Annotated in this window: 50 protein-coding genes and 1 other RNA gene (2 of these 51 running past the window's edge); 28 read left to right on the forward strand and 23 right to left on the reverse strand. The window is 73.7% G+C overall.

The genetic code is table 11. The features are described from left to right. The 3 genes in view from IEW90_RS06795 to IEW90_RS06805 are tightly spaced (at most 47 nt apart) and all read left to right on the forward strand, a layout consistent with a single transcriptional unit that may run on beyond the window. On the forward strand, positions 1-448 hold the 3' portion of the coding sequence (locus IEW90_RS06795; protein ID WP_188717341.1) for an SDR family NAD(P)-dependent oxidoreductase. The gene continues 323 nt to the left of window position 1, outside the view; 448 of the gene's 771 nt are visible here — the last part of the coding sequence; the start codon falls outside the window, past its left edge; the stop codon is at positions 446-448. Positions 449-495: 47 nt separating this feature from the next. Continuing rightward, the gene (locus IEW90_RS06800; protein ID WP_188717347.1) at positions 496-1,353 is read left to right on the forward strand and encodes a Nif3-like dinuclear metal center hexameric protein; all 858 of its coding nucleotides are present in this window, start codon (positions 496-498) and stop codon (positions 1,351-1,353) included. Then, positions 1,344-2,084 (forward strand): zinc ribbon domain-containing protein, encoded by a 741-nt coding sequence (locus IEW90_RS06805; protein ID WP_188717350.1) that lies wholly within the window; start codon positions 1,344-1,346, stop codon positions 2,082-2,084. Before IEW90_RS06800 ends, IEW90_RS06805 begins: the two co-directional genes overlap by 10 nt. On the opposite strand, the gene IEW90_RS06810 is transcribed toward IEW90_RS06805, so the two are convergent. After that, positions 2,081-3,427, reverse strand: a complete 1,347-nt coding sequence (locus IEW90_RS06810; protein WP_188717352.1) for an MFS transporter — start codon at positions 3,425-3,427, stop codon at positions 2,081-2,083. The genes IEW90_RS06805 and IEW90_RS06810 overlap by 4 nt on opposite strands. Positions 3,428-3,498: 71 nt before the next feature. Here IEW90_RS06810 and rnpB point away from each other — a divergent pair. Beyond that, positions 3,499-3,874, forward strand: an RNA gene (gene rnpB, locus IEW90_RS06815) — RNase P RNA component class A. 60 nt (positions 3,875-3,934) lie between these two features. On the opposite strand, the gene IEW90_RS06820 is transcribed toward rnpB, so the two are convergent. The 6 genes from IEW90_RS06820 to IEW90_RS06845 form a co-directional block, all read right to left on the reverse strand. Beyond that, complete coding sequence (locus IEW90_RS06820) at positions 3,935-5,917, reverse strand: PTS fructose transporter subunit IIABC (RefSeq protein WP_188717354.1); 1,983 nt, start codon at positions 5,915-5,917, stop codon at positions 3,935-3,937. Continuing rightward, a complete protein-coding gene (locus tag IEW90_RS06825) occupies positions 5,917-6,939 on the reverse strand; it encodes a 1-phosphofructokinase family hexose kinase (RefSeq protein ID WP_188717356.1) in 1,023 nt (340 codons plus the stop codon). The genes IEW90_RS06820 and IEW90_RS06825 overlap by 1 nt, the downstream gene beginning before the upstream one ends. Then, positions 6,936-7,721: a DeoR/GlpR family DNA-binding transcription regulator gene (locus tag IEW90_RS06830; RefSeq protein ID WP_188717358.1), complete on the reverse strand. Its 786-nt coding sequence runs from the start codon at positions 7,719-7,721 to the stop codon at positions 6,936-6,938. Before IEW90_RS06830 ends, IEW90_RS06825 begins: the two co-directional genes overlap by 4 nt. A gap of 139 nt (positions 7,722-7,860) precedes the next feature. After that, a complete protein-coding gene (ppgK, locus tag IEW90_RS06835) occupies positions 7,861-8,616 on the reverse strand; it encodes a polyphosphate--glucose phosphotransferase (protein WP_229679529.1) in 756 nt (251 codons plus the stop codon). Positions 8,617-8,676: 60 nt separating this feature from the next. Beyond that, entirely contained in the window at positions 8,677-9,549 is an 873-nt protein-coding gene (gene map / locus IEW90_RS06840) for a type I methionyl aminopeptidase (RefSeq protein ID WP_188717363.1), read from the reverse strand. Positions 9,550-9,559: 10 nt separating this feature from the next. Beyond that, positions 9,560-10,054, reverse strand: coding sequence for a hypothetical protein (locus tag IEW90_RS06845; RefSeq protein WP_188717365.1), 495 nt, complete (start codon positions 10,052-10,054; stop codon positions 9,560-9,562). Between the two features lie 191 nt (positions 10,055-10,245). Between IEW90_RS06845 and IEW90_RS06850 the strand changes: the two genes are divergently transcribed. Beyond that, positions 10,246-11,139, forward strand: coding sequence for an SDR family oxidoreductase (locus IEW90_RS06850; RefSeq protein ID WP_188717367.1), 894 nt, complete (start codon positions 10,246-10,248; stop codon positions 11,137-11,139). 123 nt (positions 11,140-11,262) lie between these two features. Further along, on the forward strand, positions 11,263-11,499 hold the full coding sequence (locus IEW90_RS06855; RefSeq protein WP_188717370.1) for an SPOR domain-containing protein: 237 nt from the start codon (positions 11,263-11,265) through the stop codon (positions 11,497-11,499). Positions 11,500-11,507: 8 nt separating this feature from the next. Here the strand turns inward: IEW90_RS06855 and IEW90_RS06860 are convergent, their stop codons facing one another. Together IEW90_RS06860 and panB are read right to left on the reverse strand one after the other, a co-directional pair. Next, positions 11,508-12,038 (reverse strand): DUF1697 domain-containing protein, encoded by a 531-nt coding sequence (locus tag IEW90_RS06860; protein WP_188717372.1) that lies wholly within the window; start codon positions 12,036-12,038, stop codon positions 11,508-11,510. 4 nt (positions 12,039-12,042) lie between these two features. Beyond that, positions 12,043-12,918 (reverse strand): 3-methyl-2-oxobutanoate hydroxymethyltransferase, encoded by an 876-nt coding sequence (panB, locus tag IEW90_RS06865; protein ID WP_188717374.1) that lies wholly within the window; start codon positions 12,916-12,918, stop codon positions 12,043-12,045. 126 nt (positions 12,919-13,044) lie between these two features. Here panB and IEW90_RS06870 point away from each other — a divergent pair, with 126 nt between their 5' ends. The 3 genes from IEW90_RS06870 to IEW90_RS06880 all read left to right on the forward strand — a co-directional run bounded on the left by IEW90_RS06870 (position 13,045) and on the right by IEW90_RS06880 (position 17,713). Beyond that, positions 13,045-14,376, forward strand: a complete 1,332-nt coding sequence (locus IEW90_RS06870) for a glutamine synthetase family protein (RefSeq protein ID WP_188717376.1) — start codon at positions 13,045-13,047, stop codon at positions 14,374-14,376. Positions 14,377-14,380: 4 nt separating this feature from the next. Next, positions 14,381-17,290 (forward strand): bifunctional [glutamine synthetase] adenylyltransferase/[glutamine synthetase]-adenylyl-L-tyrosine phosphorylase, encoded by a 2,910-nt coding sequence (locus IEW90_RS06875; protein WP_188717378.1) that lies wholly within the window; start codon positions 14,381-14,383, stop codon positions 17,288-17,290. 219 nt (positions 17,291-17,509) lie between these two features. Further along, positions 17,510-17,713 carry a zinc-ribbon domain-containing protein gene (locus IEW90_RS06880; protein ID WP_188717380.1) on the forward strand — a complete coding sequence of 68 codons (204 nt, stop codon included), beginning with the start codon at positions 17,510-17,512 and terminating at the stop codon, positions 17,711-17,713. Positions 17,714-17,721: 8 nt separating this feature from the next. On the opposite strand, the gene IEW90_RS06885 is transcribed toward IEW90_RS06880, so the two are convergent. The 3 genes from IEW90_RS06885 to IEW90_RS06895 all read right to left on the reverse strand — a co-directional run bounded on the left by IEW90_RS06885 (position 17,722) and on the right by IEW90_RS06895 (position 20,706). Continuing rightward, entirely contained in the window at positions 17,722-18,336 is a 615-nt protein-coding gene (locus IEW90_RS06885; RefSeq protein ID WP_188717382.1) for an immunity protein CdiI family protein, read from the reverse strand. 157 nt (positions 18,337-18,493) lie between these two features. After that, positions 18,494-19,918 carry a type I glutamate--ammonia ligase gene (gene glnA, locus IEW90_RS06890; RefSeq protein WP_188717384.1) on the reverse strand — a complete coding sequence of 475 codons (1,425 nt, stop codon included), beginning with the start codon at positions 19,916-19,918 and terminating at the stop codon, positions 18,494-18,496. Positions 19,919-20,016: 98 nt separating this feature from the next. After that, positions 20,017-20,706 (reverse strand): DUF4191 domain-containing protein, encoded by a 690-nt coding sequence (locus IEW90_RS06895; RefSeq protein ID WP_188717386.1) that lies wholly within the window; start codon positions 20,704-20,706, stop codon positions 20,017-20,019. Between the two features lie 92 nt (positions 20,707-20,798). Between IEW90_RS06895 and IEW90_RS06900 the strand changes: the two genes are divergently transcribed. Continuing rightward, positions 20,799-22,160: a hypothetical protein gene (locus tag IEW90_RS06900; protein ID WP_188717388.1), complete on the forward strand. Its 1,362-nt coding sequence runs from the start codon at positions 20,799-20,801 to the stop codon at positions 22,158-22,160. On the opposite strand, the gene sucB is transcribed toward IEW90_RS06900, so the two are convergent. From sucB to IEW90_RS06915, 3 genes are all read right to left on the reverse strand, one after another. Beyond that, positions 22,157-24,025 carry a 2-oxoglutarate dehydrogenase, E2 component, dihydrolipoamide succinyltransferase gene (gene sucB, locus IEW90_RS06905; protein WP_188717390.1) on the reverse strand — a complete coding sequence of 623 codons (1,869 nt, stop codon included), beginning with the start codon at positions 24,023-24,025 and terminating at the stop codon, positions 22,157-22,159. The genes IEW90_RS06900 and sucB overlap by 4 nt on opposite strands. A 22-nt stretch (positions 24,026-24,047) precedes the next feature. Further along, positions 24,048-25,421, reverse strand: coding sequence for a dihydrolipoyl dehydrogenase (gene lpdA, locus IEW90_RS06910; protein ID WP_188717392.1), 1,374 nt, complete (start codon positions 25,419-25,421; stop codon positions 24,048-24,050). Positions 25,422-25,557: 136 nt separating this feature from the next. After that, on the reverse strand, positions 25,558-27,006 hold the full coding sequence (locus IEW90_RS06915) for a leucyl aminopeptidase (protein WP_188717394.1): 1,449 nt from the start codon (positions 27,004-27,006) through the stop codon (positions 25,558-25,560). An 82-nt stretch (positions 27,007-27,088) separates the two neighbouring features. On the opposite strand from IEW90_RS06915, the gene IEW90_RS06920 reads away from it, so the two are divergent. The 6 genes from IEW90_RS06920 to IEW90_RS06945 all read left to right on the forward strand — a co-directional run bounded on the left by IEW90_RS06920 (position 27,089) and on the right by IEW90_RS06945 (position 33,400). Beyond that, complete coding sequence (locus IEW90_RS06920) at positions 27,089-28,009, forward strand: PAC2 family protein (RefSeq protein WP_229679530.1); 921 nt, start codon at positions 27,089-27,091, stop codon at positions 28,007-28,009. A 10-nt stretch (positions 28,010-28,019) separates the two neighbouring features. After that, complete coding sequence (locus IEW90_RS06925) at positions 28,020-29,354, forward strand: MFS transporter (protein WP_188717396.1); 1,335 nt, start codon at positions 28,020-28,022, stop codon at positions 29,352-29,354. Positions 29,355-29,575: 221 nt separating this feature from the next. Continuing rightward, entirely contained in the window at positions 29,576-30,940 is a 1,365-nt protein-coding gene (locus IEW90_RS06930) for an RNA polymerase sigma factor (protein WP_188717398.1), read from the forward strand. Between the two features lie 105 nt (positions 30,941-31,045). After that, complete coding sequence (locus tag IEW90_RS06935; RefSeq protein WP_188717401.1) at positions 31,046-31,882, forward strand: amino acid ABC transporter substrate-binding protein; 837 nt, start codon at positions 31,046-31,048, stop codon at positions 31,880-31,882. An 83-nt stretch (positions 31,883-31,965) separates the two neighbouring features. Next, positions 31,966-32,622 (forward strand): amino acid ABC transporter permease, encoded by a 657-nt coding sequence (locus IEW90_RS06940; protein WP_188717403.1) that lies wholly within the window; start codon positions 31,966-31,968, stop codon positions 32,620-32,622. Continuing rightward, on the forward strand, positions 32,612-33,400 hold the full coding sequence (locus IEW90_RS06945) for an amino acid ABC transporter ATP-binding protein (protein ID WP_308421867.1): 789 nt from the start codon (positions 32,612-32,614) through the stop codon (positions 33,398-33,400). The genes IEW90_RS06940 and IEW90_RS06945 overlap by 11 nt, the downstream gene beginning before the upstream one ends. An 83-nt stretch (positions 33,401-33,483) precedes the next feature. Here the strand turns inward: IEW90_RS06945 and IEW90_RS06950 are convergent, their stop codons facing one another. Next, entirely contained in the window at positions 33,484-33,705 is a 222-nt protein-coding gene (locus tag IEW90_RS06950; RefSeq protein WP_373284731.1) for a DUF7455 domain-containing protein, read from the reverse strand. A gap of 253 nt (positions 33,706-33,958) precedes the next feature. Between IEW90_RS06950 and IEW90_RS06955 the strand changes: the two genes are divergently transcribed. Next, complete coding sequence (locus IEW90_RS06955; protein ID WP_188717406.1) at positions 33,959-36,037, forward strand: DNA gyrase/topoisomerase IV subunit B; 2,079 nt, start codon at positions 33,959-33,961, stop codon at positions 36,035-36,037. A 164-nt stretch (positions 36,038-36,201) separates the two neighbouring features. Here the strand turns inward: IEW90_RS06955 and IEW90_RS06960 are convergent, their stop codons facing one another. After that, complete coding sequence (locus IEW90_RS06960; RefSeq protein WP_188717408.1) at positions 36,202-38,634, reverse strand: DNA gyrase/topoisomerase IV subunit A; 2,433 nt, start codon at positions 38,632-38,634, stop codon at positions 36,202-36,204. Positions 38,635-38,716: 82 nt separating this feature from the next. Between IEW90_RS06960 and IEW90_RS06965 the strand changes: the two genes are divergently transcribed. Next, entirely contained in the window at positions 38,717-39,799 is a 1,083-nt protein-coding gene (locus IEW90_RS06965; protein WP_188717411.1) for an alkaline phosphatase family protein, read from the forward strand. Between the two features lie 50 nt (positions 39,800-39,849). Beyond that, a complete protein-coding gene (locus IEW90_RS06970) occupies positions 39,850-40,284 on the forward strand; it encodes a hypothetical protein (protein WP_188717413.1) in 435 nt (144 codons plus the stop codon). 309 nt (positions 40,285-40,593) lie between these two features. Here IEW90_RS06970 and IEW90_RS06975 read toward each other — a convergent pair whose 3' ends face one another. The 4 genes from IEW90_RS06975 to sepH form a co-directional block, all read right to left on the reverse strand. Then, a complete protein-coding gene (locus tag IEW90_RS06975) occupies positions 40,594-41,697 on the reverse strand; it encodes an alcohol dehydrogenase catalytic domain-containing protein (protein WP_188717415.1) in 1,104 nt (367 codons plus the stop codon). Then, positions 41,697-42,611, reverse strand: a complete 915-nt coding sequence (locus IEW90_RS06980; protein WP_188717417.1) for an NAD(P)-dependent oxidoreductase — start codon at positions 42,609-42,611, stop codon at positions 41,697-41,699. Before IEW90_RS06980 ends, IEW90_RS06975 begins: the two co-directional genes overlap by 1 nt. 114 nt (positions 42,612-42,725) lie before the next feature. Continuing rightward, positions 42,726-44,093 (reverse strand): MFS transporter, encoded by a 1,368-nt coding sequence (locus IEW90_RS06985; protein WP_188717419.1) that lies wholly within the window; start codon positions 44,091-44,093, stop codon positions 42,726-42,728. A 152-nt stretch (positions 44,094-44,245) separates the two neighbouring features. Then, complete coding sequence (gene sepH / locus IEW90_RS06990) at positions 44,246-45,484, reverse strand: septation protein SepH (protein WP_188717421.1); 1,239 nt, start codon at positions 45,482-45,484, stop codon at positions 44,246-44,248. Between the two features lie 250 nt (positions 45,485-45,734). Between sepH and IEW90_RS06995 the strand changes: the two genes are divergently transcribed. Continuing rightward, positions 45,735-46,022, forward strand: coding sequence for a DUF4193 domain-containing protein (locus IEW90_RS06995; protein WP_188717424.1), 288 nt, complete (start codon positions 45,735-45,737; stop codon positions 46,020-46,022). 88 nt (positions 46,023-46,110) lie between these two features. On the opposite strand, the gene IEW90_RS07000 is transcribed toward IEW90_RS06995, so the two are convergent. Continuing rightward, positions 46,111-46,560 carry a DUF3093 domain-containing protein gene (locus IEW90_RS07000; RefSeq protein ID WP_188717426.1) on the reverse strand — a complete coding sequence of 150 codons (450 nt, stop codon included), beginning with the start codon at positions 46,558-46,560 and terminating at the stop codon, positions 46,111-46,113. 71 nt (positions 46,561-46,631) lie between these two features. Between IEW90_RS07000 and dut the strand changes: the two genes are divergently transcribed. The 7 genes from dut (at position 46,632) to IEW90_RS07035 (ending at position 55,142) form a co-directional block, all read left to right on the forward strand. Further along, entirely contained in the window at positions 46,632-47,084 is a 453-nt protein-coding gene (dut, locus tag IEW90_RS07005) for a dUTP diphosphatase (RefSeq protein ID WP_188717428.1), read from the forward strand. Continuing rightward, the gene (locus IEW90_RS07010) at positions 47,081-47,677 is read left to right on the forward strand and encodes a DUF3710 domain-containing protein (RefSeq protein ID WP_188717430.1); all 597 of its coding nucleotides are present in this window, start codon (positions 47,081-47,083) and stop codon (positions 47,675-47,677) included. The genes dut and IEW90_RS07010 overlap by 4 nt, the downstream gene beginning before the upstream one ends. Further along, the gene (locus tag IEW90_RS07015) at positions 47,677-48,465 is read left to right on the forward strand and encodes a DUF3159 domain-containing protein (RefSeq protein ID WP_188717433.1); all 789 of its coding nucleotides are present in this window, start codon (positions 47,677-47,679) and stop codon (positions 48,463-48,465) included. Before IEW90_RS07010 ends, IEW90_RS07015 begins: the two co-directional genes overlap by 1 nt. Positions 48,466-48,584: 119 nt before the next feature. Further along, the gene (acnA, locus tag IEW90_RS07020) at positions 48,585-51,389 is read left to right on the forward strand and encodes an aconitate hydratase AcnA (RefSeq protein ID WP_188717435.1); all 2,805 of its coding nucleotides are present in this window, start codon (positions 48,585-48,587) and stop codon (positions 51,387-51,389) included. A gap of 135 nt (positions 51,390-51,524) precedes the next feature. After that, positions 51,525-52,589, forward strand: a complete 1,065-nt coding sequence (locus IEW90_RS07025; protein WP_188717436.1) for a class I SAM-dependent methyltransferase — start codon at positions 51,525-51,527, stop codon at positions 52,587-52,589. 80 nt (positions 52,590-52,669) lie between these two features. After that, positions 52,670-54,643 (forward strand): 1-deoxy-D-xylulose-5-phosphate synthase, encoded by a 1,974-nt coding sequence (gene dxs / locus IEW90_RS07030; RefSeq protein WP_188717438.1) that lies wholly within the window; start codon positions 52,670-52,672, stop codon positions 54,641-54,643. 64 nt (positions 54,644-54,707) lie between these two features. Then, the gene (locus IEW90_RS07035; RefSeq protein WP_188717440.1) at positions 54,708-55,142 is read left to right on the forward strand and encodes a hypothetical protein; all 435 of its coding nucleotides are present in this window, start codon (positions 54,708-54,710) and stop codon (positions 55,140-55,142) included. 22 nt (positions 55,143-55,164) lie between these two features. On the opposite strand, the gene IEW90_RS07040 is transcribed toward IEW90_RS07035, so the two are convergent. Continuing rightward, the gene (locus IEW90_RS07040) at positions 55,165-56,019 is read right to left on the reverse strand and encodes a phosphotransferase family protein (protein ID WP_188717442.1); all 855 of its coding nucleotides are present in this window, start codon (positions 56,017-56,019) and stop codon (positions 55,165-55,167) included. A gap of 64 nt (positions 56,020-56,083) precedes the next feature. Between IEW90_RS07040 and IEW90_RS07045 the strand changes: the two genes are divergently transcribed. Then, on the forward strand, positions 56,084-56,365 hold the 5' end (the start) of the coding sequence (locus tag IEW90_RS07045) for an ADP-dependent NAD(P)H-hydrate dehydratase (protein ID WP_188717443.1). Its footprint extends 537 nt past the window's final position; the window shows 282 of its 819 coding nt (coding positions 1-282); the start codon lies at positions 56,084-56,086; its stop codon lies beyond the right edge, outside the window.

Below are 56,365 nucleotides of genomic sequence, written 5' to 3' on the forward strand. Positions count from 1 at the left end.
GCGCACGATCGCCGTGAACCTCCTCGGCACGTTCCAGGTGCTGCGGCTCGCCGCCGAGGCGATGGCCGCCGCCGAGCCGCTCGACGCCGACGGGCAGCGCGGCGTCGTCGTGCAGACCGCATCCGTCGCCGCGTTCGACGGGCAGATCGGCCAGGTCGCCTACAGCGCCTCGAAGGGAGCCGTCGCGGCGATGACGCTGCCGGCGGCGCGCGAGCTCGCGCGGCACGGCGTGCGCGTCGTCACGATCGCGCCGGGCGTCGTCGACACCCCGATGATGGCCGGCCTCGGCGACGAGGTGCGCGCGGGCCTCGAGGCCACCGTGCCGTTCCCCGCCCGCCTCGCGCGTCCGGACGAGTTCGCGCGGCTCGTCGGCATGGTCGTGGAGCACGACTACCTCAACGGTGAGACGATCCGCATGGACGGCGCGCTGCGGATGCCGCCGAGGTAGGCCAGTGCGCCGGAGCCTGCCGATCGCGCATCCCTAGGATGGAGCGCATGACCAGCGTTGCCGACGTCCAGCGCGCGGTGGAGTCCCTCTGGCCCGCGGCGACCGCCGAGGACTGGGACGCCGTCGGGCTCGTCGCCGGCGACCCGGCCGACCCGGTCGAGCGCGTGCTGCTCGCGGTCGACGCCGTCGAGGCGACCGCGGCCGAGGCGGTGGAGCGGGGCGCGCAGCTGCTGCTCGTGCACCACCCGCTGCTGCTGCGGGGCGCCACGAGCGTCGCCGCCACCACGCCGGCGGGCCGCGTCATCACCCGCCTCGTCCGGGCCCGCACGGCGCTGCTCGCGGCGCACACGAACGCCGACGCCGTCGACCGCGGCACGAGCGGCGAGCTCGCCCGGATGCTCGGGCTCGAGGGCGCGCGGCCGATCGTCGTGAACCGCGTCGATCCGGCGAAGGGCCTCGGCCGCGTCGGCGACCTGCCCGCGGCGACGACCCTCGGCGACCTCGCCCGCACGCTCGCCGGGCTGCTGCCCGCCGTCGCGGGCGGCATCCGCGTCGCCGGCGACGCCGACCGCGCGGTGCGCCGCGTCGCCATCTGCGGCGGTGCGGGCGACTCGCTGCTGCGCGAGGCCGAGGTCGCGGGCGCCGACGCCTACATCACGAGCGACCTGCGGCACCATCCGGCGTCCGACGCGCGCGAGCGGCACGCGGCGGGCGAGGGCCCCGCGCTCGTCGACGTCTCGCACTGGGCGAGCGAGTCGCTGTGGCTGCGGCCCGCTGCCGACGAGCTGCGCGCCGCGCTGCCGGGCGTCGAGGTGCTGGTCAGCGACATCAGGACGGATCCGTGGGACTTCGCCGTCCCGCAGGCGCGGGGCGAGGCCCCGCAGGAGGAGCGAGCATGGCACTGAAGGCCTCGAACCACGACCAGCGGCTGCTGCTGGCGCTGCAGGACGTCGACACGCGGATCGTGCGGCTCACGGCCAAGGCGAAGAACCTGCCGCAGTCGAAGCGCATCGAGGAGCTCGACACCGAGCTCTCGCAGCTCGACCGCGCGGTGCTCGAGCGGCTCGGCGCGCACGACGACGCCGAGGCGGAGGTCGGACGCATCGAGTCGGACGTGCAGACCGTCGCGGCACGGCTGCAGCGCAACCGCGACCGCCTGCCGACGCTGACCGACGCGAAGACCGCGACGGCGACCGAGCACGAGATCGCCACGCTCGAGCGCCGCCGCAGCGACCTCGAGGACATGGAGCTCGAGGCGATGGAGCGGCAGGAGGAGGCCGCGACGGCCCTCGCCGCCGCTCGCGCCGAGGCCGCGACCGCGCGCGAGGAGCGCGAGCGGCTCGCCGCCGAGCGCGAGGTCGAGGCGGCCTCCATCGAGCGCGAGCTCGAGGCGGCGCGCGCCGAGCGCGGCGAGCGGGCGACGCCCGTGCCCGAGGACCTGCTGGCCCTGTACGAGCGCCAGCGCGCCCGCTACGGCATCGGCGCGACGCTGCTGCGCCGCCGCACCTCCGATGCGTCGGGCGTCGAGCTCACCGCGGCCGAGCTGCACGAGGTGCGGTCGGCGCCGGAGGACGACGTCATCCTCGACCCGAACTCGAGCGCGATCCTCGTGCGCACCGAGGAGAGCGGCCTCTAGCCCCGCGCCGTGGCCGGCTCGGCGGCGCGCTCGTCGCGCTCGCCGATCCGGTGCAGCTCGACGCCCTTCGTCTCGGGCATGCGCCAGACGGCCACCGCCGAGGCGAGGCAGACGAGCACGAAGCACAGTACGAACAGCCACTGCAGGCCCTGCCCGGTGAGCCACTGGTTGAGGTAGAGCACGCTGCCGCCGAAGATCGCGACCGAGAGCGACATCGCGATGCCGATGCCGCGCGCGCGGTGCCGGGTGGGGAACTGCTCGGCGAGCAGCGCCGAGTAGATCGAGTTGCCGCACGCGACGAACGCGAGGGCGATCGACTGCGCCACGAGCAGCGTCCACGGCTCGCTCGAGATCATCCCCATAAGCGGGAAGCTGAGCACGACGAAGCCGAGCGAGAACGCGAGGGCTACCGGGCGGCGGCCGACCCGGTCGCTCAGGCGGCCCATGAGCGGCATGAGGCACACGCAGAGCGCCTGGGCGGCGAAGCTCGAGGCGAGGGCAGCGGCCGGATCCATGCCGTGCTGCGTGGTCGCGAGCGAGGAGGCGGCTGTGAGCCAGGTGTAGAAGACGATCGTGATCGCCGCGACGAACCAGAAGACGCGCACGGAGGCCCACCACAGCGCTCGACGCTCTCCGGGCGCGAGCGGCTCGTCGCGCACCGGTGCAGCCGCCGGCCGCAGCTCCCGCTCGAACTGCTCGGTCTCCATCATCGTGCGGCGCAGCACCATGACCACGATCGCGAGCAGCGCGCCGACCGCGAACGGGATGCGCCAGCCCCACGCCCCCATGGCCTCCGGGCCGAGCGCGGTCGTGAGCGCCCATCCCATGCCGCTCGCGAGCATCGACCCGACGAGCACGCCCATCGCGAGCGTCGACGACCACAGGCCCCGTCGCGGCGCGGGCGCGATCTCGGCGATGTACGTGTAGCCGGCCGTCGACTCGGCGCCGTGGGCGAGGCCCTGCGCGAGCCGCGCGACGAGCAGCAGCACGGAGGCCCACACGCCGGCCGTCGCGTAGTCGGGGATGACCGCGATGAGCAGCGAGGCGGCGCTCATCGTGAGCATGGTCGCGATCATCACCCAGCGCCGCCCGAGCCGGTCGGCGAGGATGCCCGCGAGCATCCCGCCCACGGGCCGGAAGACGAAGCCGACGCCGAAGATCGCGAGCGTGAGCAGCAGCGCGGATCCCGGGTCGCCCTGGTCGAAGAGGTTGGCCGTCAGGTACGCGGTGAAGACGACGTAGATGTTCCAGTCGAACCACTCGAGGCCGTTGCCGACGGCGGAGGCGAGCATGGAGCGGCGGCGAAGGCGCGCGGGGACGGGCGCGAGGGAGGCTGCGGTCACTCGCTCCACGATATCTGCACCCGGGCCAGCAATCCGACCACGCGCTGTCGGCGTATCCTGGTGCGAGCGAACCGGTCGGCCAGGCGGTCGCGTCGCGAGGCAGGCTCCCGAGAGGGTGCAGGCTCCGCGCCGAGGAACGTCCGGGCTCCGCAGAGCAGGGCGGTGGATAACGTCCACCCGGGGCAACCCGCGAGCAAGTGCAACAGAGAGCAGGTCCACCGGTCGGGATCCGTCCCGATCGGCCAGGAGTGAAACGGTGGGGCAAGAGCCCACCAGCGCCGCGCGCGAGCGCGACGGCTAGGCAAACCTCGCCCGGAGCAAGACCAGACAGCGGATCACGGGGCTGCTCGTCCCATCCGCGGGTAGGTCGCTAGAGGGCTGCAGCGATGCAGCTCGTAGAGAGATGACCGTCCACGACAGAACCCGGCGTATCGGCCGGCCGGTTCGCCCCACGACGACGAGCGCTCCCCGGGCAGGTGCCCGAGGAGCGCTCGATCGGTCCGGTCGCTAGGCGGCGACGAGGGCCGGCTCGTCGACGGCGGCCGCGGCGACGGGCGTGCGACGCACCCAGCGCTTCAGCGCGATGACCGCGAGGCCCGTGATGACGGTGCCGACCGCGATGGCGACGGCGAAGATCAGCAGGTTGCCGATCGCGAAGAACACGAAGAACCCGCCGTGCGGCGCCTGGCTCGTGACGCCGGCCGCCATCGAGATGGCACCGGTCGTCGCGGCGCCGAGGATCGAGGCCGGGATGACGCGCAGCGGGTCAGCCGCGGCGAACGGGATGGCGCCCTCCGAGATGAACGAGGCGCCGAGGAGCCACGCGGCCTTGCCGTTCTCGCGCTCCGCGAGCGTGAAGAGCTTGCGGTCGAGCAGGGTGGCGAGGGCCATGCCGAGCGGAGGCACCATGCCGGCGGCCATGACCGCGGCCATGATCATCCACGGTGCCGGGTTCTCGGGCGAGCCGGCGCCGAGCCCGGCGACCGCGAACCCGTAGGCCACCTTGTTGATGGGGCCGCCGAGGTCGAACGCCATCATGGTGCCGAGGAGCAGGCCCAGGCCGATCGCCGCGGCGCCCGTGAGCGACTCCAGCCACCCGGTGAGGCCCGCCATGAGCGACGCGATCGGTCCGCCGAGCAGCATGACCATGAGGCCGGATGCGAACAGCGAGGCCAGCAGCGGGATGATGACGACGGGCATGAGGCCGCGCATCCACTGCGGCACGCGCCACGTGCCGATCCACCAGGCGGCGAGGCCCGCGAGCAGGCCGCCGACGAGGCCGCCGATGAAGCCGGCGCTCATGAGCAGCGCCACGGCGCCGGCGACGAAGCCGGGGGCGATGCCGGGTCGGTCGGCGATCGCGTAGGCGATGTAGCCCGAGAGTGCGGGCACGAGGAAGCCCATCGATGCCGCGCCGATCGAGAACAGGACCGCGCCGAGGTACTGGCCGAGGCCGCCCTCCGGCAGGTTCCAGAGGGCGTTCTGCACGATGACGTCGCCCGCGACGTCGGTGATGCGGTAGCCGCCGAAGAGGAAGCCGAGGGCGATGAGCAGGCCGCCGCCCGCGACGAACGGGATCATGTAGCTCACGCCCGTGAGGAGCGCGCGCTTCACGGTGCCGCCGATCGAGCCGGACGCCTGCGCGGGCGCGGCCTCGTCGGTGGCGCCGCCGCCCGCGACGCGCGCGCCCTGCGGGTCGTCGGCGATGCGCAGGGCGTCGGCGATGAGCTGGTCGGGGGCGTCGATGCCCTTCTTCACCGGCACCTGCACGTAGGGCTTGCCGGCGAAGCGCGAGCGGTCGCGCACGTCGACGTCGACGGCGAAGATCGCGGCGTCCGCCCCGGCGATGACCGACGGGTCGAGGCGCTTCGTGCCGCTCGAGCCCTGCGTCTCGACGACGATCCGCACGTGGGCGCGCTCGCCCGCGGCCTTCAGCGCATCCGCCGCCATGTACGTGTGCGCGATGCCGGTCGGGCAGGCCGTCACGGCGACGATGCTGCGCTGGCCCTCGGCGACGGGGGCGGCCTCCTCCTCGGGCTCGTCGGCGACGGCGCGGTCGACGAGGGCGACGACGTCCTCGGGGCCGACGACGGCGCGGAGGGCATTCGTGAACTCCTCGTCGACGAGCGAGCCGGCGAGCTTCGAGAGCACCGCGAGGTGCGTCTCGGCCGCGCCGTCGGGCGCCATGATGAGGAAGACGAGGTCGGCGGGGCCGTCGGGCGCGCCGAAGTCGACCGCGGGGCGCAGGCGCGCGAAGCCGAGGCTCGGCTCCACGACCGCTGCCGTCTTGGCGTGCGGGATGGCGATGCCGCCGCCCATGCCGGTCGGGGTGAGCGCCTCGCGCGCCAGCACGGCCTCGACGAGGCCGTCGGCGTCGACGACGCGCGGGGTGCCCGCGGCGCGTGCCGCGAGCGCTCGGATGACCGACTCCTTGTCGGCGCCGAGGTCGGCGTCGAGCATGACGAGCTCGGGGGTGATGATCTGGGGCATCAGCGCTCCTGGTGGACGGCGGCCGGGGCCGCGGGGTGGACAGCGGCCGGAGCCGCGGACTGGCCGGCGGCGGGCGCCGCGGTCGGGATGGGGGAGACGGCGACGCGGGAGGCGTCGGCGTCGGCGGGGGTCGGGAAGCCGGTGCCGGGCATGGCGGCGGCGGCGGAGCCGTGCGCGACCGCCTGGGCGAGGAGGCCCGCGGCGTCGTCGCCGCGCGCGTCGGCGATGAGGAGGCCCGCGAGGCTCGCGTCGCCCGCGCCGACCGTCGAGCGGACGACGGTGGGCGGCGGCGATGCCCGGTGCGCGCCCTGGGCGTCGGCGAGGATCGCGCCGTCGCCGCCGAGCGTGAGCAGCACCGCGCCCACGCCGCGGCCGACGAGCGCCGCGGCGGCATCCGCGGCGCGCTCGGGGGAGTCGATCGCGCCGTGCGCGAGCCCCAGCAGCTCCTCGAGCTCCTCGTCGTTGGGCTTCACGAGGTCGACGCCGCCGGCTGCGACGGCCGCGGCGAGGGGTGCGCCGGACGTGTCGACGGCGACGCGCAGGTGCGGCTCGCCCGTGCGGGCGGCGCGGATGGCGTCGACCACGATCGTGGGTCGCGCGCCCGCGGGCAGCGAGCCGGCGACGACGAACCAGGAGGCGCCGGGGACCGCGTGGTGCACGGCCTCGAGCATCCGGGCGACCGCCGCGTCGTCGAGCTCGGCGCCCGGCTCGTTGACCTTCGTGGTCGTGCCGTCCGGCTCCGTGAGCGCGAGGTTGGTGCGCACGGGCGCGCCGACGGGCACAGCGACGGCGTCGACGCGGTCGTGGGCGAGCAGGGCGGTGAAAGGGTCGTCGGGGTCGGCCATGACGACCGCGCGCGCCTCGACGCCGGCGGCCGCGAGCACCCGGGCGACGTTGACGCCCTTGCCGGCGGCGACATCGACGGCGGGGGCAGCCGTGCGCTGCACGGCGCCGCGCTCGAGCGGGGTGCCGAGCTCGACGGTGCGGTCGATCGAGGGGTTGAGCGTGAGCGTGACGATCATGCGACCTGCACCTCGCATCCGGCTGCCTCGAGCGCCTCGGAGAGCTCCGCGGCGGGCGCGGTGTCGGTGAGCAGCACGTCGACGGCGCCGAGGCCCGCGAAGCGCACGAGCGACGTCGTGCCCAGCTTCGCGGTGTCGGCGACGACGGCGACGCGGCGGCCGGCTGCGACGATCGCCGCCTTGACCGCGGCCTCGTCGGGGTCGGGCGTCGAGACGCCGTCGGGGTCGACGCCGTTCGTGCCGAGGATGACGACGTCGGGGCGCAGCGCGCCGATCGCGAGGACCGTCTGCGCGCCGACCGCGGCGCCGGTGACGGCGCGGATGCGGCCGCCGATCGCGTGCACCTCGATCGACGGGTGCGCGGCGAGGATCTGCGCGATGCCGGGGGAGTGCGTGGCGACGACCAGGCGCGGGCCGCCCTCGCCGGGCCAGGTGGCGACGAGCTCATGCGCGATGGCCGCGGTGGTGGTGCCGGCGTCGAGGAGCACGCTCGTGGCGCCGAGCGCCAGCAGCCGACGGCACGCGAGGCGCGCGATGCGGCGCTTGCCCTCGGCGTTCTCGGTCTCGCGCTGGGCGATCGCGGGCTCGACGAGGCTGGTGCGGCCGGCGCTGATCGCGCCGCCGTGCACCCGGCGGGCGACGCCGGCATCCTCGAGCGCGTCGAGGTCGCGCCGCACGGTCTCGGTCGTGATGCCGAGGTCGCGCGCGAGCTCGGTGACGAGCACGCGCCCGTCGGCGCGGATGCGCGCGGCGATCTCGTCGCGGCGCTGGGGGGCGAGCATCGGTGCTTCCACATCGCAGACGCTACAACACGAACACAGATGAAACAAGAGAGACGAAGATCGACATCGGAGAACGCGATCCGCACGCGCGACAGCGCCCCCGGCCGCGGAGCCGGGGGCGCTGGACGAGGATGCCCCGCTAGACGCCGCGCGCGAGCGCCGCGGCGCCGATGATGCCCGCGTTGTTCCGCAGCATCGCCGGCACGATCGGGGTGTCGAGCCGCAGCAGCGGCAGGAACTCGTCGGACGACTTCGAGACGCCGCCGCCGACGACGAAGAGGTCGGGGGAGAAGAGGAACTCGAGGTGGCTGTAGTAGCGCTGCAGCCGCTCGGCCCACGCCTCCCAGCTGAGGCCCTCCGTCTCGCGCACCTTGTTCGAGGCGCGCGTCTCGGCGCCCGCGCCATCCAGCTCGAGGTGGCCGAGCTCGGCGTTGGGGATGAGCACGCCGTCGTAGATGAACGCGCCGCCGATGCCCGTGCCGAGCGTCGTCATGATGACGAGGCCCTTCGCATCCTTCGCCGCGCCGTAGTGGTCCTCGGCGAAGCCGGCGGCGTCGGCGTCGTTGACGAAGTGGATGTCGCGGCCGAGCGCGTCCTCGAAGAGCCGCTCGGCCTCGAGCCCGATCCACGCCTTCGAGACGTTCGCCGCGCTCATCGTGCGGCCCTTGCGGACGATCGCGGGGAAGGTGACGCCGATCGGGGTGTCGTCGCGGGCGTCGAGCCTGCCGACCAGCTCGACCACGACGTCCCTGATCGCGTCGGGCTCGCCGCCGGCGGGCGTCGGGGTCTTCACGCGGTCGCTGAGGAGCTCGCCCGTCCTGACGTCGACGAGCGCCGCCTTGACGCCCGTCCCGCCGATGTCGACGCCGACTGCCTGGTGCTTGGACTTCGTCACGCCCAGCATCCTCGCATGCCCGGCGTCCGCGGTCGTGCCGGCGGCACCCGGCGCAGCCGCTCAGGCGGCGGTCGGGAGGGTGAGGATCTCGGCGCCGCCCTCGCGCACCACGATGGTGTGCTCGAACTGCGCGGTGACGGAGCGGTCGCGGGTGACGACGGTCCAGTCGTCGTCCCACATCTCCCACTCGTGCGTGCCGAGCGTGAGCATCGGCTCGATCGTGAACACCATCCCCGGCTCGATGACGTCGTCGTACCGATCGGTGTCGTAGTGGGGGATGATCAGCCCGGAGTGGAACGACGTGCCGACGCCGTGGCCGGTGAAGTCGCGCACGACCCCGTAGTCGAAGCGCTTCGCGTACATCTCGATCGCGCGGCCGATGACGTTGACGCGGCGGCCCGGCAGCGCCGCCTTGATGCCGCGCATGAGCGCGAGCTCGGTGCGCTCGACGAGCTGCGCGACCTCGTCGCTCGCCTCGCCGACGACGAAGGTGCGGTTGGAGTCGCCGTGGACGCCGTCGAGGTAGGCGGTGACGTCGATGTTCACGATGTCGCCGGCCTCGAGCGCCGTGTCGTCGGGGATGCCGTGGCAGATGACCTCGTTGACGCTCGTGCAGCTCGACTTCGGGAACCCGCGGTAGCCGAGGGTCGACGGGTAGGCGCCCGCCGCGACGACGTGCTCGTGCGCGATGCGGTCGAGCTCGTCGGTGGTGACGCCGGGGCGCGCGGCGGCGCCGGCGGCGGCGATCGCGTCGGCGGCGATGCGGCCCGCCGCGCGGATGCGGTCGATCGTCGGCTCGTCGTAGACGTCGCCGCCGACGTGCTTCGCGGGTCCGGGGCGGCCGACGTACTCGGGCCGCGCGATCTGCGGCGCGACACGGCGCTCGGGGCCGATCCGGCCGGGGATGAGGTGACCTCGGGCGTCCTTCGGCATGCGATCCATCCTAGGCAGGCGCGCCTCCGCCGCCGCCCGGGTGCTCGCCCGCCGACAGCCGGATCTCGGACGAGGGCACCGCGCCGCCGCCGAGCTCCTGCCAGCGCTGCGCCACGGTCGTCCCGGGCGCCGTCGCCTCCATGAGGAGGTAGGCGAGGTCGGCGCGCCCCATCCGGCGCGCGTAGAAGGCCAGCGCGACCTCGTCGAGGTCGTCGTGCAGGGCCTCGCCGATCACCCACAGCGGCGAGCGCGGGTTCTGCGCGACGAGGCGCTGGAGCGCGGGGTTGCTCGTCGTCATGAAGAGCGCCTCGAGCATCGAGGTCGAGACGAGGTGCGAGGTCGCCGCCGCGTGGAGGAGCGTGCGGCTGCCGTCGCGGAGCACGCGGCACTCGAAGGCCGTGTCGACGGGCGGCGAGCCGGGCGCGCCGCGGAGGCGCGCGCGGTCGGCGCGATGGAGGTCGCCCGCGGGGGCGGTGGTCTGCTGGGAGCGCAGCTCGTCCTGCATGCTTCGGTTCCGTTCCTGCCGCCGCCGAGTGCTCGACGGCGCGGCGTGCGCGTTCGTCGGGGAGGACGGTCGGGGTCTGGAACCGGTCGTGAGTCAGTCTAACGGACGGCGCCCACGCGTACCCCGATCCTGGACGATGGCCGAGCGCGCGCTCCGAGCGGCACCCAGGCCGCGTCCCTACCGTCGACGCCATGGCTGACCAGTTCACGTTCCAGGACCCCACGACGCTCTACGCCGACATCGACACGAAGGCCATCTCGCAGGACGGCCCTGGCCTCGACTCCGAGATGCGCGACCGCGCCGACCTCGGCGAGGCCACCTACCGCGGCACCGGCCGCCTCGAGGGGCGTCGCGCCCTCATCACCGGCGCCGACTCCGGCATCGGCGCTGCGACCGCGATCGCGTTCGCCCGCGAGGGTGCAGACGTGGTGCTCTCGTACCTGCCGGAGGAGGAGTCGGACGCGCAGCGGATCGTCGCGCTCATCGAGGAGGCGGGCCGCACGGCCGTCGCCGTGCCGGGCGACCTCACCGACCGTGCCTACTGCGCCGAGCTCGTCCGGACCACGGTGGAGCGGCTCGGCGGCATCGACGTGCTCGTCTCGAACGGCGGCAAGCAGCAGTACGTCGAGCGCCTCGAGGACCTCACCGACGAGCAGTTCGACGAGACCTTCAAGACGAACGTCTACCCGCTGTTCTGGCTCGCGAAGGACGCGGTGCCGCACATGGCGCCGGGCTCGTCGATCATCGCGACGTCGTCGATCCAGGCGTACTCGCCCTCGGAGCACCTCGTCGACTACGCGACCACCAAGGCGGCGATGAACACCATGAGCAAGGCGCTCTCGCAGCAGCTCGCGCCCCGCGGCATCCGCGTGAACGTCGTCGCCCCCGGACCGGTGTGGACGCCGCTGCAGACCGCCGGCGGCCAGCCGACCGACGCGCTGCCGGAGTTCGGCGAGCAGACCCCGCTCGGTCGCGCCGGCCAGCCGGCCGAGCTCGCGCCCGCCTACGTGTTCCTCGCCTCCGCCGAGTCGAGCTACGTCGTCGGCGAGACGCTGCACGTGAACGGCGGGATGCCCACCCCGTGACCGCGTCGGCCCGGGTGGTTCGCGGCTGCGATGGCGCGGCGAGCCGACCCAGGCTCGTCGAGCGCGGCGAGGTCTGAGCCGGCTCGATGCTGGTGTGGAGCCGGCGCACCTATGCTCTGCGCCATGAACGCTGCCGAGTACTGGTACAACCTCGAGACGGGCGTCGTCGAGGAGGGCATGGTCTCGCCGGGCTACGACCGCGCGGGGCCGTTCTCGACGCGCGAGGAGGCCGCGCGCGCCCCCGAGATCATCAAGGAGCGCTCGCGCCAGTGGGCCGCCGAGGACGCGCAGGACGACGCATGGGGAGAGGGCCCGGACGGCGGCGCGGAGGCCGGCGGCACCGACCACGCCCAGCGCTGACTCGACGGCTAGGCCGCGGCGAGCACCTTCCGCAGCGTGCGGAGGTTGCGGGTGGTCGTGGCGTCGCGGGCGTCGCCCTTCGCCGTCCTCCCGATGCGCTCGCTCGCCTTCGCGAAGGCGCTCGTGAGCGTCGAGCCCTTGGGGTTCGACCAGTAGAGGACGCCGTCGCCGAGCGCCGTCGCCTCGTCCTCCGACGTCTCGACGTCGACGAGCGGCGCGAGCACGCCGGGCTGCAGCTCGAACACGACGTACGGGGTGTGCGCGTCGTCCTCGCCGTGCGGATACGCGTCGACCACCGCCGCGAGCGCGTCGACGTCGATGCCGAGCACGCGGATCCGCCTGCCGTAGCGCGCCTCGAGCGCGGCCTCCGCCGTCCGCGCCGCGACCGACGCGGACGTCGCGGTGACCACCGCGTTGCCGCTCGCCAGCACGGTGACGACGTCGCCGAGGCCCGCATCCGACAGCACCGACCGGAGGTCGGCCGAGCGCACCGTCACGCCGCCCACGTTGACGCCGCGGAGCAGCAGGGCGACGCGCACGGGTCTACTCGTACTCGTGCTCGGGCGCGGGGTAGGCGCCGGACTCGACGTCCTCGCGGAACGCGATCGCCGCGGCCTCGAGCGCCTGCCCGATCTGCGCGTACTGCTTGACGAAGCGCGGGATGCGGCCCGTGGTGAAGCCCGCCCAGTCGGTCCAGACGAGCAGCTGGCCGTCGCAGTCGGGGCCCGCGCCCACCGAGATCGTGGGGATCGAGAGCGCCTCGGTCACGGCTTTCGCGGCGGCCGAGGGCACCATCTCGAGCACCACCGCGAACGCGCCGGCCGCCTCGACCGCCCGAGCGTCGCGCAGCAGCTGCTCCGCACCCGCCTCGCCGCGGCCCTGGATGACGTGGCCGCCGAGCCCGTGCTCCGACTGCGGCGTGAAGCCGATGTGCGCCATGACCGGGATGCCGGCCTCGACGATGTGGCGGATCTGCTCGGCCGAGCGCTCGCCGCCCTCGAGCTTCACCGCGTGGGCGCCGGTCTCCTTCATAAAGCGGATCGCCGAGTGGACGGCCTCGCGCGGGTTCGTCTCGTACGAGCCGAAGGGGAGGTCGGCGACGACGAGCGCGCGCTTCGCGGCCCGCGCGACGGCGCGGGTGAGGGGGATGAGCTCGTCGACCGTCACCGGCAGCGTCGAGTCGTAGCCGAAGACGGTGTTGCCGGCGGAGTCGCCCACGAGGAGGAAGTCGATGCCGGCGCGGTCGAAGATCTGCGCCGAGAGGAAGTCGTAGCTCGTGAGCCCGACGATCGGGTGCCCGTCGCGCTTCGCCTGCAGGAAGTGCCGGGTGCGCACGCGCTTGGGCGCGCCTCCCGCCGTCGCCGCCGCCGTCGCTCCGCCGTAGGGCGCGGCGACCTCGCCGCTCTCGCTCGCTGCCATGTGCCCGAGCCTAGCCCCGCGCGCCCTGCGCCCCGCGCCGCATCCCGGGCCCGCCCGCGCGGCCCGCCGCTCCCAGGTGCATGACGCCGAGGGCACTAGCCTGGGAGGAGGCAGAGAGGGGCCGGGATGGACAAGCAGCGGGACTTCGTGCTCCGGACGATCGAGGAGCGCGGCATCAAGTTCGTGCGGCTCTGGTTCACCGACGTGCTCGGCACGCTGAAGTCGGTGGCGATCGCCCCGGCGGAGGTGGAGGGCGCCTTCACCGAGGGGCTCGGCATCGACGGCTCGTCGATCGAGGGCCTGTCCCGCTCGCACGAGGCCGACGTGATCGCGAAGGCCGACCCGTCGACGTTCCAGATCCTGCCGTGGCGCGGCGAGATCGACCCGACCGCGCGCATGTTCTGCGACATCTCGACGCCCGACGGCGAGCCCGCGGCCGCCGACCCGCGCCACGTGCTCAAGCGCACGCTCGCGAAGGCCGCCGACCTGGGCTTCAGCTTCTACACGCACCCCGAGTGCGAGTTCTACCTGCTGAAGTCGGCCGACGTCACGAACCCCGTGCCCGTCGACCGCGCCGGCTACTTCGACAACGTGCCCGGCGGATCCGCCCACGACTTCCGCCGCGCGAGCGTGCGGATGCTCGAGGACCTCGGCATCTCGGTCGAGTTCAGCCACCACGAGGCGGGCCCCGGCCAGAACGAGATCGACCTCCGCTACGCGGACGCGCTCTCGACGGCCGACAACATCATGACCTTCCGCACGGTGGTCAAGGAGGTCGCGATCTCGCAGGGCGTGTACGCGACCTTCATGCCGAAGCCCTTCGCGGACGCGCCCGGCAGCGGCATGCACACGCACATGTCGCTCTTCGAGGGCGAGCGGAACGCCTTCCACGACCCGGCCGGCCAGTACCGCCTGTCGAAGATCGGCCGCCAGTTCGTCGCGGGCATCCTGCGCCACGCGCCGGAGTTCACGGCCGTCACGAACCAGTTCGTGAACTCCTACAAGCGCATGTGGTCCGGCGACGAGGCGCCCAGCCACATCAGCTGGGGCCACAACAACCGCTCGGCGCTCGTGCGCGTGCCGCTGTCGAAGCCGAACAAGGCGCAGTCGGCACGCGTGGAGTATCGCGGCCTGGACTCGGCCGCGAACCCGTACCTCGCGTTCTCGGTGCTGCTCGCCGCGGGCCTCAAGGGCATCGAGGAGGGCTACGAGCTGCCTGAGGAGGCCACCGACGACGTGTGGCAGCTCTCCGACCGCGAGCGCAAGGCGCTGGGCTTCAAGGCGCTGCCGGCCAGCCTCGACCGCGCGATCGGCGAGATGGAGGAGTCGGAGCTCGTCGCCGAGACGCTCGGCGAGCAGGTGTTCTCGTACTTCCTGCGCAACAAGCGCGAGGACTGGGCCCGCTACCGGGCGCAGGTCACGCAGGTCGAGCTCGAGTCGAACCTGCTGATCCTCTAGGCCCATGCGCGTCCCCTCGCCCAGGGCGCGGCTCGCGCAGCTGGGGTTCCGCGAGCCGAGCCGGGCCGAGGCGCTGGTCGCCGAGCTGCCGGAGCCGCTGCACGCGCTGCTGGAGCGCGCGCCGGAGTCGGCCGACCCCGACACGGCGCTGCAGATGCTCGTGCGCCTCGTGCGCGCGGGCATCGACGTCTCGGAGGCGATGGCCGACGAGCCGGCGGGCGCGTCGCTGCTGCGCGTGCTCGGCGGCTCGCTCGGCGCCGCCGAGCACCTCGAGCGGCACGCCGAGGACCTCGACGTCGCCATGCGGCCCGGGGAACCGGCGGCTGCCGATGCGTACCGCGGAAGCCTGCTGCAGGCGGTCGCCGCCGAGGGCGGCGCGTCGACGATGCCGCGCGAGCAGGCGATCGCCGCCCTCCGCGGCCGCTACCGGCGGCACGTCACCGAGCTCGTCGCCTGGGACCTCGCGCTCGACGACCCCGAGGCGCACGTCGACCGCGCGGCCGCGGCCCTCGCCGACCTCGCCGCCGCGGCGCTCGAGGCGGGGCTCGCGATCGCGCGCGCGACCGCCCGCGACCGGTTCGGCGACGACGCCGACCGCGTGCGGCTCGCGGTGATCGGCATGGGGAAGACGGGTGCGCGCGAGCTCAACTACGTGAGCGACGTCGACGTCATCTGGGTGCACGAGGCCGACGACGGCCTCGACGACAGCCGCGCGACGACCATCGCCACCCTGCTCGCGCGCGAGACCGCTGCCGCGTGCGCCGAGTTCCAGAAGGCGCCGCCGCTGTGGGAGGTCGACGCGAACCTCCGGCCCGAGGGCAAGGACGGCGCGCTCACGCGCACGCTCGCCTCGCACATCGCCTACTACGACCGCTGGGCGAAGTCGTGGGAGTTCCAGGCGCTCCTCAAGGCGCGCCCGCTCGCGGGCGACGCGACGCTCGGCGCCGCCTACGACGAGGCCGTGCGCGCGAAGGTGTGGGAGTCGTCGAGCCGCGAGGGCTTCGTCGAGTCGGTGCAGCGGATGCGGGAGCGGGTCACCGAGCACATCCCGGCCGACGAGGTCGACCGGCAGCTGAAGCTCGGCCCAGGAGGCCTGCGCGACATCGAGTTCACGGTGCAGCTGCTGCAGCTGGTGCACGGCGCCGACGACGAGTCGCTGCGCCAGCGCGGCACGCTCGAGGCGCTCGACGCGCTCGCCGCCCGCGGCATCGTCGGCCGCGCCGAGCGCGACGAGTTCAGCGCGCACTACCGGTTCCTCCGCACGCTCGAGCACCGCATCCAGTTCTGGCGGATGCGGCGCACGCACCTCATGCCGGTCGACGACGACGACCTGCGCCGGCTCGCGCGCACGGCGCGGCTCGGCGACGCGGCCGCGCTCGCGCAGCGCTGGCAGGCGGTGCGGCGCGCGGTGCGGTCGCTGCACGAGCGGCTCTTCTACCGGCCGCTGCTCGGCGCGGTCGCCTCGCTCGACCACGAGGACGTGCGCCTCAGCCCCGAGCACGCCCGCCGTCGGCTCGAGGCCTCCGGCTACGTCGACGCGAAGGGCGCCCTCGCGCACATCGGGGAGCTCACGGGCGGCGTCACCCGCCGCGCGCAGATCCAGCGGCTGCTGCTGCCCGTGCTGCTCGGCTGGTTCGCCGAGGGCGCCGACCCGGACATGGGGCTGCTCGCGTTCCGGCGGCTCTCGGAGGCGCTCGGCGACAGCCCGTGGTTCCTGCGCATGCTGCGCGACTCGCCCGTGGCCGCGAGGCGCCTCACGCGGCTGCTCTCGTCGTCGCGGCTCATCGCTTCCCTGATGGAGAAGGTCGCGGAGTCGGCCTCCTGGCTCGACGACGACGACCAGCTGCGGCCGCGCAGCGAAGCGGCGCTGCGCGACGAGGCGGCCGCGGTGCTCGCACGGCACGACGACTCCGACGCGGTGCGGCACGCGCTGCGCACGCTCCGCCGCCGCGAGCACCTGCGCGTCGCGATGGCGAGCGCCCTCCAGCGCGCCGACGAGGTGCAGGTGGGGGCCGCGCTCACCGCGATCGCCGCCGCGATGGTCGACGCAGCGCTCGAGCTGCACCGGCAGGAGGGGCTCGCGATCGCGACGATCACGATGGGCCGCACGGGCGGCCGCGAGATCGGCTTCGGCAGCGACATCGACGTCATGCACGTCGCTCGCGGCGAGGGCGACCCGGTCGCGGCCGCGACGGCCGTGATCCGCCGCGTCTCCGAGACGCTCTCCGACCCGTTCCTGCCGTTCGAGATGGATGCGGGGCTGCGGCCCGAGGGCCGCCAGGGCCCGCTCGTGCGCACGCTCGAGAGCTACCGCAGCTACTACGAGCGGTGGTCGGAGCCGTGGGAGGCGCAGGCGCTGCTGCGCGCGCGCTCGTTCGCGGGCGACGCGGAGCTGGCCGCCGAGCTGCTCGCCGTCATCGACGAGCGGCGCTACCCGGAGTCGTTCCCCGCGTCGTCGGTGCGGGAGGTGCGGCGCATCAAGGCGCGCGTCGAGGCCGAGCGGCTGCCGCGCAGCGCCGACCGCCGACGCCACCTGAAGCTCGGAGACGGCTCGCTGAGCGACGTCGAGTGGCTCGTGCAGCTGCTGCAGCTGCGGCACGCCGGGCGGGAGCCGAGCCTGCGCACCACGTCGACGCTCGAGGCGCTCGCCGCGGCCGCGCGCGCCGACCTCGTGGACGACCGCGACGCGGAGGTGCTGCGGGATGCGTGGACGCTCGCGACCCGCATCCGCAACGGCCTGGCGCTCGCGCGCGCCCGTTCGATCGATCTGCTGCCGGTGGATCGGCAGGAGCTCGAGGCGGTCGCGCGGCTGATCGGCATGCCGGCGGGGTCCGCGCACGCGCTCGAGGAGCACTACCTCGCCGCCACCCGCCGCGCGCGCCGCGTCTTCGACCGGCTCTTCTACGACGAGTAGCGCCCACGCCGCTGGTCGAGGAGCGCGCGGCGCAGCCGCACGCATCCCCTCCGCTGGTCGAGGAGCGCGCGGCGCCGCCGCACGCGTCCCCTCCGCTGGTCGAGGAGCGCGCGGCGCGGCCGCACGCGTCCCCTCCGCTGGTCGAGGAGCGCGCGGCGCAGCCGCACGCGTCTCGAGACCACCCAGCCCCGCCACGAGCGAGCCGCCTAGCCTGACGGCATGCTCCTCATCTTCGGCGTCTCCGACAAGCGCGAGGACCTCGGTCCGGGCCAGACCCGCACGTGCCCGCGCTGCGGCAACACGACGGTGTGGGCGCGCATCCGCACCTCGCGCCGCTTCACGCTCTTCTTCATCCCGATCATCCGGTGGGGGAGGCAGGAGCTCGAGGTCTGCACGATCTGCGGCGAGGCCGTCGCGGGCTGAGCGGAGCGTCAGAGGAGGAAGTCGGGGCGCACCTCGGCGGTGCCCTCGAGCTCGGCCTGCAGCCGACGCCACAGCTCGCGGCCGTGGGACGCCCAAGCCGCTGGCGGCGGCTCCTCCTCCGAGCGGTCGCCCCACGCGTCGTTCCACGCGATGAGCGCAGCGGTCAGGACGGGGGAGAGATCGAGGTCGGCCTCCGTGAGGTGGTACGGATCCGCGAAGCTCTCCCAGAGCGGCAGCCCGTGCACCCATTCGGGGAAGAGCCGGATCACGCGGAGGCCGTCGGGCAGCACGAGCGGCAGGCCGCGCAGGCTGCGCCGCGAGAGGTACCGGTCCTGCATCCGCGCGCGTCGCCGCCACTCGACGGCAGTACCAGGCCGCTCGCGGTAGTCCATCCCGGAGAGCCACGTCAGTCGGCATGCGTCCTCGTCGACGAGCGCGAGCGACCACAGGCGCTCGTCGGCGCCCGACATCCGCGCGGCGGCGTCGAGCGCGTCCTCGAGCGTCACGTCGACGAGGTCGAAGGCCGTCGCGGTCGCCTGCGCGCCCTCGAAGACGAGCAGCCGATACGTGGCGTCGTAGCGATCGGCCGCACGGATCGCATCGTCGGCCGGCTCCATCCGCATGTCCTCAGCCTAGGTCGCGCGGCACTGCGGATCCTCGGGGTCTCGAGACGGCAGCGCCTGCGGCGCGGCCTCCTCGACCAGCGCGAGACGACGGAGAGGGGCCGGATCCCCCCAAGGAATCCGGCCCCCGTCTGGTCGCCGTCAGGCGGTCAGCGCATCAGACCCCGTAGTAGAGCTCGAACTCGAACGGGTGCGGGCGCTGCGCCATCGGCAGGATCTCGTTCTCGCGCTTGTACGCGATCCACGTGTCGATGAGGTCCTTCGTGAACACGTTGCCCTCGAGGAGGAACTCGTGGTCCAGCTCGAGCGCGACGAGCGCCTCCTCGAGCGTGCCCGGCACCTGCGGGATGTTCTTGGCCTCCTCGGGCGGCAGCTCGTAGAGGTCCTTGTCGACGGGCTCGTGCGGCTCGATGCGGTTCTTGATGCCGTCGAGGCCCGCCATCATCTGCGCGGCGAAGGCGAGGTACGGGTTGCCCGAGGCGTCGGGGGCGCGGAACTCGATGCGCTTCGCCTTCGGGTTCGAGCCCGTGATCGGGATGCGGATCGCCGCCGAGCGGTTGCCCGCCGAGTAGACGAGGTTGACCGGCGCCTCGAAGCCCTTGACGAGGCGGTGGTACGAGTTGATCGACGGGTTCGTGAACGCGAGCACCGCGGGGGCGTGCGCGAGCAGGCCGCCGATGTACCAGCGAGCGGTGTCGGAGAGGTTGCCGTAGCCGTTCTCGTCGAAGAAGAGCGGCTTGCCGTCGAGCCACAGCGACTGGTGCGTGTGCATGCCCGAGCCGTTGTCGCCGAAGAGGGGCTTCGGCATGAAGGTGGCGGTCTTGCCCCACTCCTCGGCCGTGTTCTTCACGATGTACTTGAAGGCGAGGATCTCGTCCGCGGCCTTGACCATCGTGTTGAAGCGGTAGTTGATCTCCGCCTGGCCGCCCGTGCCGACCTCGTGGTGGCTGCGCTCGATCTCGAGGCCGATGCCGGCGAGCTTGAGGCAGATGTCGTCGCGCAGGTCGGCCTGCTTGTCGACGGGCGAGACGGGGAAGTAGCCGCCCTTGTAGGGGGTCTTGTTGGCGAGGTTGCCGCCCTCCTCGACGCGGCCCGTGTTCCACGCGCCCTCCTCGGAGTCGACGCTGTGGAACGACTGGTTCTGCGTCGTCGAGTAGCGGACGTCGTCGAAGATGTAGAACTCGGCCTCGGGCGCGAAGAACGCGGTGTCGGCGATGCCGGTCGAGGCGAGGTACTGCTCGGCCTTGTGCGCCACCTGGCGAGGGTCGCGGTGGTAGATCTCGCCCGTGCGCGGGTTGTAGATGTCGAAGATCATCACGAGCGTCTTGTGCTCGCGGAACGGGTCGATGTACGCCGTCGTCACGTCGGGGATGAGCTGCATGTCCGACTCGTGGATGCTCGCGAAGCCGCGGATCGACGAGCCGTCGAAGAGCTGCCCGACCGTGAAGAACTCCTCGTCGACGGTCGATGCGGGGATGTTGAAGTGCTGCTGCACGCCCGGCAGGTCCGTGAAGCGGATGTCGAGGAACTTCACCTCCTCGTCCTTGATGTAGGCGAGGACCTCGGAAGAATCCTTGAACATGATGCTCCTGACTGGTTGGGGGTAGGCGGATGCCGTGGCATCGACGCTACGCAGGAGCCGTTGCCCGCCGGTGACGCCGATGTTTCGGCGGTGTTACGTCAGCGGGGGCGACCGGGTCGCACGCGGCGCGGGTCGATGCCCTTCGGGATGGGCAGGTTGACCTGGCCGAGCGACGTGAGGCGGTTGGCGACGGCCATGACCTCGGCGCGCGTGAGCGTGCGCTTCAGCTTGCGCATCGACCGCGTGAGGCGGCGCAGCTCGAGCTCGGAGTCGGGGCCGACCTCCAGCACGTGCACGGGCACGTTCGGCACGATGCGCTTGACCTTGCGCTGCTCCTCGCCGAGCAGGCGCGCGACGCGCTCGCGCGGGCCCTCGGAGATGAGCACGATGCCGGGGCGGCCGACGGCGCGGTAGATCGCGTCCTGCGTCTTCGGGTTCACGGCGACGGGCATCTCGCTCGTCGTCCAGCTGCCGCGGAGGCCGTTCTTCAGCACGGCGCCGACGGCGCCGGGACGGCCCTCGATCTGCGCGAACGCGATCTTCTCGGCCCGCTGCGTCAGCACCATCATCGCGAGCATGAGGCCCACGAGGAGGCCCGAGATGATCCACAGGACGATGAAGAGCACGTCGCTGCCGAGCACGATGGGCAGCACGATCGAGAGCACGATCGGACCGAGGAGCGCGAGCAGCATGAGCGGCAGCGCGGCCTTGTCGTTCCTGCGGGTCATCTGGAAGATGGACCACATCGTCTTGAGCCTGCCCGGCTCCTTCTCGGTCTCGCGTGCCATGGCTCCACGATACCGGGGCGGGAGGTCCGCGCTCTCCACACGGATGGCCGGTTCCGGCACGCGCGGCGGGGCTCGCGGTGCACCATCCCGGCATGGACGACGAGCGCATCACCATCGCCGGGCATCCCCTCGTGCGGCTCCTACGGCGCGACGACGACCGGGAGGCGTGGGTCGCCGCCGACGGCGACGGCGCGGGCGTCGAGCTGCACCGGGCGGCGGCCGGTCGCGATGCGGTGCTCGCCCGCGAGGCGGAGGCCGTCGCGGCGGCCGCGCACCCGCACCTCGTGCCGGTGCTCGACGTCGCGCACGACGGCGGCGCGGTGCTCGTGCGGCCGCTGCTGCCGCGCGACCTGGCGGGTTGGCTCCTGGCGCGCGGCGCGCCGGAGCCGGGGGAGGCCGTGACGGCGCTCGCCCCGATCGCCGCGGCGCTGGCCGCGCTGCACGCCGTCGGCGCGGCGGCGGGCGGCGTCCCGGCGCAGGCGGTTCGCCTCGATGCCGACGGCGCCCCGCTGCTCATGGCGGAGGGCGCGGCGGTGGAGCAGTCGCCGCCGAACCCCGCATGGCTGGAGTCGAGCGCCGCGGTCGCGCGCGACGCAGCGGGCTGGCGGGCCCTCGCCGAGACGCTGCTCGGCGCGGCGGGGGAGACGATGCCGTCCGAGGTCGAGCGCGCGCTGGCGGACCGCGACCTCGCGGCGGCCGGCGCGGCGCTGCTCGCCGCATGGCCGGCGCTGCCGCTCGCGCTCGACGCGCCCCGGGCGGCGGTGGCGCCCCGGCGGCCCGTGGCCGTGCGGCGGCGCGAGCGGCCCGACGGGATGCGCGCGGCGTGGGACGCGGTGGCCGCGGCGCTCGACCGTGCGCTCGGCGGGGCGACGGGTGCCCGCGCTCCGAGCGGCCCGCGGGCTCTCCTGCGCTCGCCGGCGGCGCTGCTGCGCCGGGCCCCCGCCGCGATCCGCGCGGTGCGCCCGCGGTTCTGGCTGGCCGCGGGCGCCGGGGCGGCCGCGCTCGCACTGGCCGGCGGGCTGGCCGCGACGGCGGACGGCTCGAGCGCCGCGGCGCCGCTGGAGCCGACGCCGACGGTCGTGGCCCCCGACGTCACCACTGTCGCCTCGGCCGGGGCGCGGGCGGCGCCGAGCCCGGAGCCGGCGCCGCCGTCGAGCGGCGCGACCGCGGCGGTCGAGGACGATCCGGTCGCGGCGACCGTCGCCCTGCTCGCCGAGCGGGAGACGTGCCTCGACGCGGCCGACGCCGGCTGCCTCGTCGGCCTCCACGACCCCGCGAGCCCGCTCCTCGCGGCCGACGAGCCGTGGCGCATGCCCGCCGACGGCGAGCCGGAGCTCGTGCAGCGGCTCGGCGACGCATGGCTGCTGCGCATCGCCTCCGGAACGGCACCGGCCTCGGTGCTCGTGATGAGCACCGAGGCCGGATGGACCCTGCGGGACGCGTGGGAGGACTAGACCTCGAACTGCCCCGACTCGAGGCGCGCCTTGACCTGCCCGAGGTAGCGGGCGGCGTCGGCGCCGTCGATGATGCGGTGGTCGTACGACAGGGCGAGGTAGACCATCGAGCGGATCGCGATCGAGTCCTGGCCGTCGACCGACACGACCACGGCGCGCTTCACGACCGAGCCGACGCCGAGGATGGCGCGCTGCGGCTGGAAGACGACCGGCGTGTCGAACAGCGCGCCGCGCGAGCCCGTGTTCGTCAGCGTGAACGTGCCGCCGGCGAGCTCGTCCGGGCTCAGCTTGTTGTCGCGGGTGCGCTGCGCGAGGTCGGCGATGTCGGCCGTCAGCTCGCGGATGCTCTTCGAGCCCGCGTCGCGGATGACCGGCGTCAGCAGGCCGCGCTCGGTGTCGACCGCCATCGAGAGGTTCTCGACGTCGGGGTAGGTGATCTGCTCGCCGTCGTCCGTCGAGTTGATGATCGGGTGCGACTTGAGCGCCTCGACCGCCGCCTGCGTGAAGAACGGCAGGAAGGTGAGCTTGTTGCCGGTCTCCTGCTGGAACGACGCCTTCTTCGCCTCGCGGAGCTGCGCGACCTTCGTCACGTCGACCTCCACGACGGTCGTGAGCTGCGCGAGCTGCTGCATCGACTCGACGGCGCGCTTCGCCACCACCTTGCGGAGGCGCGTGAGCGGTGCCTGCGTGCCGCGGAGCTCCGACACCTCGACCTCGACGGGCTTCGCCGACGCGGCGCCCTCGGCGGCCGCGGGCTTCGCCTCGGCCGCGGCGAGCACGTCCTCCTTGCGGATGCGGCCGCCGACACCCGTGCCGGTGAGGCTCGAGAGGTCGACGCCCTGCTCGTTCGCGAGCTTGCGCACGATCGGCGTCACGTACGGCGAGCCGCCGCCCTGCGCGGGCGCGGCCGCCGGCTTCGCGGGAGCCGCTGCCGGCTTCGCGGGCGCGGCCGGAGCCGAGGCGGGCTTCGCGGGGGCCGAGGGCGCGGCTGCCTTCGGGGCCTCCTGCTTCGGGGCTTCCTCCTTCGGCTGCTCGGCCTCGGGGGCCTTCGCGGGCTCGGGCTGCTCGGTCGATGGCTCCGCCGGGGCGGCCTGCGGCGCGGGCGCCGCATCCTGCTCCTGCGCGCTGCTGTCCGACTCGGCGGGCTCGTCGGCCTCGGGGGCGCTGCCGCCCGCCTCGCCGCCGACGCGCGCGATGACCGCGCCGACCTCGATCGTCTCGTCCTCCTGGGCGAGGATCTCGGTGAGCGTGCCGGCGACCGGCGAGGGGACCTCGGTGTCGACCTTGTCGGTCGAGACCTCGACGATGGGCTCGTCGACCGCGACCTCGTCGCCCACGGCCTTCAGCCAGCGGGTGATCGTGCCCTCGGTGACCGACTCGCCGAGCGCGGGGAGCGCGATGTCGGTGCCGCCGCCCGAGGCGGGCTTCGCCTCGGCCTGCGGGGCCTCCTCGGGCGTGGCGCCCGACTGCTCGGTGCCGCCCTGGTCGCCCTGGTCGGCCTCCTGCGAGGGGGAGTCCTGCGCCTCGGCGGCTGCCTCCTCGTCGACCTCCTGGTCGGCCTCGGAGTCGGCGGGCGCGGCCTCGGCGGCCGGGGCCTCCGACGCGTCGTCGCCGCCGGCGGGCGCGTCGCCCGCGTCGCCGACGCGCGCGATGACGGCGCCGACCTCGATGGTGTCGTCCTCGTCGGCGAGGATCTCGGTGAGCGTGCCCGCGACGGGCGACGGCACCTCGGTGTCGACCTTGTCGGTCGAGACCTCGACGATGGGCTCGTCGACGGCGACCTCGTCGCCGACCGCCTTCAGCCAGCGGGTGATCGTGCCCTCGGTGACGCTCTCGCCCAGGGCGGGGAGCTGGATGTCGGTCATTGCGTGTCTCCTGTGGCTTCGATCAGATGGCGTGGAGCGGGGTGCCGGCGAGCTTGAGGTGCGTCTCGCCGATCGACTCGTGCTGCGTCGGGTGCGCGTGGATGAGGTGCGCGACGTCCTCCGGGTAGGCCTCCCAGTTGACGATGAGCTGCGCCTCGCCGATGAGCTCGCCGACGCGGCGGCCGATCATGTGGATGCCGACGACGGGGCCGTCCTTGACGCGCACGGCCTTCACCGAGCCGGTCGTGCCGACGATCTCGCTCTTGGCGTTGCCGCCGAGCGAGTACTCGTACGACTCGATGGCGTCGGCGCCGAACTGCTCCTTGGCCTTGGCCTCGGTGTAGCCCACCGAGGCGACCTCGGGGTCGCAGTAGGTGACCTTGGGGATGTTGACGTCCTCGACCATGCGGGGCTCGAGGCCGGCGATCTGCTCGGCGACGAAGATGCCCTGCTGGTAGCCGCGGTGCGCGAGCTGCAGGCCGGGGACGATGTCGCCGACGGCGTAGACGCCGGGCACCGAGGTCTGGAGGGTCTCGTCGACCGTGACGAAGCCGCGGTCCAGCTGCACGCCGACCTCCTCGTAGCCGAGGCCGGCCGTCGAGGGGCCGCGGCCGACGGCGACGAGCAGCAGGTCGGCGTCGATGGTCTCGCCCGTCTCGAGCGAGACGTGCACGCCCGAGTCGTCCTGCGTGACGCCCGAGAAGCGGGCGCCGAGCTTGAACTGGATGCCGCGCTTCTTGTAGGCGCGCTCGAGCTGCTTCGAGACGGACTCCTCCTCGTTCGGGACGAGGTGGGGGAGGCCCTCGATGATCGTGACCTCGGCGCCGAACGAGCGCCAGACGCTCGCGAACTCGACGCCGATGACGCCGCCGCCGAGCACGGCCACGCGCTCCGGGATCCAGTCGAGCTGCAGGGCCTGCTCGCTCGTGATGACGTTGCCGGTGATCTCGAGGCCGGGGAGCGACTTCGAGAACGAGCCGGTGGCGAGCACGATGCTCTTGCCCGTGAGGGTCTGGTCGCCGACCTGGACGGTCGTGGGCGACGCGAGGCGGCCGTCGCCCTCGACGACGGTGATGCCCTTGTTCTTGATGAGCCCCTGGAGGCCCTTGTACTTCTTCGTGATGATGCCCTCGCGGAAGGCCTTCACGCGCTCGATGTCGATGCCCTTGAGCTCGGCGTCGACGCCGGCCTCGGCCGACTCGCGCACGACGTCCGCGACCTCGCCCGAGTGGAGCATCGCCTTCGTCGGCACGCAGCCGCGGTGCAGGCAGGTGCCGCCGAGCTTGTCCTTCTCGACGATCGCGACGGTCTTGCCGAGCTGCACGGCCCGCAGCGCGACGGCGTAGCCCGCGCTGCCTCCGCCCAGGACGACGATGTCAAAGCTCTGATCGGACACGCACTCGCTCCTTCTGGGTCCCGATGCCGCACGGCTGGGCGCGGCTGTGCACGACGGAGGGCTGCCTGTGCGCAGCCGCGTCTGTGCCAACCCTATCCCGAGCCGTCGGACGCTCCCGGCGCGTTCGCCCAGCGCGTCAGGAGGCGGAGCGCGCGAGCCCGGCCACCACGCGGAGCAGGCCGCGCACCGCGGCGCCCGTCGCGCCGGAGGGCGTGTGGCCGTAGGCGCCGCCCGTGTTCATGGACGGCCCGGCGATGTCGATGTGCGCCCACGGGATGGGCGAGCCGTCGCGCTCGCCCACGAACTCGTTGAGGAACGCGGCCGCGAGCAGCATGCCGCCCGAGCGGTTGCCGACCTTCGCGTTCATGAGGTCGGCGACCTGGCTCTCGAGCATCGGCCGCATCTCCTCGGGGATGGGCATGGGCCAGACGAGCTCGCCGACCTCGGTGCACGCGGCGACGACCTGGTCGACGAAGGCGCCGTCGTTGCCCATGACGCCGGCGACGCGGTCGCCGAGGGCCACGACCTGCGCGCCCGTGAGCGTCGCGACGTCGATGATCGCGTCGGGCTGCGCCTCGGTGGCGAGCACGAGGCCGTCGGCCATGACGAGGCGGCCCTCGGCGTCGGTGTTCGTGACCTCGACGGTGGTGCCGCCGCGGAGGGTGATGACGTCGTCGGGGCGCGTGGAGGTCGACGAGACCATGTTCTCGGCGAGGCAGAGGTGCGCGGTGATGCGGATGGGCAGGTGCAGCGCGGCGGCGGCGACGGCGACGGCGTAGACGGCGGCGGCGCCGGCCATGTCGTACTTCATGTGCTGCATCGAGGCCGCCGGCTTCAGCGAGAGGCCGCCCGAGTCGAAGGTGATGCCCTTGCCGACGAGCACGACGTGCTTCGCGGCGCCCTCGGGGGCGTGCTCGACCGTGACGAGGCGGGGCGGGCGGCTCGAGCCCTGGCCGACGCCGATGAGGCCGCCGAAGCCCTCGCGGCGCAGGCGCTCCTCGTCGCGGACCGTCACCGACAGGCCCGTCGCCTCGGCCTCCGCGACGACGCGGTCGGCGAAGGCGCCGGGGCTGAGGAGGTTCGGCGGCGTGTTCGCGAGGTCGCGGGTCGTCCACACGGCCTGCGCGGCGATCGTCGCCTCGGCGACGACGGACGCGGCGACCTCGGCGTCGCCGGCGACGACGGCGATCTCGCAGAGCGCGAGCGGCTCCTGCTTCTTAGGGCCCTCGTAGCGGTAGGCGCCGAGCGCGGCGCCCTCGAGCACCGCGTGGACGTCGTCGCTCGACGAGACGGGGAGCGCGACGGCGAGCGAGGCGACGTCGCGGAGGCCGCGGACGGCGGCGCCGGCCGCCTCGCGCAGGCGCTGGGGCGTCGAGCGGTCGCCGAGGCCCACGAACGCGATGCGGCGGCCGTCGACGACGGTGCGCACGAGCTGCTCGCGCTTGCCCGTCACGCCCAGCGCCGCGAGCAGCTCGGGGTCGAAGCCCGGCGCCTGCGGCTCGTCGCCGCCGAGCACGCCGTGCACGGTGAGCTCGGCGGTGGCGTCGTCGGTGCTGGGGATGATGGAGAGCGCGGGGATCGGCATGGTGCACGAGGATACCGGCGCTCGGCGATGCCGACGCCCGTCGGCGGACGCCGTGGCGGGCGCCGCTCACTAGGCTGGAGCGGTGATCGAGCCGCGCGACCTGACCATGGACCTGGAGGACCTGGGCACGGTGCCGCGCGGCCTCGACCTCGTCATCGCGATCCACGGCTTCGTCGACGCCGGCCAGGCAGCCGAGGCCGCCGCCGCGGCCGTGCTCGACACGCTGCCGCACCGTCCGGTGGTCGCGTTCGACACCGACCTGCTCATCGACCACCGCTCGCGCCGGCCGCGGATGCTGTTCGACGAGGACCACATCGAGGAGTACCTGCCGCACTCGCTGTCGCTGCTGCTCGTCGAGGACGACGCCGGCGCGCCGTTCCTGCTGCTCACCGGACCCGAGCCCGACTGGCTGTGGGAGCGCTTCACCGACCGGCTGCTCGAGCTCGTCGACGAGCTCGAGGTGGCGTCGACGACGATCATCGCGTCGATCGGCATGCCAGTCCCGCACACGCGCCCGCTCACCACGACGGTCTCCGGCAACCGCGCCGAGCTCATCGAGCAGTACTCGGCGTGGAAGCCCGTCTCTTCGGCGCCCGCGTCGGTGATCCACCGGATCGAGCACCGCCTCCACCTCTCCGCACCGGTCGCGACGTTCACCGTGCTCGTGCCCCACTACATCGGGGAGTCCGGCTCGGCCGGCCCCGCGCTCGCGGCGCTCGAGGGCGTGACGAGCGCGACGGGGCTCGCGTTCCGCACCGAGGAGCTGCGGCAGGCCGACCGCGAGTTCCAGCAGCTCGTCGCGCAGCAGATGGAGACGAACGAGGAGCTCCAGCGCGTCGTGAAGACGCTCGAGGCGCGCTACGACGCGTTCATGGCGCAGTCGTCGGTGCGCTCGCCCCTCACCGACGAGGACGGCTCGCTGCCGAGCGCCGACGAGATCGCGGAGGAGCTGGAGCGGTACCTGCGCGGCCGCCGCAGCGGCGACGGGGACCTGCTGCTGTGAGCGCGCGCCGATGAACAGCGCGCGCTCCTGGGTGGTGTGGGGCGTCGGCGCCCTCGCGTACATCGCCGCGATCCTGCACCGCTCCTCGCTCGGCGTCGCCGTGCCGGACGCCGCGGCCCGCTTCGAGGTGCAGGCGGCCCTGCTCTCGACGCTCGGCGCCGTGCAGCTGGCCGTCTACGCCGTGATGCAGATCCCCGTCGGCGTGCTGCTCGACCGCTACGGCCCGCGCGTGCTCATCGCCTCCGGGGCGGCGATCATGGCCGCCGGCCAGCTGGTCGTCGCGCTCGCGGAGGACCTTCCCGTGGCGGTCGCCGGCCGCGTGCTCGTCGGCCTCGGCGACGCCGCCACCTTCATCTCCGTCATCCGCCTCCAGGCGGGCTGGTTCCGAGGCCCGATCGTCGCGCAGATGTCGCAGTGGACCGCGACGGCCGGCCAGCTCGGCCAGCTGCTCTCGGTCGTGCCGTTCGCCTGGCTGCTGCACCAGGTCGGCTGGACGCTCTCGTTCGGCTCGCTCGCCATCGTCGGCGCGGTCGCGCTCGTGCTCGTGCTCGTGCTCGTCTTCGACTCCCCGAAGGGCGAGCCGCCGCTCGCCACGGGGTCGATCGAGCTGCCGCAGGGCTGGTGGCCGCGGCTGCTCTCGACGCTCCGCCGGCCGGGCACGCAGCTCGGCCTCTGGACGCACTTCGCGCTGCTCGCGACGCCGAACATGTTCATGCTGTTCTGGGGCTACCCGATGCTCGTCGACGGGCTCGGGTACGAGCGCACGGCGGCGGCGGGGCTCCTCTCGATCACGGTCGTGACGGGCATGGTCGTGGGCCCGATCATCGGCATCGCCACCGCGCGCTTCCCGCTCCGGCGGTCGAACCTCGTGCTCGCGATCGTCGGCCTCCTCGTCGTCACCTGGGCGCTCGTGGTCGGCTGGCCGGAGCGGCCGCCTGCCTGGTTGCTCGTGGTGCTCGTCGTGGTGCTCGGCATCGCCGGGCCCGGGTCGACGGTCGGCTTCGACTTCGCCCGCACCTTCAACCCGCTCCGCACCCTGGGCGCCGCGAACGGCGTCGTCAACGTCGGCGGCTTCGCCGCGAGCTTCGCGATGATGCCCGTCGTCGGCCTCGTGCTCGACCTCGTGCACCACGCGCGGCTCGACGCGGGGGAGGAAGCGGCGCTCTACGACTGGGCGGGCTTCCGGATCGCGCTGTGCGTGCAGTTCGTGGTGCTCGTGCTCGGCGCCGTGATGATCCTGCGCGCGCGTCGCCGCACCCGCCTCCAGCTCCGCGAGGAGGAGGGCATCGAGGTCGGGCCGGTGTGGCGCGCGATCGCCCGCTGGCTGCGGGATCGCCGCGCCTGAGCCCGTCCCGGCCGGCCATCGCGGGGCCGTCGCGGCCCCTTCGGGGACACGCGGGAATGCCTATGCCACACCTGGCGCTATACTGTCAAGACCGACCCAGTCGAGACCGCGCTCCGGCGCAGGACTTGACATGGGTCATTCGACTGCCCCGAGATCGACCGCCCGCGCTCGATCAGCCCGCGAGGCCCGCCCCGCAGGCGCCCGCACCGACCGGAGGACCCATGCCAGCCAAGGAGACCACCACCGCGACGCGCCGTACGAAGGCGGAGGCCGCGGAGGCCGCCACGACGAGCGCGGCGAAGGAGCCCGCCGCCAAGGCGGCGCCGAAGACGGCGGCCAAGACGACGACGAAGGCCGCGGCCGCGAAGACGACGACCGGCAAGGCCGCCGCCACGAAGACCGCCGCGACCAAGACCACGGCGACGAAGGCGAAGACGACGCGCGCGAAGGCCGCGACGGCCGATGGTGCCACCGCGGCCCCGAAGGCGCGCGGCGGCCGCAAGAAGGCCGCCGACCCCGTCGACGAGGTGCAGGCCGAGGAGGCCGCCGCCGCCGAGGCCCCCGAGGAGGAGGCGCCCGAGGAGGACGAGAAGGTCCACGTCGAGAAGCTCCCGACCGGCGCGCTGCGCCTCTCGGGCGACGACGACGAGCCCGCCGCCACGCAGATCACGGGTGCCACGGCCGACCCGGTCAAGGACTACCTGAAGCAGATCGGCAAGGTCGCGCTCCTCAACGCCGAGCAGGAGGTCGACCTCGCCATGCGCATCGAGGCGGGCCTGTTCGCCGAGGAGCGCCTCTCGCTCGAGGGCGACGACCTCGACTGGCAGCTCAAGCGCGACCTCACCCGCATCGCCCGCGACGGCCAGCGCGCGAAGTCGCACCTGCTGGGCGCGAACCTCCGCCTCGTCGTCTCGCTCGCCAAGCGCTACACGGGCCGCGGCATGCAGTTCCTGGACCTCATCCAGGAGGGCAACCTCGGCCTCATCCGCGCCGTCGAGAAGTTCGACTACACCAAGGGCTTCAAGTTCTCGACCTACGCGACGTGGTGGATCCGCCAGGCCATCACCCGCGCCATGGCCGACCAGGCCCGCACCATCCGCATCCCCGTGCACATGGTCGAGGTCATCAACAAGCTCGCCCGCGTGCAGCGCCAGATGCTCCAGGACCTGGGCCGCGAGCCCACGCCCGAGGAGCTGGCCCGCGAGCTCGACATGACCCCCGAGAAGGTCATCGAGGTGCAGAAGTACGGCCGCGAGCCCATCTCGCTGCACACGCCCCTCGGCGAGGACGGCGACAGCGAGTTCGGCGACCTCATCGAGGACACCGAGGCGGTCGTGCCGGCCGACGCGGTGGGCTTCACGATGCTGCAGCGCCAGCTCGAGTCGCTCCTCGACTCGCTCTCGGAGCGCGAGGCGGGCGTGATCCGCATGCGCTTCGGCCTCGGCGACGGCATGCCGAAGACGCTCGACCAGATCGGCGACACCTTCGGCGTGACGCGCGAGCGCATCCGCCAGATCGAGTCGAAGACGATGGCGAAGCTGCGCCACCCGTCGCGGTCGCAGCAGCTGCGCGACTACCTGGAGTGATCCGCACGATCCGTGCGCGTCACGGAGCGTCACGAGGCCGTCGGGAATCTCCCGGCGGCCTCGCCGCGTTCTAGGATGGGTCGATACCCCCGAGAAGGAGTGCTCATGCCTCGCCCCCGCACCATCGTGTCCCGGCTCGCCCCCGCCGCGGCCGTCGCCGCTGCCGCCGTCGCCCTCGCCGGCTGCTCGTCGGGCGGCGCCGACCCCGCCGCGACCGAGACCGCCTCGGGCGGCGTGACGCTCGAGCAGGTGCAGGAGGCCGGCACGCTCGTCGTGGGCACCGAGGGCACCTACTCGCCGTTCTCGTTCCACCAGGACGGCGCGGGCGAGCTCACCGGCTACGACGTCGAGATCATCACGGCGGTCGCCGGGGAGCTCGGCGTCGAGGTCGAGTTCCAGGAGACGCAGTGGGACGCGCTGTTCGCCGCGCTCGACTCCGGCCGCATCGACGTCATCGCCAACCAGGTCTCGATCACGCCCGAGCGCCTCGAGCGCTACGAGTTCTCGGAGCCGTACACGTACTCGCCCGGCGTGCTCGTGGTCGCCGAGGACAGCGACATCCAGTCGTTCGACGACCTCTCGGGCCGCGTGAGCGCGCAGTCGCTCACGAGCAACTGGGCCGAGGTCGCCACCGAGGCCGGCGCGCAGGTCGAGGAGGTCGAGGGCTTCGCCCAGGCCGCCGAGCTGCTGCGCGCGGGCCGCGTCGACGCGACCGTCAACGACCGCCTCACGTTCCTCGACTACGAGACCGCGCAGGGCGGCGAGACCGGCCTCCGCGTCGCGGCCGAGACCGACGACACGAGCGAGAACGCCTTCGCGTTCCGCGCCGGCAGCGAGACGCTCGTCGCCGCGATCGACGAGGCGCTCGCCTCGCTCGCGGCCGACGGCACGCTCGCCGAGATCTCGGCGACGTACTTCGGCGAGGACGTCTCGCAGCCGTGACGAGCGCCATCCACGACGCGGCCCGGGCAGCTGCCCGGGCCGCGTCGGCGTCCGCCCCAGGCGCGAGCGCGTAGGGTCGCTCCGTGGACTGGGAGCTGATCGGATCGTCGATCGGGCCGATCGTGCTCGGCGCGATCCAGGGCACGATCCCGCTGACGGCCGCGTCGTTCGCGCTCGGCCTCACGATCGCCGTGCTGCTCGCGCTCGCCCGCATCTCGGGCGTCGCCGTGCTCTCGGCGGTCGCCCGCGCCTACATCTCGATCATCCGCGGCACGCCGCTGCTCGTGCAGCTGTTCGTGATCTTCTACGGCATGCCGCAGCTGGGCATCACGCTCGACCCGTGGCCGAGCGCGATCATCGTGCTGTCGATGAACGTGGGCGGCTACGCGGCCGAGATCATCCGCGCGGCGATCCTGTCGATCCCGCGCGGGCAGTGGGAGGCCGCGGCCATGATCGGCATGCCGCGGGGCCAGGCGCTGCTGCGGATCGTGCTGCCGCAGGCGGCGCGCGTCTCGGTGCCGCCGCTGTCGAACACGCTCATCTCGCTCGTCAAGGACTCGTCGCTCTGCTCGCTCATCCTCGTGACCGAGCTGTTCCGCGTCGCGCAGCGCATCGCGGCGCCGAGCGGCGAGTTCCTGCTGCTCTACGCCATCGCGGGCGCCATCTACTGGGTCATCTGCCTCGTGCTCGCGTTCGGCCAGGACCGCCTCGAGGGGAGGCTCGACCGCTATGCCGTCTGACCAGCCCGTCCCGCCCGCCGACGGCCTCCTGCTGTCGGCCCGCGGCCTCCACAAGTCGTTCGGCGACAACCACGTGCTGCGCGGCGTCGACCTCGACATCGCGCCCGGCACCGTGCATGCGCTGATCGGGCCCTCCGGCTCCGGCAAGACGACGGTCCTCCGCTCGCTCAACGGCCTCGAGACGCCCGACGCCGGCACGCTCCGCATCGGCGACCTCTCGCTCGACTTCGACCGCGCCATCGGCCGTCGGGAGCGCGCGGCGCTGCACCGCGCGTCCGCGATGGTCTTCCAGCAGCACCAGCTCTTCCCGCACCTCACCGTGCTCGGCAACGCGACGATCGGCCCCATCCGCGTGCAGGGCCGGTCGCGCGACGAGGCGACCGAGGCCGCGCTCGCGCTGCTCGACCGCGTGGGCCTCCGCGAGAAGGCCGACGCCTACCCCTCGTCGCTCTCGGGCGGCCAGCAGCAGCGCGTCGGCATCGTGCGCGCGCTCGCGCTCCAGCCGTCGATGCTGCTCTTCGACGAGCCGACGTCCTCGCTCGACCCGGAGCTCGTCGGCGAGGTGCTCGCCGTCATGAGCGAGCTCGCCTCGGAGGGATGGACGATGGCCGTCGTCACGCACGAGCTCGGCTTCGCGCACGAGGTCGCCGATCGGGTGTCGTTCTTCGACGGCGGCGTCGTCGTCGAGCAGGGGAGCCCGGAGCAGGTGTTCGAGGCGCCGCAGCACGAGCGCACGCAGCGGTTCCTCCAGCGCATGCGCGGGCCGTTCGGCGGCTGACCCCGCCACGCGCAGACGCCCGCCACGCGACGAGGCCCGCCCCGGATGGGGGCGGGCCTCGTGAGCGTCAGGGGGAGACGGGCTCAGCGCTCGTGGAGCTTCGCCGTCTCGTCGTGCCACACGGTGGCGACGGGCTCGAGCGCCTCGCGGTGCTTGGCGGCGTGGTGCGCGCAGAAGAGCAGCGTGCCGCTCGACATGGTCGCGCGGACGTACGCCTGGGCACCGCAGCTGTCGCAGCGGTCGAGACCGGTGAGCGGGGCTCGCGCCTCGTCCACCTCGAGCGTCGGGGTCTGGATGTCGTTCACAGGGCCCTCCTCTGATTCGTCCTGGCCACCAGTCTCCCATGCGCGTGGGCCGCAGACCCGCAAGGTCGGCCTCGGTTCGCCAGCGGCAGAACGCGCGCGCAGGCGCAGGACGATCCGCGCGCCCTGCCGGTGGGAGGTGCCGGGCGGCCGTAGGCTGGCCTGCGGCGTGCCGCACCGGCGCGGGCCGGCCCTGGGCCGGTCCCCGGACGGAGCGCCGGCAGGAGGCGCGCACGGCGCGCAGGAGAGGGGACCGATGGCATCCGCGGCATCCGACTACTCGGCGAGGCACCTGACGGTCCTCGAGGGCCTCGAGGCCGTGCGCAAGCGCCCCGGCATGTACATCGGCTCGACCGACTCGCGCGGCCTCATGCACTGCCTCTGGGAGATCATCGACAACTCCGTCGACGAGGCGCTCGCCGGCCACGGCCGCGAGATCTCGGTGATCCTGCACGCCGACAGCTCGGTCGAGGTGCGCGACCGCGCCCGCGGCCTGCCCATCGACGTCGAGCCCCGCACGGGCCTCACGGGCGTCGAGGTGATCTTCACGAAGCTGCACGCGGGCGGCAAGTTCGGCGGCGGCGCCTACGGCTCGTCCGGTGGCCTGCACGGCGTCGGCGCGTCGGTCGTCAACGCCCTGTCGGAGCGCCTCGACGTCGAGGTCGACCGCGACGGGGCCACCTGGGCGATGAGCTTCCACCGCGGGGAGCCGGGCGAGTTCCTCGACGCCGACGGGCCGGACCCGAAGGCTACGTTCGTGCCGTTCACGGATGCGTCGCGGCTGCGCAAGGTCGGGCGTGTCGCGAAGGCGACGACCGGCACGCGCGTGCGCTACTGGGCCGATCCGCAGATCTTCACGAAGGACGCAGCGTTCCTCGCCGACGAGCTCGCGCGCCGCGCCCGCCAGACCGCGTTCCTCGTGCCGGGCCTCGGGATCGAGATCGTCGACGAGCGCGGCGAGGAGCGGACCGTCCAGGAGTTCCGCTACGAGGGCGGCATCTCGGAGTTCGTCGAGTACCTGGCGCCCGACGCGGGCATCACCGGCACGTGGCGCCTGACGGGTGAGGGCGGCTTCTCGGAGACCATCCCGGTGCTCGACGAGCAGGGCCACATGGTGAGCCGCGAGGTGGAGCGCACGTGCGAGGTCGACGTGGCGCTGCGCTGGGGCACCGGCTACGACACGACGGTGCAGACGTTCGTGAACATCATCGCGACGCCCAAGGGCGGCACCCACCTCGCGGGCTTCGAGGCCGCGCTCGTCAAGCTCATCCGCGACCAGGTGGCGGCGAACGCCCGCAAGCTCAAGGCCGGCAGCGACCGCATCGAGAAGGACGACCTCATGGCGGGCCTCACCGCCGTCGTCACGGTGCGCCTGCCTGAGCCGCAGTTCGAGGGCCAGACGAAGGAGGTGCTCGGCACGCCCGCCGTGCGCCAGATCGTCTCGCAGGTGATCGCGCGCGAGCTCGGCGCGATCCTCACCTCCACGAAGCGCGACGAGAAGGCGCAGTCGGCGCTGCTGCTCGAGAAGGTCGTGAGCGAGATGAAGGCGCGCATCTCGGCGCGCTCGCTCAAGGAGACCGCGCGGCGGAAGTCGGCGCTCGAGTCGTCGTCGCTGCCGACGAAGCTCGTCGACTGCCGCTCGAACGACGTCGCGCAGACCGAGCTCTTCATCGTCGAGGGCGACAGCGCGCTCGGGACCGCGAAGCCGGCGCGCGACAGCGAGTTCCAGGCGATCTTGCCCATCCGCGGCAAGATCCTCAACGTGCAGAAGGCCTCGATGGCCGACATGCTCGGCAACGCCGAGTGCGCCGCGATCATCCAGTCGGTCGGCGCGGGCTCCGGTCGCACCTTCGACCTCTCGGCCGCGCGCTACGGCAAGGTCATCCTGCTCTCGGACGCCGACGTCGACGGTGCGCACATCCGCACGCTGCTGCTGACGCTCTTCTACCGCTACATGCGACCGCTCATCGAGGACGGCCGCGTGTTCGCCGCCGTGCCGCCGCTGCACCGCATCCAGGTGAAGCACCGCGGCAAGCCCGACGAGTTCGTCTACACGTACAGCGACCGCGAGCTGCACGGCGTGCTCGCGCGGCTGAAGAAGGCCGGCAAGACCTGGGTCGAGCCGCCCCAGCGCTACAAGGGCCTCGGCGAGATGGACGCCGACCAGCTGGCCGAGACGACCATGGATCGCGCGCGCCGCACGCTGCGCCGCGTGACCATCGGCGACGCCGAGCGGTCGAGCTCGGTGTTCGAGCTGCTCATGGGCAACGAGGTCGCCCCGCGCCGCGAGTTCATCGTCACCTCGCAGCCCGACCGCGAGCGCATCGACGTCTGACCCGGTGCGCCGGCGCTGCCGGCGGTGCGACCGAGCGGTCGCTCCCGCCCGCGCGAGCCGCTGAGCGGTCGCGGGCGGTCGTCCGCCGGCCGTCGCGCCCGCCGTTCGTGACCGCTCGATGGCCGCTCGCGGCACGAGCGACCGTTCGAGCAGGGCGCCGGAGCTCAGCTGCCCAGGCGGCTGCCGATCGCGCCGATGGCGCCGTCGATTGCGACGCCCGAGCCCGTGCGCGGCGCGCCGCCGGGCGGCAGCTGGCGTTGCGAGCCGTCGGCGCCGACCGCCAGGGGAGCGGCGCCGGCCCAGGCGAGCGCGATGCCCACCTCGCCCTTGAGCAGCCGGTGCGCGGCGACGCCGCCCGTGCCGCGGCCCTTGGCGGGGAACTCCTCGAGCGCCGACACCTTCACGCGCGGCTCGTCGAGGCCCGCGAGCGTCTCGGCGGTCTCGGTGACGGTGACGACCTCCGCCTCCTCGCCGACGACGCCGGCGAAGCGGACGGCGGCGCCGCCCTTGAGGCCGATGCCCTTCATGCCGCCCGCCCCGGGGCCCTGCGGGTTGACCGCGGATGCCTGGAAGCGCAGCAGCTGCGCGTCGGAGGTGATGAGCACGATCCAGTCGTCGTCGGGTGCAGGGGCGAGGCCCACGACGCGGTCGCCGGCCTTGAGCGCGATGAGCGACTCTCCCTCGCGGTCGCGGAGCTCCGCCGGCTTCACGCGCTTCACGACGCCCTGGGCGGTCGCGACGAGCCACGGCGACTCGTCGGCGACGTCGACGATGCCGACGACCTCCTCGCCGCGGCCGAGCTGCACGAGGTCCTTGAGCTTGAGGCCGGCGGTGAGCCCGATCGACGCCGGCGGCACCGAGGGCAGGTCGAGCGGCGTGAGGCGGTGCACGACGCCCGACGACGACACGAGCCCGTAGGCGCCTCGGGTCGTCGTGCGGATGGCGCCGCGGATGGCGTCGTGGCGGCTGCGGCGCGTGGGGACGGGGATGGGCTCCTCGCCGTCGACGCGCACGAGGCGGCCGGTGGCCGAGAGGATCACGGTCGTCGGCGCGTCCGCGACCTCCGCCTGCACGGCCGCGGCCTTGCCGCGGGTCGGGGTGGCGCCGCCCTCGGTGAGCGCGGTGCGGCGCGGGGTGCCGAAGCGCTCCGCGACCTCGTCGAGCTCGTGCGCGACGAGGTCGTGCAGCACCTGCTCGGAGCCGAGGATGCGCTCGAGCTCGGCGATCTCGGCGCGCAGCTCGTCGGCCTCCGCCTCGAGCTCGACGCGCGAGAACTTCGTGAGGCGCCGCAGGCGCAGCTCGAGGATGTACTCGGCCTGCGGCTCGGAGAGGTCGAACACGTCGCGCAGGCGCGTGCGGGCCTGCTCGGCGTCGTCGCTCGAGCGGATGAGCTGGATGACCTCGTCGATGTCGAGGATCGCGATGAGGAGGCCCTCGACGAGGTGCAGGCGCTCCTGCTTGCGGGCGAGGCGGAACGCGGTGCGGCGACGCACGACGCCGACGCGGTGGTCGAGGTAGACCCGCAGCAGGTCCTTGAGGCCCAGGGTCTCCGGCACACCCTTGACGAGCGCGACGGCGTTGATCGAGAAGCCGTCCTCGAGGGGCGTGTAGCGGTAGAGCAGCTGCAGCACGGCCTCGGGGTCGAAGCCCGTCTTCACGGGGATGACGAGGCGGAGGCCGTGCTTGCGGTCGGTGAGGTCCTGGACATCGGCGATGCCCTGCAGCTTCTTCGCCTGCACGCCGTCCTTGATCTTCTCGATGACCCGCTCGGGGCCGACGAGGTACGGCAGCTCGGTGATGACGATCTGCGTCTTGCGGCCCTGCCGCTCGATCGACGCTCGGGCGCGGGTGCGGAACGAGCCGCGGCCCGTCTCGTACGCGTCGCGGATGCCGTCGAGGCCGGCGATGATGCCGCCGCCGGGGAGGTCCGGCCCGGGCACGTGCCGCATGAGGTCGGCCGTCGTCGCCTGCGGATGCGCGAGCAGGTGCTTCGCGGCCTGCACGACCTCCACGAGGTTGTGCGGCGCCATGTTCGTGGCCATGCCGACCGCGATGCCGGCGGCGCCGTTGACGAGCAGGCTCGGGTACGAGGCCGGCAGCACGTCGGGCTGCTGGAACTGGTTGTCGTAGTTGGGGACGAAGTCGACGACGTCCTCGTCGAGGCCCTCCGTGAGCGACAGGCCCGCGGCGGCCAGGCGCGCCTCCGTGTAGCGGGGCGCGGCGGGGCCGTCGTCGAGCGAGCCGAAGTTGCCGTGCCCGTCGACGAGCGGCAGGCGCAGCGTGAAGTCCTGCGCGAGGCGCACGAGCGCCTCGTAGATCGCGGAGTCGCCGTGCGGGTGCAGCTTGCCCATCACCTCGCCGACGACGCGCGCGCACTTCACGTGCCCGCGGTCGGGGCGCAGGCCCATCTCGGCCATCTGGAAGAGGATGCGGCGCTGCACGGGCTTCAGGCCGTCGCGGGCGTCGGGGAGCGCGCGGGCGTAGATGACGGAGTACGCGTACTCGAGGAACGAGTCCTGCATCTCGCTCGCGAGATCGATGTCGTCGATCCGCTCGAGGTCCTCGGCGGTGCTGTCGATGGGGGGCGTGGCGTTCATGGGCTCTCGCAACGCTACCGACGACGCGCCGCCCTGGCCGACAGGCGCACCGGAGCGGGGCGGAGGCCGGTAGCGTCGCAGGATGCTGCCCGTACGCCGCCAGGATGCCCCCGCGCTCGCCGACGTGCTCTCGAGCGCCGCCGCCGCCATGCGGGGCGAGGGCGGCGCGCTGCGGCTGCCGCGGGTCGCCGGCGCCGTGGTGCTCGTGGTCGACGGGCTGGGCGCCGCGCAGCTCGGCCAGCGCTCCGGGCACGCGCGCACGCTCGCGACCGCGCCCGGCGGCTCGCTGGACGCCGGCTTCCCGACCACCACCGCATCCGCCCTCGCATCGCTCACGACCGGCGCGCTCCCGGGCGAGCACGGCATCGTCGGCTACGACGCGCTCGTGCCGGGCGTCGGCGTGCGCAACCAGCTGCGCGACTGGGGCGGCGCGATGGATCCGGCCACCTGGCAGCGGAGGCCCACCCTCTTCGAGACCACCCCGTCGATCGTGATCGCCGAGCCCAAGCACGCGACCTCCGGGTTCACCCGCGGGGTGCTGCGCGGCGCCGAGTACCGGGGCGGGCGCACGATGGCCGACCGCTTCGAGCTCGCGGCCGACGCGGCCCGCGAGCGCTCGCTCGTGTACCTGTACGTGCCCGAGCTCGACCGCGCGGGCCACGACCGCGGGTGGCAGGACGCCTCCTGGGTCGACGCGCTCGAGGAGGTCGACGGCCTGCTGGCCGGCCTGCTGCGCACGCTGCCGCGCGACGTCGGGCTGCTCGCCACGGCCGACCACGGCATGGTCGACGTGCCGGAGAGCGCGCACCTCATCGTGCCGCCGACGCTCCTCGACGGCGTCGCGCACGTCGCGGGCGAGCCCCGCTGCCTGCAGCTGCACGTGGGCCAGGGGGAGGACGCCGCGGATCTCGCGGCACGCTGGCGCGACTGGATCCAGGACGCCGGATGGGTCGCGACGCGCGACGAGGTCGTGGCCGCCGGCTGGCTCGGCGCGCTCGACCACGACGTGGCGCCGCGCTTCGGCGACGTCGTCGTCGCGGCGCGCGGCCGGTGCGCGCTGTACCTCGACGAGGCCGACCCCGCGCGCGGCATGGTCGGCCAGCACGGCTCGCTCACGCCCGACGAGCTGCGGGTGCCGCTGCGCCGGTTCGGGGCCTTCGCGTGATGCGCGACTCGGCACCGAGGAGCCGAGGGATGCTCCGCTACGTTCCCCGCATGCGCCCCCGACGCCGCACCGCTTCCGCCCTCCTCGTGCTCGCGGTCGCCGGCGTCGCACTCGCCGGGTGCGCACCGACCCCGCCGCCGCCGACGCTCACCGCGCAGGAGATCGAGGCGATCGGCGCACGGGGTGCATCGACGGTCGGCGAGCTCCGCGCTGCGCTCCCGGAAGGCACCCTGGCGCTGCTCGACGCCGGCATGGCGATGGGGCTCTCGAGCCAGCGGCTGACGCTCGGCGGGCCTCCCGGGCCGGAGTTCGACGATTGGGTGGTCGTCGGCCTCTGCGGCTACCCGGAGGGCTCGCCGGCGCTCGAGGCGGCCGCGGTGCCGCCCGAGCTCGCCGAGCGGGTCGATGACGCGGGCGCGTGGGACCTCCGGTGCGCTGGCGGGCCCGAGGGCTGGCGCCCGGACGCGGACGCGGCCCGGCCCTGATGGAGTCGGGGGCGCGAGCGGAGGGTGCGCGCGGCGACCCACCGCGCGCTCAGGCGGCTCGTGGAGGCTTGGGGGACGAGCCGGACCGTCCGGCGCCGGCACCAGGGAGGCGCACCATGCGCAGATGGCTCATCACCACGATCGTCACGGCCCTCGCGGGCTTCGTCGCGAACAAGCTCGCCGACCGCAGCGACCGCGGCCGCAGCGGCGGCCGGGGCCGCGGCCGGCGCCGCTAGCGCGACCGGACCCGTTCGCGCATCGGGGACCCGCGCGAGCGGGTCCCCGATGCTCGACGGGGTCGAGAGGCTCCTACAGGCGCACGACCTGCCGGATCGCGCGGCCGTCGGCGAGCGTGTCGAGCGCCTCGTTGAGGTCCTCGAGCCCGATCTCGCTCGTCACGAGCGCCTCGACGGGCAGGCGCCCCTCGCGCCACAGCTGCTCGTAGCGCGGGATGTCGCGCGCCGGCACCGCGGAGCCGAGGTAGGAGCCGATCACCGTGCGGGCCTCCGCCGTGAGGACGAGCGGCGAGAGCGACGACTTGGCGTCCGGGTGCGGCAGCCCGACGGTGACGGTCGTGCCGCCCGGCGCCGTGAGCGCGAGCGCGGTCTCGAAGGCCTTCGGGTGGCCGGCCGCCTCGACGACGACCGGCGCCCGCAGCCCCTGCTCGACGGCCTCGTCGGGGGTGAGCGCGAGGTCGGCGCCCAGCTCGCGAGCGGTGTCGAGCTTCGCGGGCACGGCGTCGACGCCGATGACCCGTCCGAGCCCGAGCGAGCGGGCCGCGAGCAGCGCCGCCATGCCGACGCCGCCGAGCCCCACGACGACGATGTCGTCGCCCTCGCGGGGCCGCCCGGCGTTGACGACGGCGCCGCCGCCCGTGAGCATCGCGCAGCCGAGCACGGCCGCGACCGCGGGCGGCACGTCGTCGCCCACGGGCACGACCGAGCGGCGGTCGATGACCGCGTGCGTCGCGAACGCCGAGACGCCCAGGTGGTGGTGCACCTCGGCCCCGCCCTCGTGCAGCCTCCGGCCGCCGCTCAGCAGCTCGCCCGCGCCGTTCGAGGCGGAGCCGCGCTCGCACGGCAGCCTGCCGTCGGTCGCGCACGCGGCGCACTCGCCGCAGCGAGGGAGGAAGGTCGTGACGACGCGCGTGCCCACACGCACGTCGTCGACGCCCGGCCCGACGGCCTCCACGATCCCCGCCGCCTCGTGGCCGAGGAGCATCGGCACGGGCCGCGGCCGCGCGCCGTCGACGACCGAGAGGTCGGAGTGGCACAGGCCCGCCGCCTCGATGCGCACGAGCAGCTCGCCCGGCCCCGGCTCGTCGAGCTCGAGCTCCGCCAGGTCGAGCGGCCGCGTCTCCGCGAACGGCCGCGCCGCCCCGATCTCGCGCAGGACGGCGCCGCGGATCCGCATCAGCGGCCGTCCCAGCCCTCGACGCCGCCGTCGGGGCTCGCCTCGCGCACGACGAGCGTGCAGTCCTTGCCGCCGAGGTCCTCGTCGAGCAGCCGCTGCAGCTGGTCGCGGATCAGCGTGGCCGCGGGCACCTTCACGCCCGTCGCCTCGGCTCCCGCGACCGCGAGCGCGACGTCCTTGTGGCAGAGCATCGCCGAGAACGAGGCGTCGAAGTTCTCGTTCGCCGCCGAGCCGGGCACGATGCCCGGCACCGGGTACCAGGTGCGCACCGCCCAGGAGTCGCCCGAGGAGACGCGGGCCACGTCGAAGAAGGCCTTAGGGTCGAGCCCCAGCTGCTTCGCCAGCTGCGAGCCCTCGCTCATCGCGAGGATCGAGATGCCGAGCATCATGTTGTTCACGAGCTTCGCCGCGATGCCGTGCGTCGCCTCGCCCACGGCGAAGACGTTCCCCGCCATCGGGGTCACGATCGCACGGGCGTCCTCGACATCGGCCTCATCGCCGCCGAGCATGAACGTGAGCGTCGCGGCGGCCGCGCCCTGGATGCCGCCGGAGACCGGCGCGTCGACGAAGCGGAAGCCCCGGGAGCCGGCCTGCCCGTGGCTCCAGGCCGACGTCTCGACGTCGACGGTCGAGGTGTCGAGGATGAGCGTGCCCGGCGCGGCGTGCTCGAGCACGCCGCCGGCGCCGGCGAGCACCTCGCGCACGTGGTCGCCCTTCGGGAGCGAGAGGATGACGACCTCCGCGCCCTCCACGGCCTCGGTGACCGAGCCGACCGGCACGACCCCGTGCTCGGCGGCGCGCTCGCGGAGCGCCTCCACCACGTCGTACCCGCGCACCTCGTGGCCTGCGGAGACGAGGTGGGCGGACATCCGGCTTCCCATGTTGCCGAGCCCGATCCAGGCGATTGACGTCATCGTCGATTCCCTTCGTTGGTGTGGTGCCACGCTATCCGTGCCGACGGGAGCGGGCGGCGAGGTCGCCCTCGCCGCCCGCCCTCGATCAGCGGTGCCGATCGACCCGCGTGGGGGTCAGACCGTGCCCTTCTCGGCGAGCAGCCGCTCGCGGTCGGCGTCGTCGACGTCGTGGAGCGAGATGCCCTTCGACTCCTTGAGCGCCAGCACAGCGATGAGCGTGATGACGCAGCAGGCGACGAGGTAGAGCGCGACCGGGATCGAGCTCTCGAACTCGCCGAGCAGCGCCGTCGCGATGATCGGCGCGAGCGAGCCCGCCACGATCGACGTGACCTGGTAGCCGAGCGAGACGCCCGAGTAGCGCATGCGCGTCGGGAAGAGCTCGGCCATGATCGCCGGTTGTCCGGCGTACATGAACGCGTGGAACAGCAGGCCGATGATGATCGCGGCGAGGATGACGATGTCGTTGCCCGACTCGAACATCGGGAAGGCGAAGAAGCCCCACGTCGCGCCGAGCAGCACGCCCACCAGGTAGATCGGCTTGCGGCCGAGCGTGTCGGTGAAGCGGCCGACGATCGGCACGAAGATGAAGTGCGCCACGTGGGCGATCGCCATCAGGCCGAGGATGCGCGCGACGTCGTACTCGAGGTACGTCCGCAGGTAGACGATCGAGAACGTGACCACCAGGTAGTAGAGGACGTTCTCGGCGAAGCGCAGGCCCATGGCCGTCAGGACGCCCTTGGGGTAGCGCTTCAGCACCTCCAGCACGCCGTACGACTGCGCCTTCGACTCCGCGACCTCCTCGCGGACCGACTGGAAGATCGGCGCGTCCTCGACGCGGGTGCGGATGTAGTAGCCGACGCCGACGATCACGACGGAGAGCCAGAACGCGATGCGCCAGCCCCAGCCGAGGAAGTCCTCGTCCGACAGCGTCCACTGCAGCACGAGCAGCACGACCGTCGCGAGCAGGTTGCCGGCGGGGACCGCCGCCTGCGGGAACGACGACCAGAAGCCGCGCTCCTTGTTGGGGGAGTGCTCGGCCACGAGCAGCACGCCGCCGCCCCACTCGCCGCCGACGGCGAAGCCCTGGGCGAAGCGGAGGAGCACGAGGAGCGCGGGAGCCCAGTAGCCGATCTGGTCGAACGTCGGGAGGCAGCCCATGAGGAAGGTTGCGACGCCGACGAGGATGATCGCGAACTGGAGCAGCTTCTTGCGGCCGAACTTGTCGCCGAAGTGGCCGAAGACGATGCCGCCGAGCGGGCGCGCGACGAAGCCGACCGCGTAGGTCAGGAACGCGGCGATGATGGGCGCGTACGGGTCGTCCGACGGCGGGAACATGATGACGTTGAAGACGATCGTCGCCGCCGTCGCGTACAGGAAGAACTCGTACCACTCGACGACGGTGCCCGCCATCGCTGCGGTGACGACACGGCCGAGGCCCTTGCGCGAGTTGTCGCGCCTCGTGTCGTGCGCTGGTGCTGTCATGCCTACCTCCTTGTAGGTGCACGGGCATCGTTGCCCGGGACTGTGCGCGCCGACCATAACATGACGGCTGGTTCAGGTGCGCATCCCGCACCCGCGACACGCAGCAGGGGCGGCAGCCGTCCGGCCCCGCCCCTGCTCGCGTCGTCGTCCTGTCAGCGGTCGTCGTCGGCGCGCGAGCCGAAGACGATCTCGTCCCAGCTCGGCATCGCGGCGCGCGAGCCGCGCTTGCGGGCACCGACCGGGCCGGTGGCGCCGGCGCGCTGGGCGCGCTCCTCCTGCACGGGCTGCGGCTCGGGCTCGCGCTGCGGCTCGTCCTCGGCGGTGCGCAGCGCCGCCTCGCGCTCGCTGCGGCGGCGGCGGAGCGCGTCGAGCAGCTCGGCGGTGTGGTTCGGCTGGGCGGAGCCGGCGGAGCGGTTGATCGCGGCGGCCTGCACGCCCTCGGGCTGCGTGCCGACCTCGCCGGTGCGGCGGCGCAGCCAGGGGTTGTCGGCCCGGGTGGCCTCGGGCGCGGCAGGGGAGGCGGCGGACGCCGCGACGGCGTCCTCGAGGCCGACGCCGGGCTCGACCGGCGCGGGCGCCGACCGGGCGGTGCCGCGCTCGATGCGGAAGGCGTCGGAGTCGAAGCGCCCGGTGTCGGTGCGCGCGGCGTCCACGCGCCCCGACGGGCCAGCGGTCGCGACGGGGCCGGTCTCGCGCACCTCGCGGGCGCGCTGCGCGATCGGGGGAGCGTCGGTCTCGGGCGCGGGTGCGCTCGTCCGGGCAGCGGGCACGGGCGCCGGGTCGGCGGGCCGGGACTGGCGGTCGATGGCGCGCAGGCGCGGCACGAGCACGCTCGAGGCGTCGCCGGCCTGGCTCAGCGAGGTCGCCTCCTTGCCGCGGGCGACGAGCGACGCCTTCTTCGGCTCGTAGGCCCAGGTCGCCTCGTGCTGGATCGCCTCGGTCGTGAAGCGCAGGCGCACGGTCCAGGCGCCGCCCTCGGCGTCCTTCCACGCGGCCCAGCTGCGGTCGCTCGCGCGCAGATCGTCGAGGCGCTCCTCGAGCGCGGCGCCGAAGGTGGTCTCGCCGGCGAGCGGGTCGATGTCGCCCGAGGCGACGGGGATCGAGAGCGCGGACTCGAGCATGTGGGCGCGCTCGGCGAGCACGGGGCCCTCGAAGCGCTGCACGTACGCGAGCTCCTCGCCCGTCGATGCGGCGACCTCCTGGGCGGACATGCCGCCGCGGATGAGCGCCTGCACGTCGCGCGGGCTCGTCTTGCGCTCTCGGGCGGGGATCGCGCTCGGGCGCGTCCTCCGCTCGGGCAGGGCCTCGACGGGCACGCTGAAGCGCTCGCCGCTCTCGGACTCGAGGATGAGCACCTCGTCCTCCACGCCGACGACGGTCAGCTGCTGCATGATCCGCGCTCCTTCCTGCTGGTTCCGAACGCGCGTCAGCATCCCACGGCGCCGGCACCCGGCTCGGGAATGGCGCGGGCGCGCCGCGCGTTCCGTCGGATGCAGGCGCAGGCAGGCTCCGGACCGGCCCCGGCTGCACCCTCAGGACGGCGCCGCGACGCGCCGCTCGGATATCAGATTTGCCTCTGGCGTCCGGGTGGTGCAGACTGTGCGCCGACGCACGCTGGAACCCCATCCCAAGGACTGCCGAATGGCCACCGACTACGACGCCCCGCGCAAGACCGACGACGACTCGAACGAGTCCATCGAGGCCCTCAAGGAGCGCGTCCCCGCGAAGAGCGTCGCGACCGACGACGACGCCGACAACCCGGGCAGCTTCGACCTGTCCGCCGCCGACCTCGCCGACGTCGAGCTCGACGTCGTCGTGCTGCCGCCGCAGGAGGACGAGTTCACCTGCGTGAGCTGCTTCCTCGTGAAGCACCGCCTCCAGTTCGACCACGAGTCGAAGCTCGGCCCGATCTGCCGCGAGTGCTCCTGACGGACCACCGCTGACGAGCGCCCGCACCGGTTCGGTGCGGGCGCTCGTGCGTGCGGGGCCGGTCGACGCGCCGAGCCCGGATGAGCCGTCAGCCGCGCGCGGCCTCGATCGCCGCCGCGAGCGCGTGCGGGCGCCGTGAGCTGACCACCCACGACGACGTCGGATCCGCCGGGTCCTCCACGGGCACGCGCACGAGCGATCGCGTCCACGCGACCGTCACGTGGTGCGCCCGCGCATCCCACCCGGTCCGCATCGCTTCGCGCGCCGCGTCGCCCTCGAGCGCCTCGGGCTCGCCCAGGTGCTCCACGCCGATCCGTGCCCGACCGGCGCGCAGCTCGCCGCCGTCGACCGCGATCACCGGCGCCGAGACCCAGAGCGCGGCGAGCGCCGCCGCGTAGACGACCACGGCCACGACCGCGCCCCACTCGAGGCTGATCGGCAGGAACACGGCGAGCACGGCGGGCACGATGAGCAGCAGGGCGAGAGGCAGCCACCACGACGGCGCGAGCCGCTCGCGGTAGGGGGCGGGGGAGTCCATGCCTCCATTCTCCCGTGCTCCGCGCGGTCGCGGTTCCGACTCCCGGCCGCGCTCGGCTAGCCTCGGATGCGATGGAGCAGGTCGACGTCCTCATCACCGGATCGCCGGTGCCCGCCTACGCGCACCCCGGCGACGCCGGTGCGGATCTGCACGCCGCCGAGGCGGTGACGCTCGAGCCCGGCCGCCGCGCGCTGGTGGGCACGGGCGTGGCGATCGCGCTGCCGGACGGCTACGCCGCGTTCGTGCACCCGCGCAGCGGCCTCGCCGCGAAGCACGGCATCACGATCGTGAACGCGCCCGGCACGGTCGACGCCGGGTACCGGGGCGAGATCAAGGTCAACCTGCTGAACACCGGCGACGAGCCGCACCGCATCGAGGCGGGCGACCGCATCGCCCAGATCGTGGTGCAGCGCGTCGAGCGCGTCCGCTTCATCGAGGTGGAGCGCCTGCCGGGATCGGATCGCGGTGAGGGCGGGCACGGATCGACCGGCCTGCGCGCCGCCGTCGAGGGGAGCGGACGATGACCGACACGACGAACGACGAGGGCTTCGAGCCCGAGGAGGAGCTCGTCGAGAAGAGCGCCCCCGCCGACCGCGGCGAGGCCGGACCGCTCGACGAGACCGAGGCGCCCGTGCGGCCCTACGTCGACCTCGGAGGACTCCGGATCGTGCCGCGCCCCGGCATGCAGATGCGCCTCGAGGTCGAGGAGAAGACGAAGCGGATCGTGGCCGTCACCCTCGAGCACGAGGGCTCGACCGTGCAGCTCCAGCCCTTCGCGGCGCCGCGCAGCGAGGGCATCTGGGCGCCCGTGCGCGAGGTGCTGCGCGCGCAGCTCGAGCGCCAGGGCGCGACGGTCGACGAGGCGGATGGCGCACTCGGACCCGAGCTCCGCGCCCGGCTGCAGTCCGGCCCCGACGGCGCCCCGCGCGCCGTGCGCATCGTCGGCGTCGACGGCCCGCGCTGGATGCTGCAGGGCCTCATCGGCGGCCAGGCGGCCGTCGACGACGAGCGCGCCGCGCTCGCCGTCGAGCTGTTCCGCTCGACGGTCGTGTGCCGCGGCGACCAGCCGATGCCGCCGCGCGAGCTCATCCCGCTCAGCGCGCCGAAGCCCGTCTGATGGCGGAGCGCGACGAGCGCGAGCCGCAGCCCACGGCCGGGCCGGCCGACGGCTCCGCCGACGAGCCGGGCTTCGCCGATCAGGTCGGCGCGGCAATCCGCGGTTCGCGCCTCGGCCACCTCGACCCGCAGGCCGCGCCCTCCGCGGGCGCGCTGCTCGGCGCGATGGGCGGCTTCCGCGGCCTCGTCGAGTCGCTCCTGCCGGGCATCCTCTTCCTCGTCCTCTACACGACGACGCGCGACGTGCTCGTCTCGGTGCTCGTGCCGTTCGTCGTCTCGGTGGGCTTCGTGGCCTGGCGCGTGCTGCAGAAGGGCCAGCCGGCGCTCGCGTTCGCGGGCCTCATCGGCGTCGGCATCTCGGCGGCGGTCGCGCTCATCACGGGGGACGCGCAGGACAACTTCCTCTGGGGCTTCACGGTCAACACGATCGTGATCCTCGTGCTGCTGGGCACGATGCTCGCCCGCCGGCCGCTCATCGGCATCATCGTCGGCGCGCTCACGGGCACCCCCTACGCCTGGCGTACGCAGCGCGCGAAGCGGACCGTCGCGTGGCGGGCCACGATCATGTGGCTCGTCGTCGTGTCGGCGCGCCTCGCCGTGCAGGTGCCGCTGTTCCTCGCCGCCGAGGCCGGCACCCCGGGCTCGATCGAGGCGCTCGCCGCCGCGAAGCTGCTCATGGGCGTCCCGCTGTACCTCGCGGCGATGTGGGTGACGTGGCTCATGGTGCGCACGGTGCTCGACACGCCCGCCGCACCCGAGACGGCCGCGGGCGACGCCGAGGCGCGCTAAGATATCTTGACGTCAAGACATCTCGTCGCGACGCCCCGATCCGCCCCGACGGATCCCCGGGCCGCGGCGTAGGCTCGAGGCGCCCCCAGCGCATCCCGTGAGACCCGGAGGAGACCAGGATGGCGAACCCCAACAGCTTCGGCAGCAAGAGCACGCTGTCGGTCGGCGGGACGGACTACACCGTCTACCGCATCGACACCGTCGCAGGCCACGAGCGCCTGCCGTTCAGCCTCAAGGTGCTGCTCGAGAACCTGCTCCGCACCGAGGACGGCGCGAACGTCACCAAGGAGCAGATCGAGTCGCTCGGCTCCTGGGTCGCCGACTCGGAGCCCTCGACCGAGATCCAGTTCACGCCCGCCCGCGTGGTCATGCAGGACTTCACCGGCGTGCCCTGCATCGTCGACCTCGCCACGATGCGCGAGGCCGTCGCCGAGCTCGGCGGCGACCCCAAGAGGATCAACCCGCTCGCGCCCGCCGAGCTCGTCATCGACCACTCGGTCATCGCCGACCTCTTCGGCTCGCCCGACGCGCTCGAGCGCAACGTCGAGATCGAGTACGAGCGCAACGGCGAGCGCTACCAGTTCCTGCGCTGGGGCCAGACGGCCTTCGACGACTTCAAGGTCGTCCCGCCGGGCACCGGCATCGTCCACCAGGTGAACATCGAGAACCTCGCGAAGGTCACCTACTCGCGCACCTTCGGCGGCGAGCTCACCGCCTACCCCGACACGGTCGTCGGCACCGACTCGCACACCACGATGGTCAACGGCCTCGGCGTGCTCGGCTGGGGCGTCGGCGGCATCGAGGCCGAGGCGGCCATGCTCGGCCAGCCCGTCTCGATGCTCATCCCGCGCGTCGTCGGCTTCAAGCTGACGGGCGAGATCCCGGCCGGCGTGACCGCGACCGACGTCGTGCTCACGATCACCGACATGCTGCGCAAGCACGGCGTCGTCGGCAAGTTCGTCGAGTTCTACGGCACGGGCGTCGCCTCGGTGCCGCTCGCCAACCGCGCCACCATCGGCAACATGAGCCCCGAGTTCGGCTCGACGGCCGCGATCTTCCCGGTCGACGACGTCACGCTCGACTACCTCCGCTTCACGGGCCGCCCCGACGAGACCGTCGCGCTCGTCGAGGCGTACTCGAAGGAGCAGGGCCTGTGGCACGACCCCTCGGTCGAGCCCACCTACTCGGAGTACCTCGAGCTCGACCTCTCGACCGTCGTGCCGTCGATCGCCGGCCCGAAGCGCCCGCAGGACCGCATCGAGCTGACGGCCGCCAAGTCGCAGTTCGAGGTCGACCTGCAGAACTACGCGGCGGCCCCGGCCAAGGACACCGTCGACGAGGCCGTCGAGGGCTCGTTCCCCGCATCCGACCCCGGCGCCATCACGCCCGACACCGAGAACGAGGTCGTCGAGGCCGCCCGCCCGGCGACGACGCGCATCTCGAAGCCGGTCGACGTCACCGTCGACGGCGAGACCTTCGAGCTCGACCACGGCCACGTCGCGATCGCAGCGATCACGTCGTGCACGAACACGTCGAACCCGTCGGTCATGCTCGCCGCGGGCCTCCTCGCCCGCAACGCGGTCGCGAAGGGCCTCGAGTCGAAGCCGTGGGTGAAGACCACGATGGCGCCCGGCTCGAAGGTCGTCACCGACTACTACGAGAAGGCCGGCCTCTGGGGCGACCTCGAGTCGCTCGGCTTCTACCTCGTCGGCTACGGCTGCACGACCTGCATCGGCAACTCGGGCCCGCTGAAGGAGGAGATCTCGGCCTCGGTCAACGACAACGACCTCGCCGTGACCGCCGTCCTCTCGGGCAACCGAAACTTCGAGGGCCGCATCAACCCCGACGTGAAGATGAACTACCTCGCGTCGCCGCCGCTCGTGATCGCCTACGCGCTCGCCGGCACGATGGACTTCGACTTCGCGCAGCAGCCGCTCGGCAAGGGCAAGGACGGCGAGGACGTCTTCCTCGCCGACATCTGGCCCTCGGCCGACGAGGTGCAGGCGACGATCGACGGCTCGATCGACACCGAGATGTTCACGCAGCAGTACGCGGCCGTCTTCGACGGCGACGAGCGCTGGAAGAGCCTGCCCACGCCCGACGGCGACGTCTTCGAGTGGGACGCGCAGTCGACGTACGTGCGGAAGCCCCCGTACTTCGAGGGCATGACGATGGACCCGGCGCCGGTCACGGACATCACGGGCGCCCGCGTGCTCGCGAAGCTCGGCGACTCGGTCACGACCGACCACATCTCGCCGGCCGGCTCGATCAAGGCCGACAGCCCCGCGGGCCAGTACCTCACGGAGCACGGCGTCGACCGCAAGGACTTCAACTCCTACGGCTCGCGCCGCGGCAACCACGAGGTCATGATCCGCGGCACGTTCGCGAACATCCGCCTGAAGAACCTGCTCCTCGACGGCGTCGAGGGCGGCTACACGCGCGACTTCACCACCGAGGCCGGCGACCAGGCGTTCATCTACGACGCGTCGCAGCACTACCAGGAGCAGGGCATCCCGCTCGTCGTGCTCGGCGGCAAGGAGTACGGCTCGGGCTCGAGCCGCGACTGGGCCGCCAAGGGCACGAACCTGCTGGGCGTCAAGGCCGTCATCACCGAGTCGTTCGAGCGCATCCACCGCTCCAACCTCATCGGCATGGGCGTCGTGCCGCTGCAGTTCCCCGCGGGCGAGACCTGGGAGACGCTCGGCCTGGACGGCACCGAGGAGATCTCGATCACGGGCCTCGAGCAGCTGAACGAGGGCGTCACGCCCAAGACGCTCACGGTCGTCGCGACCCCGACGGCGCACAGCCCCGAGGGCAAGCAGACGGTGGAGTTCGACGCGGTCGTCCGCATCGACACCCCCGGAGAGGCCGACTACTACCGCAACGGCGGCATCCTGCAGTACGTCCTCCGCTCGCTCGTCTGAGCCGAGCGCGCCTGACGCCGAAGGCCCGTCCCCTCGCGGGGCGGGCCTTCGCCGTGCCCGGGCTACCGCGGCGCCGCCGGCGGGCGTAGCGTGCGACCCATCGGGCGGCGCCCGCCGCCGGAGGGGAGCGCGGCCATGGCGGTCGACGACGACGCGGAGGCGGTGGCCGAGCGGATCCTGCAGGCCGCGCTCGGCGCGATCGACGTGCTCGCGGTGCACCTGGGCGACCGGCTCGGCTGGTACCGCAGCCTCGCCGACACCGGTCCCGCGACGCCCGCCGAGCTCGCCGCCCGCACCGGCACCGCCGAGCGGTACGCGCGAGAATGGCTCGAGCAGCAGGCCGTCACCGGCATCCTCGCGCTCGACCGCGGCGAACCGGACCGGTACCGGCTGCCCGAGGGCGCGCGCGAGGTGCTCACCGACTCGGGCAGCCTCGTCCACCTCGCGCCGCTGCCGCGCATGCTCGCGGCGTCGGCCGTGCAGCTGCCGGCGCTGCTCGAGGCGTACCGCACAGGCGGCGGCGTGACGTGGGCGCAGCTCGGGCCGGACGCCTGGCAGGCGCAGGCCGACATGAACCGGCCGTGGTTCGAGCGGCTGCCCGAGGCGCTCGAGGCGGAGCCCGGGCTCGCCGCGCTGCTGCGGCGGCCCGGCGCGCGCGTCGCCGACGTGGGCTGCGGCGCCGGCTGGTCGTCGATCGCGCTCGCGCTCGCGCATCCGGGCCTCCGCGTCGACGGGGTCGACGTGGACGAGCCCTCGATCGCGGCCGCGCGCGCGAACGCCGAGGCGGCGGGCGTGGCCGACCGCGTGCGGCTCCTGCTCGCCGGCGGCGAGGGGCTCGCGGAGCACGGGCCCTACGACCTCGCGCTCGCGCTCGAGTGCCTGCACGACATGCCGCGGCCCGTCGAGGTGCTCGCCGCCATGCGCGCGGCGACCGCCGAGGACGGGCGCGTGGTGGTCATGGACGAGGCGGTCGTGGAGGCGCTCCAGGCGCCCGGCGACGACGTCGAGCGCCTCATGTACGGCTTCAGCCTGCTCGTCTGCCTGCCCGACGGGCTCTCGACGCCCGGCAGCGCCGGCACGGGGACGGTCATGCGCCCGCCCGTGCTGCGCGACTACGCGCGGCGCGCGGGCTTCTCGGGCGTCGAGGTGCTGCCGATCGAGGGGTTCGGCCTGTTCCGCTTCTACGACCTGGTCCGGTGAGCCGGCCCCCGCGAACCAGGGCCAGCACCCAGCGCGCGCCGAGGGGCATCCTCACCCGGGAGCCATACGATGGGAGGCCCATGAGCATCCTCGAGCAGATCACCGGTCCTCGCGACCTCGACCGGCTGTCCCGCGCCGAGGTGCGCGAGCTCGCCGCGGAGGTGCGCGCCTTCCTCATCCGCGAGGTCTCGCGCACGGGCGGCCACCTCGGCCCCAACCTCGGCGTCGTCGAGCTGACCATCGCGATGCACCGGGTCTTCGACTCGCCGCGCGACGCGTTCGTGTTCGACACCGGCCACCAGTCGTACGTGCATAAGCTGCTCACGGGCCGCCAGGACTTCTCGCGGCTGCGGCAGCGCGGCGGCCTCGCCGGCTACCCGCAGCGCTCCGAGAGCGAGCACGACATCGTCGAGTCGAGCCACGCCTCCTCGTCGCTGTCGTGGGCCGACGGCATCAGCCGCGCCTTCGACCTCACCGGGCAGCACGACCGGACGGTCGTCGCGGTCGTCGGCGACGGCGCGCTCACGGGCGGCATGACGTGGGAGGCGCTCAACAACATCTCCGACGACAACCGGCGCCGGCTCGTCATCGTCGTGAACGACAACGGCCGGTCCTACGCGCCCACGATCGGCGGCATGGCGCGCTTCCTCAACGGCGTCCGCACGCAGTCGTCGTACCGCTCGCTGCGCGGCTCCTCGGAGCGCCTGTTCTCGCGCTTCGGGCACCCGGGCCGGGCCCTCTACCGCGGCGTGCGCGGCGCGACCCACGGCTTCCTCTCGCGCTTCGTGAACAACGAGGCGCTGTACTCGAACCTCGACATCAAGTACCTCGGCCCGATCGACGGGCACGACCCCGAGGCGCTCGAGGAGGCGCTGCGCCAGGCGCGCGACTTCGGCGCGCCGACGATCGTGCACGTCATCACGCAGAAGGGCCAGGGCTTCGACCCGGCCATCAACGACGAGGCCGACCAGTTCCACGCGGTCGGGCAGATCGATCCCGAGACGGGCGAGTCGATCGCCTCCGCGGGGCGCCCCGCCTGGACCTCGGTGTTCGCCGACGAGCTCGTGCGCATCGCCCGCGACGACCAGCGCGTCGTCGGCATCACGGCGGCGATGCTGCGCCCCACCGGCCTCGACCGGCTCGCCGCGCTCGACCCGAGCCGCGTGCTCGACGTCGGCATCGCCGAGCAGCACGCCGTCACGACGGCGGCCGGCCTCGCCTACGGCGGGCTGCACCCGGTCGTCGCGATCTACGCGACGTTCATGAACCGCGCGTTCGACCAGGTCCTCATGGACGTCGCGCTCCACCGCGCGGGGGTCACGTTCGTGCTCGACCGCGCGGGCGTCACGGGCCCCGACGGCCCGAGCCACCACGGCATGTGGGACCTCGCGCTGCTGCAGTTCGTGCCCGGCATCCGGCTCGCGGCGCCGCGGGACGCCGTCCGCCTCGAGGAGGAGCTGCGCGAGGCCGTGGCCGTCGACGATGCGCCCACCGTCATCCGCTACCCGAAGGGCTCGGTGCCCAACCAGCTCGACGCCGTGCGCCGCACGGACGACGGCGTCGACGTGCTCGTCGAGGCCGCGCACCGCGACGTGCTCATCGTCGCCATCGGATCGTTCGCGCACCTCGCGATGGACGTCGCGCAGCGGGTGCAGGCGCAGGGGATCGGCGTCACCGTCGTCGACCCGCGCTGGGTCGTGCCCGTGCCGCAGACGGTCGTCGAGCTCGCGCGCGAGCACCGCATCGTCATCACGCTCGAGGACGGCGTGCGGGTCGGCGGCATCGGCACGCGCATCCGGCAGGAGCTGCGCGCGGCGGGCGTCGACACGGCGGTGGACGAGCTGGGCCTGCCTGACGCCTTCATCGACCACGCGGAGCGCGGCGAGATCCTCGAGGACGTCGGGCTCTCGGCGCAGGCGATCGCGCGCGACGTCGTGCAGCAGGTGCTCGGCGCGGGCAAGCTGCCGGTGGCCCGGCCGCTGCCGGACGACCTGCACCTGCGGATCGAGGCGGCGGCGGCAGACGCGTCCGCCGACGGCACGCCGCGCGACTGACGCCGTCCACAGGCGGGGATCGCCCGCCCACGGGCGGACGGACGGTTGCGCGATCCTGCCGCGCATGGACGACATCGACCCCCAGGACCTGCTCGCCGTCGCCGACGTGCGGCTGCTCGACGACGCGGCGCTCCTCGCGCGCGCCCGCGACCTCATCGGCTCCGGCCTCGTGCGGCGGCTGTGGCTCCTGCTCCTCGACGACGACGGCAGGCAGCTGCCGCTGCTGCCGCAGCTCGACGGCATCCCCGTCTCGCCCGACGGGCAGGCGACCATGACGATCCGCTCGATGCTGGGCACGCTCGCCGAGGTCGGCTCGCAGGCCGTCGTCGTGCTCGAGCGGCCCGGTGCGCCGTCGGCCTCGCCCGACGACCTCGCGTGGGGCGATGCGATCCGCCGCGGCGCCCGCGGCATCGACCTGCGGCTGCGCGGCGTGCTGCTCGCGCACGGCCGCGGGGTCGACCCGCTCGTGGACGAGCCGTGCGGCGGCACGGCAGCCTGAGCCGGCCGTCACGCCGCAGGCGCTAGGGCGCGTACGCCGCCGCTGCGCGACGCAGGAGCGGCTCAAGCTCGCGCTGCGGCCGTGCCCGGAGGATGGCGAAGCTGAGCTGCTGCAGCGGATAGGTGTCCGCGACGGCGCGCGCCCTGGTGATCTCGGCCGCGGGACGGACGGCGCCGAGGGTGTCCCACCCGAACCAGGTGGCGAGCGCGGCGACGTCGATCGCCGGGTCCGAGGCGCTCGCCAGGTCCCAGTCGAGCACGCCCGCGATGCGACCGCCGTCCCACACCAGGTTCGCGCCCGCGAGGTCGCCGTGCACGAGCGAGCCGCCGTCGACGGAAGCCTCTGCCAACCGGTCCGCAGCCCGCGTGGCCCTCGCGCGCGAGCCGAGGGGGAGGAGCGGGATCGCCCGCTCGACCATGGACGCGTGCCATCGGCGCCCGCCCGCGAACGCCCAGGGCTCAGCGAGCTCCTGCTCCACGACGTCGAGCGGTGTGGCCTCGAACGCGTCCAGCACCGATGCCAGCGCCTGCGCGTCCACCTCGCCGGCCGGGCGCGAGGCGCCGACGACGCGGCGCTGCGGGATCGCGACCAGTCCGCCCAGGCGGACGGGCGCGCCGAGCGAGCGCGGGAGCTCGAACGGCAGCGGCGGGAGCCGGTCGATGAGCCTCTGCGCGCGGGCGGCGACCGACGCGGCCTCGGGCGACCTGCTCACGCGGACGGCGACCGCGTCGACGAGCACCACGACGTTCGCGGAGCCGTGGTCGATCCGCTCCCACCGATCCCGCGGCACCGAGCGCGCGCCGGTGGATCGCAGCGCTCGAAGCACCAGTTCCTCGACCAGGGCCTCCTCGGGCGCTGCGAACCCGATGGCGACCACGTCGCGAGCCTATCCAGCCGGCCATCGCGAGCAGCTGCGGAGGCGGCGTCGGTATCGTCGCGGCATGAGCTGGCTGCGCGCGCCCGGTGCCGACGACGACAAGCGGAGCATGGGCGTGCTCGGCGTCGTGACCGGCTCCGACCGCTACCCGGGCGCGGCGGTGCTCGGCGTCGAGGCCGCCTGGCGCACCGGCGTCGGCACCGTGCGCCTCTGGGCCCCTCGCCGAGTGCAGGACCTCGTGCTCGCGCGGCGCCCGGAGACGGTGTGCCACGAGCTCGACGAGCCCGTGCACCCCGTGTCGGCCTGGCTGCTCGGCTCGGGGCAGGATGCCCGCGAGCGCGACCCG

The organism is Agrococcus terreus, from assembly GCF_014645235.1.
Taxonomy (GTDB): Bacteria; Actinomycetota; Actinomycetes; order Actinomycetales; family Microbacteriaceae; genus Agrococcus; species Agrococcus terreus.

Coding starts and splice junctions, on each gene's coding strand:
- IEW90_RS06800 (WP_188717347.1), top strand. CDS start 496: ATGACCAGCGTTGCCGACGTCCAGCGCGCGGTGGAGTCCCTCTGGCCC.
- IEW90_RS06805 (WP_188717350.1), top strand. CDS start 1,344: ATGGCACTGAAGGCCTCGAACCACGACCAGCGGCTGCTGCTGGCGCTG.
- IEW90_RS06820 (WP_188717354.1), bottom strand. CDS start 5,917: ATGCCCCAGATCATCACCCCCGAGCTCGTCATGCTCGACGCCGACCTC.
- IEW90_RS06825 (WP_188717356.1), bottom strand. CDS start 6,939: ATGATCGTCACGCTCACGCTCAACCCCTCGATCGACCGCACCGTCGAG.
- IEW90_RS06830 (WP_188717358.1), bottom strand. CDS start 7,721: ATGCTCGCCCCCCAGCGCCGCGACGAGATCGCCGCGCGCATCCGCGCC.
- map (WP_188717363.1), bottom strand. CDS start 9,549: ATGCCGAAGGACGCCCGAGGTCACCTCATCCCCGGCCGGATCGGCCCC.
- IEW90_RS06845 (WP_188717365.1), bottom strand. CDS start 10,054: ATGCAGGACGAGCTGCGCTCCCAGCAGACCACCGCCCCCGCGGGCGAC.
- IEW90_RS06850 (WP_188717367.1), top strand. CDS start 10,246: ATGGCTGACCAGTTCACGTTCCAGGACCCCACGACGCTCTACGCCGAC.
- IEW90_RS06855 (WP_188717370.1), top strand. CDS start 11,263: ATGAACGCTGCCGAGTACTGGTACAACCTCGAGACGGGCGTCGTCGAG.
- panB (WP_188717374.1), bottom strand. CDS start 12,918: ATGGCAGCGAGCGAGAGCGGCGAGGTCGCCGCGCCCTACGGCGGAGCG.
- IEW90_RS06870 (WP_188717376.1), top strand. CDS start 13,045: ATGGACAAGCAGCGGGACTTCGTGCTCCGGACGATCGAGGAGCGCGGC.
- IEW90_RS06875 (WP_188717378.1), top strand. CDS start 14,381: ATGCGCGTCCCCTCGCCCAGGGCGCGGCTCGCGCAGCTGGGGTTCCGC.
- IEW90_RS06880 (WP_188717380.1), top strand. CDS start 17,510: ATGCTCCTCATCTTCGGCGTCTCCGACAAGCGCGAGGACCTCGGTCCG.
- IEW90_RS06885 (WP_188717382.1), bottom strand. CDS start 18,336: ATGCGGATGGAGCCGGCCGACGATGCGATCCGTGCGGCCGATCGCTAC.
- glnA (WP_188717384.1), bottom strand. CDS start 19,918: ATGTTCAAGGATTCTTCCGAGGTCCTCGCCTACATCAAGGACGAGGAG.
- IEW90_RS06895 (WP_188717386.1), bottom strand. CDS start 20,706: ATGGCACGCGAGACCGAGAAGGAGCCGGGCAGGCTCAAGACGATGTGG.
- IEW90_RS06900 (WP_188717388.1), top strand. CDS start 20,799: ATGGACGACGAGCGCATCACCATCGCCGGGCATCCCCTCGTGCGGCTC.
- sucB (WP_188717390.1), bottom strand. CDS start 24,025: ATGACCGACATCCAGCTCCCCGCCCTGGGCGAGAGCGTCACCGAGGGC.
- IEW90_RS06915 (WP_188717394.1), bottom strand. CDS start 27,006: ATGCCGATCCCCGCGCTCTCCATCATCCCCAGCACCGACGACGCCACC.
- IEW90_RS06925 (WP_188717396.1), top strand. CDS start 28,020: ATGAACAGCGCGCGCTCCTGGGTGGTGTGGGGCGTCGGCGCCCTCGCG.
- IEW90_RS06930 (WP_188717398.1), top strand. CDS start 29,576: ATGCCAGCCAAGGAGACCACCACCGCGACGCGCCGTACGAAGGCGGAG.
- IEW90_RS06935 (WP_188717401.1), top strand. CDS start 31,046: ATGCCTCGCCCCCGCACCATCGTGTCCCGGCTCGCCCCCGCCGCGGCC.
- IEW90_RS06945 (WP_308421867.1), top strand. CDS start 32,612: ATGCCGTCTGACCAGCCCGTCCCGCCCGCCGACGGCCTCCTGCTGTCG.
- IEW90_RS06955 (WP_188717406.1), top strand. CDS start 33,959: ATGGCATCCGCGGCATCCGACTACTCGGCGAGGCACCTGACGGTCCTC.
- IEW90_RS06960 (WP_188717408.1), bottom strand. CDS start 38,634: ATGAACGCCACGCCCCCCATCGACAGCACCGCCGAGGACCTCGAGCGG.
- IEW90_RS06965 (WP_188717411.1), top strand. CDS start 38,717: ATGCTGCCCGTACGCCGCCAGGATGCCCCCGCGCTCGCCGACGTGCTC.
- IEW90_RS06970 (WP_188717413.1), top strand. CDS start 39,850: ATGCGCCCCCGACGCCGCACCGCTTCCGCCCTCCTCGTGCTCGCGGTC.
- IEW90_RS06975 (WP_188717415.1), bottom strand. CDS start 41,697: ATGCGGATCCGCGGCGCCGTCCTGCGCGAGATCGGGGCGGCGCGGCCG.
- IEW90_RS06980 (WP_188717417.1), bottom strand. CDS start 42,611: ATGACGTCAATCGCCTGGATCGGGCTCGGCAACATGGGAAGCCGGATG.
- IEW90_RS06985 (WP_188717419.1), bottom strand. CDS start 44,093: ATGACAGCACCAGCGCACGACACGAGGCGCGACAACTCGCGCAAGGGC.
- sepH (WP_188717421.1), bottom strand. CDS start 45,484: ATGCAGCAGCTGACCGTCGTCGGCGTGGAGGACGAGGTGCTCATCCTC.
- IEW90_RS06995 (WP_188717424.1), top strand. CDS start 45,735: ATGGCCACCGACTACGACGCCCCGCGCAAGACCGACGACGACTCGAAC.
- IEW90_RS07000 (WP_188717426.1), bottom strand. CDS start 46,560: ATGGACTCCCCCGCCCCCTACCGCGAGCGGCTCGCGCCGTCGTGGTGG.
- dut (WP_188717428.1), top strand. CDS start 46,632: ATGGAGCAGGTCGACGTCCTCATCACCGGATCGCCGGTGCCCGCCTAC.
- IEW90_RS07010 (WP_188717430.1), top strand. CDS start 47,081: ATGACCGACACGACGAACGACGAGGGCTTCGAGCCCGAGGAGGAGCTC.
- IEW90_RS07015 (WP_188717433.1), top strand. CDS start 47,677: ATGGCGGAGCGCGACGAGCGCGAGCCGCAGCCCACGGCCGGGCCGGCC.
- acnA (WP_188717435.1), top strand. CDS start 48,585: ATGGCGAACCCCAACAGCTTCGGCAGCAAGAGCACGCTGTCGGTCGGC.
- IEW90_RS07025 (WP_188717436.1), top strand. CDS start 51,525: ATGGCGGTCGACGACGACGCGGAGGCGGTGGCCGAGCGGATCCTGCAG.
- dxs (WP_188717438.1), top strand. CDS start 52,670: ATGAGCATCCTCGAGCAGATCACCGGTCCTCGCGACCTCGACCGGCTG.
- IEW90_RS07035 (WP_188717440.1), top strand. CDS start 54,708: ATGGACGACATCGACCCCCAGGACCTGCTCGCCGTCGCCGACGTGCGG.